33 protein-coding genes (1 of these 33 running past the window's edge) are annotated in these 57671 nt (G+C 40.1%); 30 read left to right on the top strand and 3 right to left on the bottom strand.

Going from position 1 to position 57671, the window contains the following annotated elements; translation table 11 throughout:
• The 13 genes from fabF to DR017_RS03095 form a co-directional block, all read left to right on the top strand.
• A protein-coding gene (gene fabF, locus DR017_RS03155; protein WP_002680603.1) for a beta-ketoacyl-ACP synthase II crosses the window boundary here: on the top strand, nt 1–1183 show its 3' portion. Its footprint begins 65 nt before the window's first position; the window shows 1183 of its 1248 coding nt (coding positions 66–1248); its start codon lies off the left edge, out of view; its stop codon occupies nt 1181–1183.
• Between the two features lie 7 nt (nt 1184–1190).
• Nucleotides 1191–1949 carry a ribonuclease III gene (gene rnc, locus DR017_RS03150; RefSeq protein ID WP_002680618.1) on the top strand — a complete coding sequence of 253 codons (759 nt, stop codon included), beginning with the start codon at nt 1191–1193 and terminating at the stop codon, nt 1947–1949.
• On the top strand, nt 1946–2437 hold the full coding sequence (locus tag DR017_RS03145) for a metallophosphoesterase family protein (protein WP_002680644.1): 492 nt from the start codon (nt 1946–1948) through the stop codon (nt 2435–2437). Before rnc ends, DR017_RS03145 begins: the two co-directional genes overlap by 4 nt.
• Before the next feature lie 104 nt (nt 2438–2541).
• Entirely contained in the window at nt 2542–4995 is a 2454-nt protein-coding gene (locus DR017_RS03140) for a DUF6493 family protein (protein WP_002680606.1), read from the top strand.
• A 44-nt stretch (nt 4996–5039) separates the two neighbouring features.
• On the top strand, nt 5040–6383 hold the full coding sequence (locus DR017_RS03135) for an SWIM zinc finger family protein (protein ID WP_040361509.1): 1344 nt from the start codon (nt 5040–5042) through the stop codon (nt 6381–6383).
• A 159-nt stretch (nt 6384–6542) separates the two neighbouring features.
• Entirely contained in the window at nt 6543–10787 is a 4245-nt protein-coding gene (glgP, locus tag DR017_RS03130; RefSeq protein WP_040361512.1) for an alpha-glucan family phosphorylase, read from the top strand.
• Nucleotides 10788–10990: 203 nt separating this feature from the next.
• Nucleotides 10991–12355 (top strand): OmpA family protein, encoded by a 1365-nt coding sequence (locus DR017_RS03125; RefSeq protein WP_002680557.1) that lies wholly within the window; start codon nt 10991–10993, stop codon nt 12353–12355.
• Between the two features lie 88 nt (nt 12356–12443).
• On the top strand, nt 12444–14225 hold the full coding sequence (gene uvrC / locus DR017_RS03120) for an excinuclease ABC subunit UvrC (RefSeq protein ID WP_002680613.1): 1782 nt from the start codon (nt 12444–12446) through the stop codon (nt 14223–14225).
• A gap of 59 nt (nt 14226–14284) precedes the next feature.
• Nucleotides 14285–16639, top strand: coding sequence for a hypothetical protein (locus tag DR017_RS03115; protein WP_040361515.1), 2355 nt, complete (start codon nt 14285–14287; stop codon nt 16637–16639).
• A gap of 236 nt (nt 16640–16875) precedes the next feature.
• Complete coding sequence (gene rpoC / locus DR017_RS03110) at nt 16876–21162, top strand: DNA-directed RNA polymerase subunit beta' (protein ID WP_002680640.1); 4287 nt, start codon at nt 16876–16878, stop codon at nt 21160–21162.
• A gap of 3 nt (nt 21163–21165) precedes the next feature.
• A complete protein-coding gene (locus DR017_RS03105) occupies nt 21166–21477 on the top strand; it encodes a DUF3467 domain-containing protein (protein ID WP_002680598.1) in 312 nt (103 codons plus the stop codon).
• Between the two features lie 277 nt (nt 21478–21754).
• Entirely contained in the window at nt 21755–22402 is a 648-nt protein-coding gene (locus DR017_RS03100) for a porin family protein (protein WP_002680566.1), read from the top strand.
• 356 nt (nt 22403–22758) lie between these two features.
• Nucleotides 22759–24924, top strand: coding sequence for a TonB-dependent receptor (locus tag DR017_RS03095; protein ID WP_002680582.1), 2166 nt, complete (start codon nt 22759–22761; stop codon nt 24922–24924).
• A 101-nt stretch (nt 24925–25025) separates the two neighbouring features.
• Here DR017_RS03095 and DR017_RS03090 read toward each other — a convergent pair whose 3' ends face one another.
• Complete coding sequence (locus tag DR017_RS03090) at nt 25026–25514, bottom strand: dihydrofolate reductase (protein ID WP_002680649.1); 489 nt, start codon at nt 25512–25514, stop codon at nt 25026–25028.
• A gap of 5 nt (nt 25515–25519) precedes the next feature.
• On the bottom strand, nt 25520–25948 hold the full coding sequence (locus DR017_RS03085) for a 2TM domain-containing protein (protein WP_002680634.1): 429 nt from the start codon (nt 25946–25948) through the stop codon (nt 25520–25522).
• 100 nt (nt 25949–26048) lie between these two features.
• On the opposite strand from DR017_RS03085, the gene DR017_RS03080 reads away from it, so the two are divergent.
• The gene (locus DR017_RS03080; protein WP_002680635.1) at nt 26049–27383 is read left to right on the top strand and encodes a class I SAM-dependent methyltransferase; all 1335 of its coding nucleotides are present in this window, start codon (nt 26049–26051) and stop codon (nt 27381–27383) included.
• Between the two features lie 88 nt (nt 27384–27471).
• Here the strand turns inward: DR017_RS03080 and DR017_RS03075 are convergent, their stop codons facing one another.
• Nucleotides 27472–28860, bottom strand: a complete 1389-nt coding sequence (locus DR017_RS03075) for an ATP-dependent DNA helicase (RefSeq protein WP_002680604.1) — start codon at nt 28858–28860, stop codon at nt 27472–27474.
• Between the two features lie 124 nt (nt 28861–28984).
• Here DR017_RS03075 and DR017_RS03070 point away from each other — a divergent pair, with 124 nt between their 5' ends.
• The 16 genes from DR017_RS03070 (at nt 28985) to DR017_RS02995 (ending at nt 57584) form a co-directional block, all read left to right on the top strand.
• Nucleotides 28985–29647, top strand: a complete 663-nt coding sequence (locus DR017_RS03070; protein ID WP_040361519.1) for a hypothetical protein — start codon at nt 28985–28987, stop codon at nt 29645–29647.
• Entirely contained in the window at nt 29622–30464 is an 843-nt protein-coding gene (locus DR017_RS03065) for a DUF3822 family protein (protein ID WP_040361522.1), read from the top strand. The genes DR017_RS03070 and DR017_RS03065 overlap by 26 nt, the downstream gene beginning before the upstream one ends.
• A gap of 9 nt (nt 30465–30473) precedes the next feature.
• Nucleotides 30474–31181, top strand: a complete 708-nt coding sequence (locus tag DR017_RS03060; RefSeq protein ID WP_002680639.1) for a hypothetical protein — start codon at nt 30474–30476, stop codon at nt 31179–31181.
• Nucleotides 31182–31206: 25 nt separating this feature from the next.
• Nucleotides 31207–31938 (top strand): DUF2189 domain-containing protein, encoded by a 732-nt coding sequence (locus tag DR017_RS03055; RefSeq protein ID WP_002680636.1) that lies wholly within the window; start codon nt 31207–31209, stop codon nt 31936–31938.
• Nucleotides 31935–32645 carry a DUF4197 domain-containing protein gene (locus DR017_RS03050; protein WP_040361525.1) on the top strand — a complete coding sequence of 237 codons (711 nt, stop codon included), beginning with the start codon at nt 31935–31937 and terminating at the stop codon, nt 32643–32645. Before DR017_RS03055 ends, DR017_RS03050 begins: the two co-directional genes overlap by 4 nt.
• A gap of 124 nt (nt 32646–32769) precedes the next feature.
• A complete protein-coding gene (locus DR017_RS03045; protein ID WP_002680641.1) occupies nt 32770–34728 on the top strand; it encodes a M3 family metallopeptidase in 1959 nt (652 codons plus the stop codon).
• Nucleotides 34729–34805: 77 nt separating this feature from the next.
• On the top strand, nt 34806–37565 hold the full coding sequence (locus tag DR017_RS03040) for a DUF6493 family protein (protein ID WP_002680617.1): 2760 nt from the start codon (nt 34806–34808) through the stop codon (nt 37563–37565).
• A 35-nt stretch (nt 37566–37600) separates the two neighbouring features.
• Nucleotides 37601–40180 (top strand): DUF6493 family protein, encoded by a 2580-nt coding sequence (locus DR017_RS03035; RefSeq protein ID WP_002680553.1) that lies wholly within the window; start codon nt 37601–37603, stop codon nt 40178–40180.
• A 13-nt stretch (nt 40181–40193) separates the two neighbouring features.
• Nucleotides 40194–42863 (top strand): DUF6493 family protein, encoded by a 2670-nt coding sequence (locus DR017_RS03030; RefSeq protein WP_002680638.1) that lies wholly within the window; start codon nt 40194–40196, stop codon nt 42861–42863.
• Between the two features lie 25 nt (nt 42864–42888).
• Nucleotides 42889–45528, top strand: a complete 2640-nt coding sequence (locus DR017_RS03025; protein WP_002680592.1) for a DUF6493 family protein — start codon at nt 42889–42891, stop codon at nt 45526–45528.
• 63 nt (nt 45529–45591) lie between these two features.
• On the top strand, nt 45592–48186 hold the full coding sequence (locus tag DR017_RS03020) for a DNA gyrase/topoisomerase IV subunit A (RefSeq protein ID WP_002680593.1): 2595 nt from the start codon (nt 45592–45594) through the stop codon (nt 48184–48186).
• 16 nt (nt 48187–48202) lie between these two features.
• The gene (locus DR017_RS03015) at nt 48203–49126 is read left to right on the top strand and encodes a HamA C-terminal domain-containing protein (RefSeq protein ID WP_040361528.1); all 924 of its coding nucleotides are present in this window, start codon (nt 48203–48205) and stop codon (nt 49124–49126) included.
• Between the two features lies 1 nt (nt 49127).
• The gene (locus DR017_RS03010; RefSeq protein ID WP_040361544.1) at nt 49128–51230 is read left to right on the top strand and encodes a DEAD/DEAH box helicase; all 2103 of its coding nucleotides are present in this window, start codon (nt 49128–49130) and stop codon (nt 51228–51230) included.
• 2 nt (nt 51231–51232) lie between these two features.
• On the top strand, nt 51233–52555 hold the full coding sequence (locus tag DR017_RS03005) for an ATP-binding protein (protein ID WP_002680620.1): 1323 nt from the start codon (nt 51233–51235) through the stop codon (nt 52553–52555).
• Nucleotides 52556–52673: 118 nt separating this feature from the next.
• The gene (gene susR / locus DR017_RS03000) at nt 52674–54305 is read left to right on the top strand and encodes a SusR family glycan utilization regulator (RefSeq protein WP_002680591.1); all 1632 of its coding nucleotides are present in this window, start codon (nt 52674–52676) and stop codon (nt 54303–54305) included.
• 297 nt (nt 54306–54602) lie between these two features.
• A complete protein-coding gene (locus DR017_RS02995) occupies nt 54603–57584 on the top strand; it encodes a SusC/RagA family TonB-linked outer membrane protein (protein ID WP_040361531.1) in 2982 nt (993 codons plus the stop codon).
• Nucleotides 57585–57671: the final 87 nt, after the last annotated feature.

Raw genomic sequence — 57671 nt, 5'->3', positions numbered from 1 at the left:
AGAGTTTTGGGAAGGTCTTGTCGCTGGTAAGAGCGGCGCTGCGCCTATTACCCATTTTGATGCTTCTAAGTTCAAAACTCAGTTTGCTTGTGAAGTCAAAAACTTTAATATCGAGGATTTTATGGACAAAAAAGAAGCCCGTAAACTCGATAAGTTTGCACAATATGCCGCTGTAGCTTCCGATGAAGCTATCAAAGATGCCCACCTTGATATCGAAGCTCTTGATAAAGATCGTGTAGGGGTGATTTGGGGATCTGGCATAGGTGGTTTGGAAACTTTCCAAAATGAGGTAACCAACTTCAATCAAGGCGATGGAACTCCTCGCTTCAACCCTTTCTTTATTCCTAAAATGATAGCCGATATCGCTGCTGGCGTGATTTCTATACGCTACGGCTTTAGAGGTCCTAACTTTACTACTGTATCAGCTTGTGCTTCAGCTGCTAACGCTATGATTGATGCCCTTAACTACATCCGTTTAGGCTATGCCGATATAATGGTGTCAGGTGGTTCAGAAGCAGCGGTAACCATTGCTGGTATTGGTGGTTTCAACGCTTTGCACGCTCTTTCTACTTTCAACGAAAATCCTGCTAAAGCCTCTCGTCCATTCGATGCCAATCGCGATGGTTTTGTATTAGGTGAAGGAGCAGGAGCTGTAGTGCTTGAAGAGTACAACCATGCGGTAGCTCGTGGTGCTACTATCTACTGCGAATTAGCAGGAGGAGGTCTCTCTGCCGATGCCTATCACATGACAGCTCCTCACCCCGAAGGATTAGGTGCTAAAAATGTGATGATCAACTGCTTGAAAGATGCAGGAGTATCAGCAAACGAAGTCGATGCTATCAATATGCATGGTACTTCTACACCGCTGGGTGATGTTGCCGAATCTAAAGCAGTGCTCGAAGTTTTTGGCGAACACGCTTACGATATCAATATCAACTCTACTAAGTCAATGACAGGACACTTGCTCGGTGCTGCGGGGGCAATAGAGGCAGTAGCGTCTATCCTCGCTATCAAATACGGTATTGTACCACCTACCATCAACTTCGAAACCCCCGATGAAAAAATAGATCAACGTTTGAATTTCACCTTCAACAAAGCACAACACCGCGACGTAAAAGTAGCGATGAGCAACACCTTTGGTTTTGGTGGTCACAACGCGTGCTTATTATTCAAAAAGATATAAACTATAAGTGTTCAACTTAAAGAAAATATTAGCTTTTCCCCGTCTTTTTTCCAAAAAGAAAGACGGGATTTTTTATAATAAAATAAAGAATCTATTAGGTTTTGCCCCTAAAAACTTATCCTATTACAGCGAGGCTTTTACGCATCCTTCTTATCAATTCCAAAAGGCGACGCGCAAAAGTTATGAACGATTAGAGTTTTTGGGCGATGCCATACTTGGCGCAGTAATAGCCGATTATATTTTCACCAATGCCCCCGAGCAAGATGAGGGCTACCTCACCAAAATGCGCTCCAAAATTGTAGAACGCCGCAATCTCAACCAGTTAGGTAAAGATATGGGGCTTTTAGATTTTTTGCGTACCAAGCTCACTCCAAGGCAATTGGGTAATAATATTACGGGCAATCTCTTCGAAGCGCTCATAGGGGCTATTTATTTAGATAGAGGTTATAAAGCCTGCTTCCGTTTTATAGAACGCGAACTCATCTTGCCGCATATCAATATCAAAAACTTGGAAGGAAAAGTGATTAGCCACAAAAGTTTATTGATAGAATGGTGTCAAAAACACAAATTGGACTTTGCTTTTGAGGCTGAAGAAGATATGGAAGACCGTTCCGAAACCAAATATTTTGTCGCCAAAGTACACGTACAAGGTTTTTCGGTAACACGTGCCCGTTCTACTTCTAAGAAAAAAGCTGAAGAAATAGCTGCTAAGCGTGCTTGCTACAAAATTCAAGGCAAACAGCACCATAAATTGGACGTACAATGAAAATCCTCCTCCTATCCGATACTCATTCGTACATAGATGACCGCATCCTGCACTATGTCAATGAAGCCGATGAGGTTTGGCATTGTGGTGATTTTGGTAATTTGGCTGTGATTGAAGCCCTTCAAGCTGTCAAGCCTTTGCGAGGGGTCTATGGCAATATCGATGGTACTGATGTGCGTCAGTACTTCCCCAAAGTCAATCGTTTTCAGTGTGAACAAGTAGAAGTATTGATGATACATATAGGCGGTTATCCTAATAAATACACTCCTTTAGCCAAACAAGAAATTTTAGCTCACCCCCCTAAACTCTTCATTTCGGGGCATTCTCATATTCTAAAAGTACAATACGACCCACAATTTCAATTGTTGCATCTCAACCCAGGAGCTGCTGGCATTTATGGTTGGCAAACAGTGCGCACTATGCTTCGTTTTGAAATTGAAGGTAAAGAAATCAAAAACTTAGAAATCATTGAATTAGCTAAGAGATAAGAAGTAAGAACCTCATAGCTGCAAACGCCCTTTTTGTATATCTTCTCATTTTGAAAATAAAATAAAAAATTATATCTTTGTCCCTTAATTGATAAAATCATTTTATGGCAAAGAAAAATACAAAAACCCTTAAATTTGAGGCATTAGACAAAGAACTACAAAACTTATTATACAGCCGCGACAACTCTAATCTGATTTCAGTACTCAAAGAGGAGAAAAATCCACTACACTTAGAACAACTTGCCCAGTTAGATGTGAAGAGTTGTAAAAATTTAGGTTTCCCTGTACTATGGTCGCTATATGAAAATGATTTTATCCCATTTGAGGAGAATTTTTTATTGGAAAAGCTATGTGATGCTTTGTTTCTAATGAGCAAACATAAGGAAATAGAGAGTTTTATACTAAAAAGACCAGTCATTGCAGAAAAACTTTGTACAAAATTACCTTTTTTTCTTACTGATAACTTTTCTACTAACACTTTCCTATACGATAGTTTGCTTATATTAGCAGAAAAAGGATACTTCAAAGATACCCAAGTACTTCCTAACTTCTTAGAGATATTACTCAGTCCACTAAAAACTACTACTGCCAACAGCTACTGTCGCTTTATTGAAGACTTCAACCCTACAACAGAAGAACTCCTCCCTTCTCAACAGACCCTTTTTGCCCTGCTCAGTAGCGATAAGACCTCAGTAATCAACTTTGTGATGAAACTAATCAAGCAAATATCTGATGAAAAGAGCTTTGATTTCCAATCCTTTGCCGATAACTTTGCGCTTTGTTTTGCTACTCCAAAAATAGCTAAATCACAACTTATAGGCTTAAATATTTTAGAAAAACACTACAAACAGCAATCTCCTACCCATCCCGACTACCTCGAGCAATTAGCGGTACTCTTCACCATCCCCGACGTGAAGCTCCAAGAAAAAGTTGCGGCTCTCCTCACCACCTATTTTAACCACGAAGGTCTCCCCGAAGTCATCGCCCCTTACCGCGATTACCTAAAAGGCAAAGCCCAAGACCTCCTTGCAACCCTAAGTCCATCAGAAAATTCAGAAAATTCTGAGAACTCCGAAAACTCCCCAACTGCCCGTGCGGCTCGGACCTCCCAACCCCAAAAAACAGCCCGCACCCTGACACCTGTTTCCTGTCCTCCAACCCCTGAAAAACTCCTCTTCCTCCTCGGCGACTGTCTTCGCGAGCGTACGGCTGCTACTATCGACCTTTTCTTCGAGGGATTAGTACAGCTACAAGACCAATTGCCTGAAAACTTCAAGGAGCAACTCGCCCCTTATATTGCGCAGGTCAATGGGATGTATTACTTTAATGTACAGTTAGCTGCCCTGCAACTGCTCCTCGCGGGATGGATGGAGGACAGACCTTTGGAGTCTCCTGAGGACTGGACGAAAATGAATACCCAAGTAAGACGCCTCAACACCGAAGAAGAAGAACCTTTCAAGCAAGCGTGTGTGCTCCACAACGTTTGGTACCTGCGTGATGAAATTCCTTACCTGCTCTATAAGGTGAGGGCAACCCTTAACAAACTCAAATCGGGTAGCAAACTGCCTTTCCTTTCCACCCCTACGCACGCACCTTTCTATATGGATGCTGAAACCCTTGCCGACCGACTGTTCGCTTACCAAACGGCAGGCAAAGAAGTAGATTTGGACGACTTGGTAGTGTCTTGCAACCGATTGTTATTGAGTACTATTACCCCTGAAGCACAGGAAAAAGTACGCTCATTCTCAGGACAATACGCGCCTGCTTTGGGTTACTTCTTTGGACTTTCCGATGTGGTAACTCCTACAGAGGAGTTCCTACCATTATGGACGCAAATCACTCGCCTAAAACACCCTAACAAAGTATTTACCGAGTTTGAAACCACGGCTGCCAAAGACTATCTTTCGGCTGTAAAACCTTTTTTCCCGTCTTACGAGATAGAGGGAGAGTTCAAACAGTTTTTCTTGGAAAAGGTATATGTAGATGACTATTACAACTATACCTTGGCAAGTCCTTTTGATAGCAGCGTATTTGACCGATTGCCCTACAATTGCTACAATGCAGGGGCATACGATCGCTGGGATACCGATACCCTCCGTTATGTAATTTCCCTAAACCCTCAGTATGTAGATGTACTCTTAGGCAAATACACCCCTCTCTATGTAGGCGATAGTGATGCCGAGACCCAACGTAATCTGCGTGAGCCTTTGCAACTACTCTTGGAATACGACCTGCCCGTACATCACGGTGGGTGGATTTTTGTAGGAATGGCTTTGCTTCACGACAAAAAGGAAACCCGCGACCTCGCGGCAGAGTATATCCTCCGTGCCATTAGCCGTGATGAAGACCTCAGTTATTTGCAACACTTTATAGCCGATATCCTCGCCCAAAAACTCACCCCTATCAATCGCTTTGTGGAGTTTTTGGATATGCCCACCCGCGACCCTAAGATAAAGGCTTTCCAAAAAGCAGTAGTAGAAGCTTATTTGCCTTTGGCTGAAAAGCAAGAAAAGAAACCTATGAATCATAAAAAATTAGCCAATTGGCTAATTTGCTAATCAACAAATTATCCTTATCTTTGCCTAATAAATTGATAAATAAAATGAACGACTTTGAATATGCTTATCCGTTTGCCTCGGTTATTGAGGAGGTAACGGCTCACGAGAAGAATTTTATCTTTTCGCACTGCTCTGAACTTAAAGAAGACAATGCTGTGCCTTGTTTTTTCTGGGGTAATATCACTCAACCTTTTGTAGTAGCTAAGTGTCTCGCTACACTGGCGAAGACTGTAGCCTCTCAGTTTGCTATCGCCCCTGGGGTGCTTGCTAAACTACGTGACCCTATTATTTCGGTAGGGAATGGCGAATTGCTTTTTGAGGGGTTCTCGTCTTGTAATAGCGTCTATGCTCGCGTAGGCTTGCGCAACGATGTGTTGGACGGCGATTTCTTACAGAGCGGTTGTACCAATATCGATTTCAATGATGTAACCGTGCGTGCTTTCAATGCCGTAACAGCTTCGGAGAAAATGGTGCTTAGTGTAGGGCAAAAGCAAACACACTTTATTACTGAAAAACACAAAACCGTAGAGAAGAAAGTAACCCTGCCCAATAGATGGATTAAGGGCTTGGGCAATGTGCAAGTATATCTTTCCGAAATGGATTTAGCGCACCGACTTAATAAAGCCGAAGCCATTCAGCTCTTCCGCTCTTTGCCCAAACAAGCTGTGAAAAACGATTATTACTTGGTAAAGCGGGGTGTAGGTTATACTTTTGCCCCCACAGCAACTGCTGGAGCTATCAAAATAGGAGGAGTACACCATCTCAACCTTTTACAAGGCTTACTCCTGCTTGCCGATAGCCTTTATGTATATCGCAGTAATAGTGAGCAGTCAGTTGCTTTTGTGTTGCATTTCAAAGGAGTAGAAATGCTCTTTTTGTTGTCCGATAATGTGTATAGAGGCTTCTCTGGCGAAGGTAAATATTTAGAAAATATGATTGAAGAAGTGCCTATGGAATGGCTTGTAGGGATTAACAATTTCTTCAAAACTAACGAAGTATTCTCACCTGCAATGGTGGCTATTGAAAACGATGTAAATATGGGAACTATGACCACCCTTCAAGCATCGCTTTCGAGCATAGGGCTATTGGGCTACAACCTCACCGATGGCAATTATTTCTACCGTCGTTTGCCTTTCAAACCCCAGCGTTTGATAAGTCTGAACCCGCGTTTGCAAAATGCCAAAAAACTCACTGAAAATAATGAAGTACAAATCGTAGAACAACGCGGTGATTATGTGAAAGCCAATGTAAAAGGAACAGGGGGAGTGACCCATACCGTTATTCTCGACGGCGAGAAAGCACAATGTACTTGCAATTGGTACACCAATCACCAAACAAACAGAGGGTTGTGCAAACACATTTTAGCTACCAAGATGATAACGAGCTAATTAAGTTAATTTTTATATTAACCCTTATCTCTTATCTAAAAAAATCCCCAAAAGTATTGCAGTCAATAAAAATCTTTGTATCTTTGCAGCATATTTTTTATAAATATAAACATAACATTAGCTGTTACCCCGTTAACTAAAAACTAACCATTAAATATAATGAATATGACAAAGAAATTCAACCCCGACTATGTGTTTGAAACCAGTTGGGAAGTATGTAACAAAGTAGGCGGTATCCACACCGTTATCGCTACTAAAGCCCCTGCTATTGCCAAACAATTCAGAAGTAAATATATTCTGATAGGTCCTGATATCTGGCAACACAATGAAAATAAAGAATTTGTAGAAAACCCAGGACTCTTCAAATCTTGGCGTGCCAAAGCAGCCTCCGAAGGCTTGCGCGTACGTGTTGGTAATTGGAAAATAGAGGGGAATCCTATTGTTATTCTTGTCGATTTTTCTCATTATGTAAGCGCTAAAAATGAAGTTTTACGTTACTATTGGGATAACTATAAACTTGATTCTTTCAATAGCCCTTGGGATTATGTAGAATCTGTTCTCTTTGGCTATGCCGTTGGAAAAGTAATCGAGAGTTTCGTGAAGTTCAACACAGCCTCACGCGAAAATGTAATCTGTCACTTCCACGAGTGGATGACAGGTAGTGCATTACTCTATTTAGAAGGCGAAATGCCTAAAATAGGCTCTGTTTTCACTACTCACGCTACAGTCGTAGGGCGTTCTATAGCAGGCAATGGCTATCCGCTCTACAACGAAATGAAAAACTACAACCCAGAAGAAATGGCTTACCGTTTTGGGGTACAACACAAGCACTTCCTCGAAAAAGAAACTACTAAAGTAGCCGATTGCTTCACTACTGTAAGTGAAATTACAGCCCAAGAAGCTCAGCACTTCCTCAGTAGAAAAACTGACATTATCACCCCTAATGGCTTCAACGATGCTATTGTTCCTGCTGAAAAAGATTTTGATAAGAAACGCAAAGCAGCAAGAGAACGCCTCATCAATGTGGCACAAGCTCTGGTAACGCAACCTATTAATGAGAATACCAAAATCGTTGCTATCAGCGGTCGTTACGAGTTCCGCAACAAAGGAATCGATGCCTTTATCGATGCTTTAGGTGCCCTCAATCGCAATCCTAAAAACAAAAAAGAGTTATTGGCTTATATACTTATCCCTACAGCCTATGACGCTCCTAATCAAGGATTGCTCAACAACCTTCACCACCCCGAAAAAACTACCCCTAACGAACAAAAACACCTCACTCACATCCTCCCCGATGTTTATAATGATGCCATTGTAAAACGCATCAATGAGCAGCAATTGTTCAACCGCAAGGAGGATAAGGTAAAAGTGATTTTCTGCCCAAGTTACCTCAATGGTAATGACGGCGTGTTCAACCTTTCTTACTACGATTTGCTCATCGGTTTAGATGGAACTGCTTTCCCATCTTACTACGAACCTTGGGGCTATACTCCACTGGAAAGTTTAGCTTTCAAAGTGCCTACTATCACCACTAATTTGGCAGGATTTGGCAAATGGGTGAATGACTACTATCCTCAAAAACAAAAAGCTATAGAAGTAGTCAATCGTACTGATAGCAACTATGGTGAAGTAGTAGGAGCTATCGTCAAAAACATACAAAATCTATTAGATAGCAAAGATGACGATTTTCAAGCATTGCGCGAAACAGCCGGTAAAGTTTCCGAAATCGCTCTTTGGAAAAACTTAGTACAGTACTATATCAAATGTTACGAACTCACCCTCGAAAATATAGAGGATAGAGTAGAAAGTCTTCCTCCGGTAGAAACCGATGGTGTAGCCTATTTAGAAAAATCTAAAGTGGTAAACACTCCTAATTGGCGCAGTGTGATTATCCACCGCGCTATCCCTGAAGCCTTGCAACCTCTCGAAGGACTCGCTAAAAACCTATGGTGGTGCTGGAATGATGAGGCTTACGAAGTGTTCAAATACATTGATAAAGCAAAATGGATAGAAGTGCGCAAAAACCCTATTGCCTTGCTTGATAGCATCTCCCTCTCTCGTTATAAAGAGTTGGAAAACGATGCGGTATTTATGCGTAACCTCTCCAAAGTATATGGTGATTTTCAGGAATATATGGCTAAAAAAACCGAAATGGTAAGTCCGTCTATTTCTTATTTTAGTATGGAATACGGCTTGCACTCTTCTTTGAAAATCTATTCAGGAGGTTTAGGTATCTTAGCGGGCGACTATCTAAAAGAAGCTAGTGATAAAGCTACCAAAATCACTGGGGTAGGTTTGTTATACCGCTATGGTTATTTCACCCAAAAACTGTCCTCAGCAGGTAACCAAGAAGCCGACTACGAAGCTCAAGATTTCTCTAAAATACCCGTAACCCCTGTATTCGACCCCGAGACTGGTAAGTGGATAGTAATTTCTATCGAACTACCTGGGCGTACCCTCTATGCTCGTGTATGGCGTGTCGATGTAGGTCGTATAGAACTCTATCTCCTCGATACCGATTTCGAAAACAACCGCGAAGACGACCGTTCTATCACTCACCACTTATACGGTGGTGACTGGGAAAACCGTCTCAAACAAGAAATGTTGTTAGGTTTAGGCGGTATCAAAATGTTGCGTAAATTAGGTATCAATAGTGATATCTACCACTGCAACGAAGGTCACGCTGCCTTTATAGGTTTGGAACGTCTCAGCGAATTTATCGAACACAACAACCTTACTTTCTCCGAAGCAATGGAAGTAGTACGCGCCTCATCTCTCTTCACTACACACACTCCTGTACCTGCAGGTCACGATGCTTTTGAAGAAGGATTATTACGCGCTTATTTAGGAAGTTACACCGATAAATTGCACGTGAATTGGGAACAAATTCTCGCTCTCGGTAAAATTAACCTGAGCAACCCTCACGAGAAATTCTCAATGAGTAACCTCGCTGCCAACCTCTCCCAAGAGGTCAATGGTGTGAGCTGGCTTCACGGTGAGGTGAGCAAAGATATCCTCAAAGACTTGTGGCCTGGCTATATGCCTGAAGAACTACATATCAGCTATGTGACCAATGGGGTACACCAACCTACTTGGACAGCCGGTCTTTGGAAAGAAGTAGAGAATGAAGTCTTTGGTAAAGACTACAAAACGCACCACTACGACCCTAAGAGCTTTGAAGGTATCTATAAAGTATCCGATCAACGTGTATGGGAAATCAAAACTGCGCTCCGTTCTAAACTCTTGCGACGTGTAGAACAAAAATTGCGTTTAGAGAAAAATACACCTTATTTCTCTCCGCGTCAGTTAGTGGAAATCAAAGAGAATTTGCGTGAAGATATCCTTACTATTGGTTTTGCACGCCGCTTCGCAACCTACAAACGCGCACACTTGCTCTTTACCAATATAGAACGATTAGATAGAATTATAAATAATCCTGAACGCCCTGTACAGTTTATATTTGCTGGTAAAGCTCACCCTGCCGATAAAGCGGGTCAGGATTTGATTAAAAATATCGTCGAAATCTCTAAATTGCCGCAGTTCTTAGGTAAAATATTGTTCATACCTAACTACGATATGGAACTCGCACGCCACATGGTACAAGGAGTCGATGTGTGGATGAACACCCCTACACGTCCGCTTGAAGCCTCTGGAACCAGTGGTGAAAAAGCAGCGATGAATGGCACAATGCACTTCAGTGTGCTCGATGGTTGGTGGGTAGAAGGCTACCGCGAAGATGCTGGTTGGGCGCTACCTATGGAACGTTCCTACGAAAACCAACAGTATCAGGACGAAATGGATGCCGAGACGATTTATAACATCATCGAAGACGAAATCGCACCTATATTCTATGATAAGAATAAAGATGGTATTTCATCTCGTTGGTGCGCCCTTATCAAAAACACGATAGCCAAAGTAGCCGTGAATTTCACCACTACTCGTATGCTCACCGATTACGAAAACCAATATTATTACCCGATGACTGAACGCGTTACCAAACTGAAAGACAATAAGTTTGCTACAGCTATTGAGCTCTCTAATTGGAAACGCAAAGTAACTCAAGAATGGGATAATATAAAGGTAGCCGATTTCAAAGTGCCTAATCGCAACGAGCAACTTATTTCTATCGGTAAAACTTACAAAGGTGAAATCACTTTAGAATTAGGTGATTTGCGCCCTGAAGATGTAGGGGTAGAACTTGTAGTCGCTCAACAAAAAGACGATAAATTCAAAGTCCTCTCTACAACTGAGTTCACAGTAGCAGCGCAAGAAGGTAATAAAGCTACTTATCAATTAGAGATTGCTTCCGAATATCCAGGCGCTTTACACTTGGCAATACGAATTTTCCCTAAAAATAATTTATTGCCACACCGTCAAGATTTTGCCTTGGTAAAATGGTTGTAATCTGAATGTAATTAACTTGTAATCAATAAATTAACAACAAATGGAGCAATGTGTAATACTGTTTTAAACACTGTGTTTTCAAGTCTTTTTTTTAGGGTTTATCAATTTTAACAAAAAAAAATGCACTTAAAAATTTATAGATATTAAAATAATACTTATATTTGCCCCCAAATTTAAATAGTAATCAAAATTCATTTTTAAGTATGAAGAAAATCAAATTAACTTTATTTGCTTTGGCTGCTGCTTTTTCAGTAGGAGTTCAAGCGCAAGATGAAAACAGTCCTTGGCAGATAGGATTTGGAGTAAATACAGTCGATATACGTACTCCAGATGCATTTGGGGACTTGATGAAAGACTGGGGTGGACCAAGTGATATCAACATCCTTCCCGCTGTTTCTCGTCTTTCTGTAGGTAGATACATTGGTTCAGGTTTCTCTGCTGAACTATCTGGATCATTAAACAAAATCGAAAAAGGTTTTGGTTATAACAAAGATCTTGATAACAAAGTAGACTTGTCTTTCTGGGCTGCTAATTTAGCTGTGAAATACCACTTGAACTCTCTATGGAAAGCTGCAAGATGGTTCGACCCATTCTTGCAAGTAGGTGGTGGCTATGCTGCTATTGATAACGAAGGTAAATTCCGCGCTTTAGGTGGCGGTGGTGTAAACTTCTGGTTTACTGAAAACATCGGTATCAACTTGCAAACTGCTTACAACCCAACTTTCAAATCTGATTCTCAAGAAGACTACTTCCAACACGCTGCTGGTATTACCATTAAATTCGGTAAAAAAGACCGTGATAAAGATGGCGTAGCCGATAAAGATGACGCTTGTCCAGACGATCCAGGTAAAAAAGAATTGAACGGTTGTCCTGACCGCGATAATGATGGCGTAGCTGATAAAGACGACGCTTGTCCAGACGAAGCTGGTCTTCCTGAATTAAAAGGTTGCCCAGATAGAGATGGTGACGGTATCGCTGATAAAGATGATGCTTGCCCAGACGAAGCTGGTAAACCAGAATTCAACGGTTGCCCTGATACTGATGGTGACGGTGTTGCTGATAACGTAGACCAATGTAAAGATGTTGCTGGTCCTAAAGAAAACAACGGTTGCCCTTGGCCTGATACCGATGGTGACGGTGTACTTGATAAAGATGATGAGTGCCCAGAAGAAGCTGGACCTGCTTCTAACAACGGTTGCCCTGAAGTAACTCAAGAAGTACAAACTCAATTGAATAGCTTTGCTAAAACTATCTTGTTCGATGTGAACAAAGCTACTATCCGTCCTGAATCAGCTACTGTATTGAACAACATCGTTAATGTATTGAACAAATACAAAAACGCTAAATTCTCAATAGAAGGTTATACTGATACCAGTGGTAACAAAGCTAAAAACCAAAAACTTTCTGAAGATAGAGCTTACTCAGTTAAGGCTTACTTAATTGATAAAGGTATTGACCAAGCTCGTCTTACTGCTAAAGGTTTCGGTCCTGAAAAACCTATCGCTTCTAACAAAACTAAGAAAGGTAGAGAACTTAACCGCCGTGTTGAAATCAACTTGGTAAAATAGTTTTAGGAACATTTTTATCTTTATAAAACCAAAAAAAAGAGGCTGCCACTTTCGGTAGCCTCTTTTCTATCTCTAACCCCTAACCCCTATGTCCATAGATATCCAATTGCAAACCTTGCCTAATAACCCTGGCGTCTACCAGTTCTATGACGCCTCCGATACCCTTATCTATGTAGGCAAAGCTGTCAATCTCAAAAAACGCGTCTCCTCTTATTTCCAAAAAGAACACGATAATGCTAAAACACGCATTTTGGTGCGCAAAATCGTACGTATTGAGCATATCGTGGTAGCTACCGAAAGCGATGCTTTACTACTCGAAAACAACCTTATTAAAAAATACCAACCTCGCTACAACATTCTTTTAAAGGACGATAAAAGCTATCCGTGGATATGCGTCAAAAAAGAACGCTTTCCCCGTGTCTTCTCCACACGCCGAGTAGTGAAAGACGGCTCTTTGTATTTCGGTCCCTATACGAGTATGAAAACGGTGCACACACTATTAGATTTGATAAAAGAACTCTTCCCCTTGCGTAATTGCAACTACGATTTGTCGCCCCAAAACGTAGCCAATCACAAGTTTAAAGTGTGTTTGGAATACCATTTAAAAAATTGTAAAGGACCTTGTGAAGGATATCAAAGCGAACAAGATTATAACAATAATATCCAGCAAATAGTCGAAATTCTCAAAGGAAATTTCAAAGAAGCACTCAAGCATTTCAAAGAAGAAATGATGGCATTAGCTGCCGAAATGCGTTTTGAAGAAGCGCATCTCATCAAACAGAAAATACAAAGTTTGGAAAACTACCAAGCTAAATCTACCATTGTGAGTAGTAAAATTACCAATGTCGATGTATTCTCTATCGTTTCAGATGAAGAATATGGGTATGTAAACTTCTTGCAAGTGGCTTATGGAGCGATTGTGCGCGCTCATACTTTGGAGATTAAAAAGAAATTGGACGAGACGGATAGAGAACTTTTAGAATATGCTATTATTGATATTCGCGAACGCTTCTTCTCTGTATCTAAGGAAATTATCGTACCTTTTGATGTAACCCTTTCCGACGGATTGCAAGCTACTATCCCTAAAGCAGGTGAGAAAAAACAACTCTTGGAACTCTCCTTGCGCAATGCCAAACACTTCCGTCAAGATAGGTTCAAACAAGAAAAAATAGTAGACCCTGAACGCCATACCAATCGCATTCTCACCCAGATGCAACGCGATTTGCACCTCTCGGTACCTCCCGTGCATATAGAGTGTTTCGATAACTCTAACATTCAGGGTACGAACCCTGTATCAGCTTGTGTTGTCTTTAAAAATGCCAAACCGAGCAAAAAGGACTATCGCCATTTCAATGTAAAAACTGTCGAAGGTCCTAACGATTTTGCCTCTATGGAAGAAGCGGTATATCGCCGTTACCGCCGTTTGTTAGATGAACAGCAACCGCTGCCTCAACTCATTATCATCGATGGAGGTAAAGGGCAACTCTCATCAGCTCTAAAAGCCTTAGAACAGTTAGAATTGCGCGGTAAGATAGCCATTATAGGTATTGCCAAGCGTTTAGAGGAAATTTATTTTCCCGAAGATAGTGTCCCTTTGTATTTAGATAAGCGTTCCGAAACCCTGCGTGTAATTCAGCAATTGCGTGACGAAGCTCACCGTTTTGGTATTACGTTCCACCGCCAAAAACGCAGCAAATCAGCTATCGTATCCGAACTCGATGGAGTAGGGGGGATAGGCGATAAAACCAAAGAAACACTCCTCCAACACTTCAAATCCGTAAAACGCATCCGTGAGGCTACATTAGAAGAACTCACAAAGGTCGTAGGTTTTAGAGGTAAAAAAGTGTATGAGTATTTTCACCATCCGTAATTTGCTAATTTGTTAATTATTACATATCTTTGCACTTTCATCATCAATATTTTTAAGTAGTGAAGTATTGTTTCTACATAATAACCTTGCTCTTTTTGGTTGCTTGTACTTCTAAAGAAAAAAAAGCAACCATCACTCCTTTTACTTTCCCCGAAAATACTGAGCTCATCTACCATATCAACAACCGCGACAACTTTCTGAGTGCCCTTACGAACAATAGCTTTTGGAAAGCTCATAACCCTCGTATATTGCGTTTGCACGAGGTAAAACTCTTAGGAACTTTACCCATAAATGATGATATATGGGTAGCATTTTCTACTGAAGGCAATTGCTTCTTTATTTGTAAAAAAGAAAATAACGAGAAATCAACTACTTGGAAAAACGCCTCTGCACAAGTGCAAAAACAAGCCTTGTTTGGCAAAGAGTGGTTCTATACAATTTATGGTGATTACTTGCTCATCAGCGATGGCGAAAAACTTTCTGAGTACACTTCTTTAAACAAACAAAACAAGAGCGATGCTCAACAGGATTTAGAAAAACTACAACAAATTAGCGGTACTGAATGTGTAGCAAACCTATTTTTACAAAAAAACGCTGCCAACGATTATTTCGAACCTTTCTTTGGTGAAAAACCACTTGCAAATTGTAAAAACTGGGTAGCTTTTGATCTCTTTTTAGAAGAAAACAATGTGCGTCTCAGTGGGGTAACCACTATTGATAAAGAGGCAAATACCGATGTGATGCTCCACACTGTCCCCTATCAAAACGATGCGTTAAGTCTAATGCCTGCCCGCGTGCTCAGCATCGATGCTTATACTTTTGATGATGCCGAAAAACTAACACAAAACGACAGTATAGCACAGGAAAGTCCCTTTAGAACTTCTATCAATGGGGTTGCTTTTGGGCGCGTAACCGAAGGTCAATTTGCAGTTGTTTCCTCATTTGATGTAGATGAAACCCTCCAACAGCTACCCGTGCTCTCCGAGGATTTCCAGTACAACTTCCCGATGTACGAACTCAACCCCGACCTGCCCGTCGGTTTCTTCACTTCATTTGTAAAAGATTTCATTCCGCGTTATGCAGGCGTATATCAAAAGCAATTGGTACTCACCAAAACCAAAGAACTCCTCATCTCTGTAGTGAATGATATGCAGCGAGGAAATGTGTTATCAGCGAATAAAGCCTTTGGTTTATTAGAGGAAAATAGTGCTTCAAATGTTACTTTCTCCCGCATTGTCAATCTCTACGACAATCCATCTTTTAGCAGTCGTTTTCCTGCAATAGCCGAAAATTATCGTTGGGCTCTCTTCCAGCAAACGCCTCAAAACGACTATTACGTGCTGAATTTTGTAAGTGAAAAACAAACTGAAAGCACCCTTTCTGATGAGATGCGCGAGCGTTTCCGCTTTGCCTTAGACGATGCTATGGCAAGTGAGCCTGTTATTCTCTTAAATCACCGCACCAAACGATTGGAAATTGCTGTGCAAGATGAGAATAACTACCTCTATCTCATAGGTAACAACGGCTCACTATTGTGGAAAAAACGCTTAGATGGAAAAATACAAAGCCCTATCTACCAAGTAGATTTGTTCAAAAATGGCTTCCTACAAATGGCTTTCACTACCGAAAAATCCATTTGGGTTATCGATCGCAATGGCAATAATGTAGCACCTTTCCCTTTGCAATATAAAACTCCCATTACGCCCTTAGAAGTCTTTGATTACGAAAGTAATCGTGAATATCGTTTCCTCTTTGCCGAAGGTAATACTCTTCACCTTTTAGATAAGAAAGGACAAGAAGTGAAAGGTTTTAACCAGAGTGCGAATGGCAAACCTTTGTTTACCCCTAAACACTATCGTTTCAATGGGAAAGACTATCTCATTTACTCATCTAACAATGGCACTTTCAACATCTTGCACCGTAATGGCGAGCCCCGTATTACCGTGAAAGGCGCCTATAGTTTTTCTAACAATCCGCCTTTGGTGTTAGGTAACCTCTTTATGTTCACTAATACTGATGGTACGCTTATCTCTATAGACGAAAAAGGCGGAATGACCCGCAAAAACCTATCACTTACCGAACCTTTTTATTGGGGTGGAAATCGCTATGTACTTACCTCACTTTCAGGGAATATACTCACTATTGGTAATCAGCGTATCGAACTCACTGAAGGAAAATACAGCCGTCCTAAATTGTTTCGCATTCGCGCAATGAACTACGTATCAGTAACCGAACAGAACACTCAAAAAGCCTACCTATACGACGAAAAAGGTAACTTGTTAAAAGATTTTCCCGTAGAGTCTATTTCGCCCATCGCTATAGATGTAGATTACGATAAATCTATCTGGGTAGTCACCGAAAAAAACACTACCGAATTGATATTGTACACAATGAAACAATTTGCTAATGAGTAGATTTACCTTTACTCTGAGAATCCCGAGAACTCCCAGAATTCCTCTTGCCTTACAGTAATTTGCTAATTCCCCTAATTTCCCAACTCTCAACTACTTAAAAACTTTTTCAAAAAATATTCTCAAAAAACTATTGCCATTTCAAAAAATAGTAGTACTTTTGCACGATATTTTGTAAATAGGCTTCGTGGGGACTCCCCAACGAGGTCACATAAACTTATTATATTCACCATAACAATATGGCAAGAGAAAAAACAACAGCTGTTCCTAAATTTGATAAAATTTCGATCGGTTTGGCCTCCCCCGAATCTATCTTAGCCGTTTCACGCGGCGAGGTTACTAAACCCGAAACTATCAACTATCGTACTCACAAACCTGAACGCGACGGGTTGTTCTGTGAGCGTATCTTTGGTCCTGTAAAGGACTATGAATGTGCTTGTGGTAAATACAAACGCATTCGTTATAAAGGCATCGTCTGCGACCGTTGTGGCGTGGAAGTGACCGAGAAAAAAGTACGCCGCGAAAGGGTAGGACATATCAACCTCGTGGTGCCTATCGCTCACATTTGGTATTTCCGCTCTTTGCCTAACAAAATCGGCTATTTGTTAGGTCTTCCTTCCAAAAAGTTGGATATGATTATCTACTACGAACGCTATGTAGTTATCCAACCAGGTATTGCCAAAGGTCCAGAAGGTGAAGATTTACAATATTTAGACTTCCTTTCAGAAGAAGAATACCTCGCTATTACCGAGAGTCTTCCAGCTGATAACCAATACTTAGAAGATACTGATCCCAATAAGTTTATCGCTAAAATGGGTGCCGAGTGTCTCCTAGAACTCCTCGAACGTTTGGATTTAGACGCCCTTTCTTATGACTTGCGCCACAAAGCCAACAACGAAAGTTCTAAACAACGCAAAACCGAAGCGCTTAAACGCTTACAAGTGGTAGAAGCCTTCCGTGAATCTCAAAAGAACCGCGAAAACAAACCTGAATGGATGATAATGAAGGTGATTCCTGTAATCCCGCCCGAATTGCGTCCATTGGTGCCGCTTGATGGAGGACGTTTTGCAACTTCCGACCTCAACGACTTATACCGCCGTGTGATCATCCGCAACAACCGCCTCAAACGCTTGATGGAAATCAAAGCACCTGATGTGATTTTGCGCAACGAAAAACGTATGTTGCAAGAGTCTGTAGATTCACTCTTCGATAACACTCGTAAATCATCAGCGGTAAAAACCGAATCTAACCGTCCGCTTAAATCTCTTTCCGATTCATTGAAAGGTAAACAAGGACGCTTCCGTCAGAACCTCCTCGGTAAACGTGTGGATTACTCTGCTCGTTCCGTTATTGTGGTAGGTCCTGAACTCAAAATGTATGAATGCGGTTTGCCAAAGAATATGGCAGCCGAACTCTATAAACCGTTTGTAATCCGCAAGCTCATTGAGCGCGGTATCGTAAAAACGGTAAAATCAGCTAAGAAAATTATCGACAAAAAAGAACCTGTAGTATGGGACATCTTGGAGAACGTGATCAAAGGTCACCCAGTACTCCTCAACCGTGCCCCTACATTGCACCGCTTGGGTATTCAGGCATTCCAGCCTAAACTCATTGAGGGGAAAGCTATCCAGTTGCACCCATTGGTGTGTACAGCGTTCAATGCCGACTTCGACGGTGACCAGATGGCGGTACACTTGCCTCTCGGTCCTGAGGCTATCCTCGAAGCTCAACTCTTGATGTTGGCTTCTCACAATATCCTCAACCCTGCCAATGGTTCTCCTATCACCGTACCTTCTCAAGATATGGTCTTGGGGCTTTACTACATCACCAAAGGTCGTAAATCTACCCCTGAGTACCCTATCAAAGGTGAAGGTCTCACATTCTATTCTGCTGAAGAGGTAAATATCGCTTACAACGAAGGTAAATTGAGCCTCAACGCTTTCATCAAAGTGAAAGTACGCGACCTCGACGAGAATGGCAATGTGTATTATCCTATAGTAGAAACTACTACGGGGCGTGTGCTCTTCAACGAGTTGGTGCCTTTGGAAGTAGGCTATGTAAACGAAGTACTTACTAAAAAATCTCTCCGCGACATCATCGGTCGTATCCTCAAAGCAACCAGCATTCCTGTAACGGGTGATTTCTTGGATAAAATCAAGAATATGGGTTACCGTTTCGCCTTCAAAGGTGGATTGTCATTCAGCTTAGGAGATATCATCATCCCACAAGAAAAAGCGGATATGATTGCTGAAGCTAATGGTCTCGTTGATGGTATTATGATGAACTATAATATGGGTCTCATCACCAATAACGAGCGTTACAACCAAGTGATTGACGTATGGACATCTACCAATGCTCAACTTACTGAATTGGCGATGAAACGCATCAGTACCGACCAGCAAGGATTCAACTCTGTGTATATGATGCTCGACTCTGGAGCGCGTGGTTCTAAAGAGCAGATTCGTCAGCTTACTGGTATGCGTGGTTTGATGGCTAAACCTAAAAAATCTAGCGTAGGTGGGGGCGAAATTATTGAGAACCCTATCTTGTCGAACTTTAAAGAAGGTTTGTCAATCCTCGAGTACTTCATCTCTACCCACGGGGCTCGTAAAGGTCTTGCCGATACCGCTTTGAAAACTGCCGACGCTGGTTATTTAACTCGTCGTTTGGTCGATGTTTCACAAGACGTAATCATCAACACCGAAGATTGCGGTACCTTGCGCGGGGTAGAAGTACGTGCGCTCAAAAAGAATGAGGAAGTTGTAGAAACCCTTGGCGAACGCATCTTGGGTCGTGTATCACTCCACGATGTATACAATCCTCTTACCGAAGAGCTCCTCGTAGCTGCTGGTGAAGAAATTACTGAAAAAATAGTAGATAAAATAGATGCTGCACCTATCGATATGGTAGAAGTGCGCTCTGCACTTACCTGTGAAGCAAAACACGGTATTTGTGCAAAATGTTACGGTCGCAACCTTTCTACTGGTCGTATGGTTCAGAAAGGGGAAGCTGTAGGTGTAGTTGCTGCCCAATCTATCGGTGAGCCTGGTACTCAGCTTACCTTGCGTACTTTCCACGCGGGTGGGGTTGCTGGTAACGTATCCGAAGAAAATAAAACTGAAGCGCGTTTCGATGGTATCATCGAAGTAGAAGATTTGCGCGTAGTAAGTGGTAAAGACAACGAACAAAACCCTGTAGATGTGGTAGTTCGTTCATCAGAACTCCGCGTTCTCGACCCTACTACTAAAATGGTGCTTCAAACACACGATATCCCTTATGGAGCTCACATCTTTGTAAAAGATAAACAAGAAGTGAAAAAAGGCACTTTGCTTTTCCAATGGGATCCGTACAACGCTGTAATCATCTCTGAATACTCTGGTAAAATCGCTTACGAAGATATCGAACAAGGGGTTACTTACCAAGTAGAAATCGATGAGCAAACTGGTTTCCAAGAAAAAGTGATTGTAGAATCACGTAACAAAAAGTTGATTCCTACCTTGCTTATCGTTGATAAAAATGGTGAAACGCTCCGTTCTTACAACTTGCCTGTAGGTGCCCACATTATGGTGGATAACAACAGCAAGATTGAAGAAGGTAAAGTACTCGTGAAAATACCGCGTAGTTCTGCAAAAGCTGGGGATATCACTGGGGGTCTTCCTCGTGTTACCGAGCTCTTCGAAGCGCGTAACCCATCAAACCCTGCTATCGTATCCGAAATCGACGGGGTGGTATCATTCGGTAAAATCAAACGTGGTAATAAAGAAGTTATCGTTACCTCTCGTTTAGGCGACGAACGCAAGTACTTGGTTAAGCTCTCAAGCCAAATCTTGGTACAAGAAAACGACTTTGTACGTGCAGGTAAACCTCTATCCGATGGCTCTGTAACTCCTGATGATATCTTGCGTATCAAAGGACCTTCAGCTGTACAGCAGTACTTAGTAAACGAAGTACAAGAGGTATACCGCCTCCAAGGGGTGAAAATCAACGACAAACACTTTGAGGTTATCGTTCGCCAAATGATGCGTAAAGTCGAAATTCAAGACCCAGGTGATACCCTCTACCTCGAAGGTCAGTTGGTTCACAAAGACGACTTTATCGAAGAAAACGATCGTCTATTCGGTAAAAAAGTAGTAGAAGATGCAGGTGATTCCGAAAACTTGAAAGCAGGACAAATAGTGAGCCTCCGCGAATTGCGTGATGAAAACTCACTCCTCAAACGTTCTGATAAGAATTTGGTAATTGCTCGTGATATCATTCCTGCTACCGCTATGCCAGTGTTACAAGGTATCACACGTGCTTCATTGCAAACTAAATCGTTCATCTCAGCAGCTTCCTTCCAAGAAACTACTAAAGTGTTGAACGAAGCAGCTGTAAGTGGTAAAATAGATACCCTCGACGGCTTGAAAGAAAACGTAATCGTTGGTCACCGTATCCCTGCAGGTACAGGTCTTAAAGAGTACGAGAAAATCATCGTAGGATCTAAGGCTGATATGGAACCAGTAGTCGAAAAGAAAAAATCGAGATAAACAATGAACGAAGTAGAAGAAAAAGAAGGACAGTTGAGCATTGAGCTCGACGATAAGATTGCTAAAGGAGTGTACTCTAATTTAGCGATTATCAACCACTCATCTACCGAGTTTGTAGTAGATTTCGTGAGTGTAATGCCAGGGATGCCCAAAGGAAAAGTGCGCAGTCGCATTATTCTTACCCCCGAGCACGCCAAACGATTGCTATTTGCTTTAGATGATAATATCCAAAAGTTTGAACAAGCTAATGGAACAATCTCTAATAGCGACGACCGTCACGCCATACCTCTGTTTGGTGTAACCGGACAAGCCTAATCAGCTAATAGTTAACAACTAACAGTTAATAATATTTTGCCAAAGATGTAAACAGCCCGTGTGGCTCACATCTTTGGCAAATTTTTACTTTTATAAATTTATTATTTATCTGATTTTCAAAATATTTACATTTCTACTTTAAAAATAAAAGTTAAAATATTTGCATAGTATCAATATTTATTGTAATTATGCGCTAAAATTAATATTACATTCAGTATACAAATATCAAAAAAATATATAAGGTGTTTTTCTAACTAATTTTAAACCATTATTAAAAATGAGAAGAATTATTACAACTATCGCCGTTGCTATTGCAACGATTTGTACTGCTAATGCTCAAGAAATTAAATTGGGTGCTAGAGCAGGTGTCAATTTTGCTACACTTCCTTCTGATGAAGTAATAACAACAGTTTTGGGTACTACAACTACTGTTAAAACAGAATATGGTTTTAGAACTGGTTTCCACTTTGGAGCTTTTGCTGAATATGGCTTTAATGATAAACTTTTCCTCGAAGCAGGTATTTCCTATTCATCTCAAGGAGCAAAATTAAAATCAATAGAAACTACTACTAAAAGTCCGTTGGGAACTATATCAGGAAAGGTAAATGTTGACGACACTACTACTATTCTTAACCAACTGAACGTACCTATCTGGTTGAAATATGACTTTGCAGGATTTCGCCCAAAAGTAGGTCTTAATTTTGGATATTTAGCTAATATGAAAGCTAAAACAAGCGATAAAACAGAATCTGTTGATCCTGATAAACGATTTGATTTTGGCATAGGAATAGGTGCTGAATACAATTTGGATATGGGCTTGTTCTTCGACGCTAACTTTACCTATGGTTTAACTAACCTGTCTAATAATAATGATTCCCCTTTAAAAAATCGCGTTATCCAAATTGGGGTGGGTTATAAATTCTAATATGAGAAAGCTATTATGTGTTTTTCAAATCAATAATCTTTTGTTGTAACACCTTATATAAACATATAATAGCTTTCTTCTTAAAGATTTTGCCAAGTATTATTAATGCTTGGCAATTTTTTGTCATTTGTATTTTGTATTTCGGAATTATTTTGTACTTTTGCCGCCGTCTCATAAGGGGTGCTGTAATAGGCTGAGATCATACCCATTGAACTTGAACGGATAATCCCGTACAAGGAATGAAACTAAGCGAATGGAGCTTGTTTTTGCTTTTGGGTAGCATAAACAGGCTTTTTTTATTTTATTAACACACCAAATAATCACCTCTTTTATTTGTTAAAAAACCTTATTTTTTAATGAAAAATGTACTTTTGTACGCAGCTATTGCCATCTCTACCTCAGCAATAGCACAACAAGCGGAATCTCCATTAGATTCTGTTATCTCTCCAGCTAAGCCCATTCAGCTTGACGAAGTATTAGTATCGTCGGTGAGGGCTACCAAAAAACTTCCCGTAACCTTTTCTAATCTCTCTAAGGAGGAAATTAAGACCAAAAATTTCGGTCAGCAGTTGCCTTTATTGTTAGGTCAGTTGCCTAATGTGGTGAGCTATTCCGAAGATGGTTCGGGCTTTGGCAGTAGCAATATGTTTGTACGTGGGAGCGACCTGTACCGCACCAATGTAACTATCAACGGCATACCGCTCAACGACTCCGAATCGCAAGGGGTATTTTGGTATAATCTCTCCGATTTTGCTTCTTCTGCCGAAAGCATACAATTGCAACGCGGGGTAGGCACATCTTCTAATGGGGCAGGAGCTTTCGGCGCAAGCCTTAACGTCCTCACCGATGCCGTACAAGAGCACGCATCAGGGGAACTCGCCAACTTCTATGGCAGTTATAATACTCACAAACACAGCCTTAAACTTTCCACTGGAAAACTCAATGACCGTTTTGAGCTTAGCGGACGCTTTTCTGTAATCAAAAGTGATGGGTATCGCGACCGCGCTTCCTCCGATCTTAAATCCTACTTCTTGCAAGGTGCTTATAGTCACGGAGGTACGCTCATCAAAGGATTGGTATTTGGTGGCAAACAAAGTGTATATCTCACTTATTTAGGAGTGGATAAAGAAACTTTGAATAGCAATCGCCGTTACAATCCTGCGGGAGCTTATAAAGATGCCGCTGGTAACAAACGTTTCTACGACAACGAAACTGATAACTATCAGCAAGACCATGCTCAATTGCACTGGACACAACAGTGGAGTACTGCGTGGCATACGCAACTCTCATTTCACTACACCAAAGGTAAAGGATATTGGGAGAACTATGAGAAGAAAAAATATTCTAAGGTAGGCTTGCCTAAAGTACTCGATGGAGCAGGCAAGGAGCAAAAAGCATACATCATTCACCAACAAGGATTGAACAACGATTTCTGGGGTACTACTTTTTCGGCAAACTATCAGAAAGACGGCATGCAACTGCTCTTTGGAGGATTGCTCAATCGTTATGAAGGTGCTCACTACAAAGATTTGCTATGGGCAGAAAAAGCGCCTTTTGTATATGGCAATCGCTATAGTTACGAAGGACTCAACACCAAAGAAGAAGCCGCAGGTTACGGGAAACTTACTTGGCAATTTGCCCCTAAATGGAGCTTATTTGCCGATTTGCAATTCCGTCACGTAGGTTATAAGGCTAATAAATACAAGGTAGATGAAAGTCTTAACAGCTTCAATCCTAAAGCAGGTCTTACCTTCTTTTTGAATGAACACAACGACCTTTATGTTTCTTATGCACGTGCTACTAAAGAGCCTAACCGCTCCGATTACAAAAGTTATTACGAAGCTTTGCAGGACGATCCTAATGCTAAAAAACCTATCGCCGAGAAACTCAACGATATCGAACTCGGTTGGCGACTCACCACCCCCAAAGTGCGTTTGAATCTCAATGGTTATTATATGGCTTATCAAGACCAATTAGTGCTTTCAGGGAAACTCAACAGCACTGGTTATCCTATCCGTGAGAATGTGGGTAAGAGCTATCGTGCAGGAGTTGAAGCCGATGCAATGGTACAACTCTCAGAGCGTTGGTTCTGGTCACCCAATTTAGCTTTTAGTAAAAATCTAAACAAAGATTATAAAAGTCAAGATGCTGATGTAGCCACTCGCACTATTAGTTGGGGCGACACCCGCATTTCCTATTCTCCCGATGTAGTGCTTGGTAATACCATTACTTTTATGCCTATTGATGGTTTTCAGATAGGGCTGATTTCTAAATATGTGGGTGCACAATATGTAGATAACACCGAACGTGATCAAGCAAAACTTGATGCTTATTTTGTGAATAACCTCAGTTTGCAATACGAGTGGAAGCCTAAAAGCACTTTCAAATCAGTGTTGTTTTCGGTAATGGGGAATAACATTTTCAACACCAAATACACTCCTTATGGCGATAATGGCTACGGAATGGTATATATTCCCGCTGCCGAAGCGAATTACTTAGCAGGAGTAACACTCAGTTTTTAGTTACATTGTAGGGGCGTTTTGCAAATGCCCCTACAAAACAAAACCTTTATAATATTAAAAAAGCTGTCTATTTAGACAGCCTTTTTTATTTTTCTTATCTCTTACCTTTTTAAGTATTTCTCAAAAACAAACCTATAAGCATGACGCTCATCTTTTTCAAAAGGTTCAGAGCTTACTAACTCCCATTCTTCAGTGTTAAATTCAGGGAAAAACACATCAGCTTCTGGGAAAGTGTGGTGCACACGTGTGAACTCTATCACATCGGCAAGAGGCAATGCTTGAGCGTAGATTTCACCACCTCCTATCACATAAGGGTTGGGGTCTATGGCAAGTGCTTTTTCAATAGCTTCCTCTAAGGATTTTACTACTATGATGCCTTCTTTTATATAGTCTTTTTGACGTGTAATCACTATATGGGTGCGATTAGGCAAAGGTTTAGGAAAAGTCTCAAACGTCTTCCGCCCCATAATAATACAATGCCCTGTAGTGAGGCGTTTGAAATGTTTGAAATCTTCAGGCAAATGCCAAAGCAAATCGCTTCCTTTACCTAAAGCATTGTGCTCATCGGCGGCAGCTATAAGAGTAATCATAGAATTTACACTGTAGGATTTGTGTTGGAAGTAGAACTTTGTGCAGTTTGTTCAACTGATAATTCGCGTTGTGCTTGTTCTTTTTGTGTGGCGAATTCTTTTTCCACAGCAGCTTCCATTTTAATGAGTTTTTTCTGTTGGGCAGCAATGAGTCGTTCGCGTTGTTTTTCTTGCCATTGTTTACCTAAAAATCGATTGAAAATGAACACGTTCATTGCGTGCCATAGCCAGAAGAAAAGCCAAATAAGGCTTGCCCAAATATACCAGTTATAGTCTACCCCATAACCTAATACTTTATTGGCAACAGCAAAAAATATACAGCCTAAAACCATTACAAAGAAGTGAATGTACAAAAGTCTCTTTTGTTTAAGGCGTTTTTCAGCGTTTTTGAAGAGTTCGTATTGTTCGGGAGTGAGTTGTTGAGTGTCTGCCATTTTATTTATCATTTTAATATTCAGGTGCAAAAGTAAGAATAATTTGTGAATTAGCCAATTTGTTCTTACTTTTGTGCTTTCATTAGTAAATTGGTAGATTATGATTATACAAATACGTTCCAACAATCCTCACTTATTGGATGTTCTCAATAAAAACCCTAACACCGATTTTGGTATCTATGCCAAATCCCTTCGCAATGGGCAACTCATAGGTAATGCGGTAAATGCGCATCAGTACGATGTAGTTTTTCAAGATACTCGTTACAGTTATCTACCTGAAGAGAGCAACCAAATTGATTTCCAAAGCTATTGTTCGCCTTTGGTAATCTTGCATTGTTGCAACGAATTTTTCAAAGACCAATTGCAGGAAAAAGAATCTTATTTCGAGCAGGAAATCAAATGGTTGGGCAAAAAACGCAGTGAGGTGGATAACCAGCCGTGTACTATTGAGGTTAAAAACCTCTATATCAATTCTTCTTGGTACAGTGGCGGACGTTTTTTAATGGAACGTTATTTCAAAAATTGCCAAATCACCCCTCTTATCGGTAATAATGTAGCCCTTAAAATAGAAGGAAAAACCATTTTTGAGGCGCTCAACTTGCTCAGCTTTATAGCTGTGATTACGCATATTACCAATGAATATGGCGAATATACTTATATCGACGACTTTTTCGCCCAAAAATACGCGCGTATCCTCACCAATATAGACGATGTGCCTTATTTTGTGTTCTACCTCTTTATCAAGCGCGCCGTGAAGAGCGAGCGCCAACTCAATGAAATAAAACCTGCTTTCGAGGCGTATTTCAAAGCTAAAGGACTTGATATTGAGTTCCAATTTACTGATACTCACGGCAGTCGTATGGAGTTTGCGGTAAAAGAGTTTGGTTTCGATTTCCCTATTTTGGATATAGGCTGTGGTGAACTGAAATACTACCGCCGTTTTATGCGCAAGAACTACAGTTATAATCACCCTTATTTTGCAACCGATATAGACCCTGCAGTAGCCGATTATGCCAAAAGTCTTTCTTACAAAATGGAGACTGACAACCTTGTGTTCCTGCGTAGTTTAGATGATTTTGCATACCAAAAACCGGTGAATATCCTCCTTACCGAAGTGATTGAACACAACACTCCTGCCGATGCTAAGACTTTGGTAGAAAGATGTTTGCAAATCCCTTTTCACAAAATGATTATCACCACCCCCGATAGCAGATTCAACAAGTATTATTTTGATGACCCTCAGAACGCTATCCGCCACGACGACCACCATTTTGAATGGAATGATGTGGAGTTTCGCACTTTCATCAGTGAGGTACTCGCACCTTATCCTCATTGCGAAGTGCGCTATGTAGGTATAGGTGATAAAATCAACGGTGTATGCCCTACACAAGCCGCTGTTATTCAAGCAACAGGTAAAGCCAGCAAGGGCTCATAGTTAGGTATGTAAGTTTTAGTATTAGAACTATTTTGCCCTCACTTCAGCGAAGTGGGGGCTTTTCTTTATGATGCAAAATTATCAATTGTCAATTAAAGTCTGTATCAGGAAATCCTATCAAATATACTTGTTGTTTGGCGCGGGTAAGAGCAGTATACAGCCAGCGGTAGTAACTTTCGTCAATTACGTAATCTTCAGGTAAGTAGGGCTTTTCAATGAAAATAACATCCCATTGTCCACCTTGACTTTTATGACAGGTAATAGCGTAGGAGAATTTCACTTGTAAAGCATTGAAGTACGGATTTTCTTTCAGTTGTTGGTGTTTTTTGTATGATGAAGGTTCATCGTAATAATCGGCGAGCACTTCTTCGTAGAGTTGTTGGTTTTCAGCAGGCGTAAGGGCAGGCGCTTCGCTGTAGAGGGTGTTGAGGAGAATTACAGTATCAAAAGGCGGTTGGTTAGGGTAATCAATGAGTTGTGCAGAAACTTCAGCAAATCTAAAACCGTATTCTTCGTAAAAACTATAAATATGGAGTACCTCTATGATATCGCCATTGGCAATAAAACTCACTTCGGGGTTGTTTTTGCACCAAAAATAATTGTTTTTCACTACCATTAGCAGGTCGCCTGCCGCTATTTCATCTTCTATATCAAGGATAGTGCGGCGTATATAGGCATTCCACCCTACAGCACGCTTGTTAGAGCGCACAATAATAGCGGTTTCTTCACTTCCGTAAAGTTCATAACTCTCGTTAATAGCATCGGCAATATCCTCGCTACCCGTGAGCCGGATAACATCAGGACTTTTGAGGCTGAACAGAAAATCGGGTGATTTAGCTTGTCCGAAAAGCGTTTTGCGCAGGCGGGTAGCATTGCGCAAAATCCCCGATTTGTTTTTTTGTCGTAGCACCTCAGTGAGGGTAGTAGAGAGAACCTCTTTGTTATATTGATATTCTAAATGACTCACACTCAATGCCGGACTCACCTCAGTACCCACAGGTGGTAGCTGGGCAGTATCGCCTATAAGTAACAACTTGCAATTTTTGCCCGAGTAGACAAAGCGCATCAGGTCGTCTATATCGGCGAGCATCGATGCCTCATCTACTATAAATAAGGTATTGTAGTGTTTATTGGCACGCAGTTTGAAGGATATTTCAGTGCCCATTGTTGTGGTGTAGTAAAGGTACTTATGGATAGTGAACGCCTGTTTTTTAGCGAAATGCGACATCACTTTAGCTGCCCTACCCGTCGGTGCTAAAAGTACCGCTTGGTGGTGAATCAGGGGAAGTGTAGCGATAAGGCAGCGCGTGATAGAGGTCTTTCCCGTACCTGCAAATCCTTTCAACAAGAATATTTTTTGCGAGGCATTAGCATCAAAAAGATAGTTGGTGAGCATTTGCAAAGCAACTTCTTGTGAAGGGGTAGGGGTATGTTTAAACGCCTGAAAGAGAGCGTTGAGAAAGGCTTTTTCATCCATCGTAAAAAGTATTGAGCGCACAAAAATATAAAAAAAAGTTAAAATAATTTTTTAGTTTCAAAAAAAGATTGTAGTTTTGCGCTATGCCAGTCAAAAAAAATTTATTTAATATAATATTAAAACGATGAAAAAAATCTTACAAATTGCATTTTATCTATTAGGATTCGTGTTCTGCTTCCTAATTTACAGATCTATCACAGGTCCTATTGAATTTAACAAAATTAAGGAAAATCGCTACACTGAGGTGATCAAAAAGTTGAAGGACATTCGCAATGTTCAAGATGCTTATTTAAAAATTAATGGTGTTTACGCTAAAAATTTCGACGAACTTACTAAGTTTGTAGAAAATGCACGCTTTACCATCACTTCTCAACGCGATACTAGCTGGGTAGAGTTCGACAAAGGTTTTAACATTGACGTGATGCGTCAAGGAGTGCGTATTGATACCTTAGGATATGTATCAGTAAAAGATTCGTTGTTTAAAAACGATACTCGTTACAAAACTATGGGTGATTTACCTACTTTCAAAGGTGTGAGACCAGGTAAATTTATAATGGAAACAGATGAAATTACCGATAAAAACGGTGTAAAATCATCAGTCTTCCAAGTTTATGTGCCTAAAAAAGATATACTAGAAGGTTTAGATGAAGGCTTAGTAGCTAAAGAAATTCAAAAAACTTCAGTAGAAGATGTAAGAGGTCCTAATATCCAAGTAGGTTCACTAAAAGAAATCACCGTAAATGGTAACTGGCCAACTTCTTATGACGCAAAAATCGCAAAACAATAAACATTTAGAAACGTATTTCAAGGAATTGTCCATTCAAATCAACTTGGATGGACTTTCTTTTTGTGTGTTTAACCCTGTGCTTACCTGCGTGGAATCTATCTACAATTTTCCTGTGAATTTTAGCTATAAAACTCAGGAAGAAATAAATGAACAAGTAGAACGTGTAATCCAAAGTGAAGAAGACCTTCGCCAAGATTTTACCACCATCAGGGTTTTGCACAACACTTCTCTTTTTGCCCTTATCCCACAATCTCTGTACGGCGGTAAGGACGAGATGTTGGACTATCTTAAGTACAGCATCGATATAAACAATGTCGCCCCCGAAACTGTGGAAATCGATAAGATTCTCTCTGTCGAAACAGTAAATGCCTACGTGCCTAACATTCTTGTAAACAATGCTTTGCTCTCTTATTATGGCAGGTTCGACTATCAGCATTTCGCTACCTCACTGCTCAAAATGTTCCTCAAACATTACTCCTCACACGCTTTGGAAGTAATGTATATTTACGCCGAAGTAGGCTCTTTCTACTTTGTAGTCTTCAGAAATAAAAAGCTCTACTATTTCAATCGCTTTAGCTATGAAACTATTGAAGATTTTCTCTACTACATCCTTTTTTCTATTGAACAATTAGATATTGATACCGAGCAAGTGCCTATCTACATCACAGGCGAAGTAGATCCTACAGCTCTGTTTTACAGCAAAGTAAAATACTACGTACGACATATATACCTCATAAAATATCACAAACAAAACTTTGCAGCGGGAATGGATGAACAGCTCATTCGCAGGAATTTCGTGCTGGCACAATCATTTTAACCTAACCCTATGAAATTATCGAACGTATTTATCAATGCATTAAAATTAGTACAAGCTACTTTTGGTATACACCTCTTGGGAGCTCTTCTCCTCTTTGTGGTAGTTTTCACTATATACGCTTTGCTACTCACCACCATTTGGGGAATGCCTATTGAGGGAATCGTAGAACTCAGCAAAAACCCCGAAAGATTGACTGCTTATGTAAATCAACCTCATTTCCTGATAAAATTTTGGTTTTTCTGCTTGCTAATCGATGGAATTATTACCCCTTTCACAGCGGGAGTTTATAAAAATTACGTCGAGGTGATAGCTGGTAGCCGCCCTTCCTTCCGCAACCTTTTTGCTTACTATCACGTGCGTGAAACCAATGATATTTTAGGACATGTGATTTTGCAAATGTGCTTAAAAACCTTAGTTTCAGTAGGTGCTATCGTTATAGGAACAGCTGCTTTAGGCTTAGCGCTTACCACTATCATATCCTTAGTGTTTGTACTCACTGTTCCCATCATTGTATTGGAGGGAAAGTCGCTTTTCAAAGCAATGGGACATAGTTACCAACGGATAATGAGAGCACCTTTTACAGCCCTTATCGTTACCGCCTTTGGAATGGTATGCTTATTGATAGGGCTTTCTGCCTTTGGGATAGGAGTAACAGTTACTTATTCCTATTTGTTAGCAGGTATTTTTAGTATCTATCAAGCGACAAGTAACAAATAAGTAACAAATTAAAATATTTTATATTATGTCAGTATCCAATGTTTTAAGCCGCGCAGGCAATCTCTATAAGAGTAGCCTCGCAACCCTTATCTTGGGAGCTTTACTCCTCGTTGTAATCGTAACTATATTATATGTATTTTTCTTACCTTTGGCTTTAGGAGCAGGAATAGGTGAATTTACTGAGACAATAAGAAATCCTTATGATTATCAATCAGAGACGCAAAGGATTATTGTAAAAGTGAAATTGCATCTATTAGGCATCTTTATCATCTGTGCCATAACACCATTGGTAGCAGGGTTCTATGAGAATTTTAGGAAAGTAGATCAAGGAGAACCTGCCTCACTTGATTATTTCTTTGTACACTATAACTCACCATACACGAGGCGCTTGCTAACCTATGCTGCCTTACTTACAGTGGCTACCTCATTGCTTTCCCTTTTGATGAATTTTTTTGAACTTCCTATATTGAGTACACTTTTCAATATTTTTATTTCTCTTATATTAACCTTTGTAATACCTATAATTATTTTTGAAAATCAGTCATTCGAACAAGCTGTAGGAGATAGTGTTGAGCGTGTAAGGCTCAATTTTGGCACAGTTTTTCTCTCAGGATTAGTGGGAGGGATTATAACTATATTGGGTGCTTTATTTTTTGGCATTGGGCTTATTTTTTCTTTGCCTTTTATGTTTGCTACATTCTATGCACTCTACACTGAAGAAAGAGGAATCACATCAAATAATAATAAGAATCTATGAAAAAACTAATGTTTTTAGGGCTCTTAGCTATGGGCTCTCTATCGTTGAACAGTTGCAACGAATTGCAACAAGTATTGAATAACACTTCACAAGGTGGCAGCGGTTTTAACGTAGCCAGTGGTCTCAAGCAAGCGCTCGAATTGGGCGTGAGCAGTGGGGTAGACCTATTGAGCAAGAACGGTGGTTATTTTAAAGACCAAGCAGTGCGTATCCTTTTGCCCGAAGAACTTCAAAAAGTAGATAAAACCTTGCGTTCTATCGGCTTGGGCTCTTTAGCAGACCAAGGACTTAAAGTGCTGAACGAAGCTGCTGAAAATGCGGTGAGTCAGGCAAAACCTATTTTTCTTTCAGCTATACAAAATATGACCTTTACCGATGCGATGAACATCCTCAAAGGTGATAATACTGCCGCCACTACCTATTTGAAAAATACTACTTACAGCTCATTGGAAAGTGCTTTTGCTCCTAAAATCCAATCGTCGCTTAGCGAAGTAGGTGCTGATAAAGTTTGGGAAAATATCATCAATAAATACAACCAAATTCCATTGGTGAAACCTGTTGAGGCAAATCTCACCAAATACGTTACAGAACAAGCTATCAATGGTTTATTCGTGAAAGTAGGCGACAAAGAAAAGGAAATACGCACTAATATAGCAGCGCGTACTACTCCTTTGTTGAAATCAGTATTTGCGATGCAAGATAAGTAGGTATCAGGCATTAGGTATCAGGTATCAAAAAATAAAAAAAGCTGTTTGAGAAATCAAGCAGCTTTTTTTGTTTTATGTATATAAAAAACTATCTTTGCCCTTTCATTAATTAAAAGATAATTATATGTTTCAAACCCCTTATAACGCGGCGCCCTTTTCGCGCTTTACTCCTACTGACTATCTGCCAGCTATCGAAAAAGCTATCGCCGAAAGCCTTGCCCAAATCAATAGTATTACCCAAAATCCTGAACCCGCTACTTTTAAAAATACAATAGAAGCCTTGGCTTACACAGGCTTAGAACTCGACCGACTTACGGCTATGTTCTTCAACCTCAACAGTGCCGAGACTAACGAAGCTCTGCAAGCCGAAGCCCAACGCATCTCACCCCTGCTTACTGACTACGGCAATGATATCCGCCTGAATGAAGCCCTATTCAAGCGAGTAAAAACAGTGTATGACCAGCGCGAAAACCTATCACTCACTGCAGAACAACAGACACTCCTTGAAAAAACTTACAAAAGTTTTACTCGTAATGGCGCGAATTTGTCACTTGATGACAAAGAGCGTTTGAGAAAAATAGACAAAGAGTTAGCCACACTCAAACTAAAATTCTCTGAGAATGCATTGGCAGAGACCCAACATTACCAATGGGTAATTACCGATAAAAATACCCTCAGTGGGCTACCTGATTTTGTCCTTGAAATGCTCGCGCAAGAAGCTAAAAAACGCAATGTACAAGGCTGGGTCATTACCCTCGATTTACCTGTATATACTGCGGTAATGAAATATGCTGATAACCGCGACTTGCGTCAGAAACTCTTCACCGATTATCACAGTCGTTGTGCGGGAGAGAGTGCCTACAACAACGAAACCAATGTGTTGCGTATCGCCCAATTGCGACAAGCACGCGCCTCTTTGTTAGGCTACCCTAATTATGCTACTTTTGCTTTAGAAGAACGTATGGCGGAAACCCCCGAAAAGGTGATAGCTTTCCTCAACGAACAATTAGAAAAAGATAAACCTCAAGCACTTAAGGAATTAGAAGAGCTCAAAACCTTATCTGGTCTCACCGATTTTCAGCAGTGGGATTTTGCTTATTATGCCGAAAAGCTGAAACAAGAGCGCTACCAAATAGACGATTCGCTCCTCAAACCTTATTTGGCATTAGATAAGGCAGTGGAAGGAATGTTTGCGGTGGCACATAAGCTTTACGGCTTGCACTTCACTCTTACCAATGAGGTAGAAAAATACCACCCCGAAGTCCAAACTTACAAAGTAACCGATGAAAACGGCAATTATCTCGCCCTTTTCTACACCGATTTTTTCCCTCGTGCAGGCAAACGCAATGGGGCGTGGATGACCTCGTACAAGGAGCAGTATAGAGATGAACAGGGGAACGATTCCCGTCCGCACATCTCTATAGTGTGCAACTTCACCCGCCCAACAGATACCGCTCCTTCTTTGCTCACCTTCAGCGAGCTAACGACCCTCTTTCACGAGTTTGGACACGCTCTTCACGGAATACTTTCCAAGGTAACCTATCCTTCGCTCAGTGGTACCAATGTAGCCCGCGACTTTGTAGAACTCCCCAGTCAGCTGATGGAAAATTGGTGTTATGAAGAAGAAACTTTGCGCCTTTTTGCCACTCATTACCAAACGGGGGAACCTCTGCCTATAGAATGGGTGAAGAAAGTAAAAGCTGTTGAAGACTTTATGAAAGGCATTTTGAATGTGCGTCAGTTAAATTTTGGATTTTTAGATATGGAGTGGCATACCTATCCTCATTTGGAACGTCTTGAAAATGTTCGCACTTTTGAACAGACAGTTACCAAAGCAACACAACTCTATCCACCTATAGATGAGATGTGTATTTCTCCTGCTTTCTCACATATTTTCAGTGGAGGTTATGCCGCAGGCTATTACAGCTACAAATGGTCGGAAGCCTTAGAGGAAGGAGCTTTGAAAATATTTAAAGAAGCAGGCTTTTTCAACAAAACAGTAGCTACACGTTTCCGCAAAGAAATCCTCGAGAGAGGTAGTAGCGAAAAGGAAAGTATTCTCTATAAACGTTTTCGAGGATAAGATGCAGTGCCCCTGCTTACTATGTTTGCCATATCAAATAAATAATCAAATTCAATAATAAAAAATCAAAAACAAAAATGAATCAAGCACTCATCACCGCCATTGCTGAAGGCGATTTCTCAGCTATTTTAAATATAACAAGTCAGCTTACCGATAGTGAGCGTTATGAAACTATAGCAGCTATTAGGGTATTAGACCCCTATTCAGAAAAAGATTTTCCACAAAAGAACGTTGATAAAAAGGATACTTATCGCTATAAAGATAAAATTTTTCAAGCGCTTAACTATGCCCTGATCACTATGGTGCGTGAAGAAAACGATATTGCCAAAGCGATGATTGATAAGGAGAATTATTATGGTGAAACTTATCAAGTAACTCCTTATGCTATCTTGGCTTCTTATTATTTTGAACCTGTAATCAACTACTTTACACAATTTCCTCCTGATAAGTATATCAAAAAAATACTCAAAGAACGTTACAACAAAGAAATTAATGGACTTTCTTTTGGATTCCAATGGTATTTCTATAAAAAAGGCTGGATTCCTTTTGATGAGGAACGCTTTGTAAAAAACCTTCTTGAGGTCTCTATGTTCAACCGCTATGTAACCGCTGATGTAAACTTCCTCTTGCAAAATCCCGAAGCCATTGAAAAAGTACTTTTGCAGCTTTATCGTATCGAAGCCAAAGTGCTTGACCTTTCCAAATGGGAAAGCGATGATACCCTGCGCAAGACCAATTATTTGGGTTCGGCTAAGGTAACTACCTATTGGGATGACGTATTTGAATTATTGGTGCATTATGGCTACCAAATCCCTCGTAGCTTTGTAGGGCAGCTTTTAGAATCATTGCTCAACCAATGGAAGAAACCCCACCTCGATTGGCACTGCCGTTTGCTCAAATGGCTTGCCCCTACCCAAGAGGAACTTTTGGCTCATCAACAAACGCTCTTTGCCGTTTTAGGCACTGGAGTAGGCAGTGTGGTAAAGACCGTTATGGAATACATCGTCTCTATTGCCAATGCGCCACAGTTTGATTTTGAGAGATTTATGCAACAATTCCCGCTCGCCTTTACCGTAGAGAAACAACCTAAAGCACTCTTTCAAGGAGTAGAGATTTTGGCTAAAGAGTTCAAAAAACACCCTCCTACCGATGTCAGCTACCGCGAACAATTAGCAGTCCTCTTCACCCAACCCGATGTAAAACTACAAGAAGCTGTAGCTGAACTACTCACCACCTATTTCAACCAAGAAGGTCTCCCCGAAGTCATCGCACCTTACCGCGATTACCTAAAAGGCAAAGCTCAAGACCTCCTTGCAACTCTAAGTCCATCGGAATCATCCGCCCCGTCCGACTTGTCCGACAGGTCAGCCTCGTCCGAGAACTCCAAAACTGCCTGTGCGGCTCGCACCCTAACCCCTATCATCTATCCCCTAACCCCTAATGAAACCCTCTTCCTCATTGGTGATTGTATCCGCGAGAAAACAGCTGCTACTATTGATGTTTTCTTTGATGCTCTCGTGCGTTTGCAAGACCAAATCCCTGCGGATTATGCTGAGCAGGTAAAACCCTACCTCAAGCAGCTTCTCGCCCGTGAGTGGTTTGTGGGAATGATGCCACTATTGTACCACTTTTTAGACTCTTGGAGTAACCAAAGCCCTACCCCCCTTGTATATGATCCCGACAAGGAATGGAAAGAAATTCAAAAACTCTACAAAGAACATAAATATACACAAGCCGATAAACTCGACAAACCAAGAGTGATGCACATAGCTGCTAATCAAGCAAAAGAAACCTTCCCTTATCTCTTTAATAAAATAGCACGTACACTCCAAAAGCTCAAAGAGAAAGACACCTTGCCTTTCCTTTCTACCCCTACGCACGAACCTTTCTATATAGAGGCGGAAGTGTTGGTCGATAAGCTCTTGCAATACGAAGCCCAAGGCAAAGCCCCCGACTTCGATGACCTGATTGTCGCCTGCAACCGCCTGCTCTTTTGGGAGGTTTCGGCAGCAGCCAAAGAAAAAGCCCAACAACTCAAAGGCGACTATGCTCCTGCTATTCAGTATTATTTAGGCATTACCGATAAAATACAATTAAACGAAGCACTTCTACCGCTATGGACACAAATCACTCGCCTAAAACACCCCGATGAGGAGTTCAAAGTATTTGAAAATACTCAGGCAAAGAATATCCTTAGCGTCGTGAAACCTTTCTATATCCGTTATGGTTGGGAGAAAAGAACTTATGCCAATGGTGAAGTAGGCGAAGAGTTCACCTATCACTGCAATCATTATTACAAATATGGCAAAAATAAAAGCCGTCCTACCCTTTACAACTATTACAATGCCAATGAAGGGAAATGCATTTCGGCTCAAGAGGCAGAATATAAACTAAGCCTCAATCCCCACTATCCTGATGCGATATTGTGTGCTTACATAGCGCTCTGGGCAACGATGAATGAGGCTGACCAAGTGCGCGATATGACTTTGCCTTTGGAAGCTGTTTTGCGTTATGACCTGCGTGTACGCCATAGCGGTTGGCTGTATATAGGCGCGTGTTTGCTCTTTGAAAAACGCCCCTCACGTGATTTGGCGTATGAATATATTTGTCAGGCGATTGCTCGTGGTGAAGACTTAACTCACTTGAAAACTTACTTTGCCAATGTACTCGCTTGGGATTACCTGCCCATACCGCGCTTTATAGAATTCCTCGACCGCCCTAATCCACCAGCCGTAAAAGCCTTTGGCAAGGAAGTAGTGGAACTCTATTTAGAAGAAGTGAAGAAGCGGGACAAACTCCCGCGCAATCACAAAAAGTTAGCAGCTTTTAATGATTAGTCACTATTCATTTTTCACTATTAATTTTTTTAGTTATGAAAGAAAACTTACTTTCTGCCATTAAGGCACACGATTTTACCGCTATACGCAATATTTGCTTTGGTCTTTCTGAGGAAGAGCGCAATAGCCTTATACATACCTTGCAAACAGTCCGTTGGGAACAACTATATCACAATACTCAAAATAAAGCTCCTCGCTTGGCTTTAGAAGAAAGAAATTATTTTTCGTATTCACTTTTATGTCTTTGTAGGACAAGTGAAGAATTGAAAGAAATAAAGTTGTCAGGAGAAACATTTTCTTCTAATGATCAGATGATACTCTATATGAGTAGAATTCACTTTTCAGAGATATTGAATTTGATAGTAACCCAAGAAGGAAAATACCTCATTACTTTGTTCAAATCTTTTTCTGAAGAAGATTTGCTAAATGAATTTACTTTTAAGATTCTTTGGACTCTTTATCAAAAAGGTATTATTGCCTATAATGAAAATCTTTTTGTTGAAAAATTCTTCTTTTGGAACAATAAGCATATTACCGATGAACCTTTTGTAAATTTCTTATTAGAAAACAAGGAAATCAGTAAGAAGATTTTTGCCGTAGTCCCCCAACATATCACCCAAGAGGTACCCTATACTTCTGATGCTTGGAAAGAGTTGTACAGTATTTTGCAAGCTAAAGGATATTTCGCAGACCGTAGTATAGTAGGTAGTCATATAGAGGCATTACTAAATCCTTACAAAAAGAATGTGCTTGACTTTTATTGCCGTATTATTGAAACATTTGAGCCTACCCGTCAAGAGCTTTTATCTCATCAAAGCACTTTTTTTGCCCTGCTCAGTAGCGACAAGACATCGATGGTGAACTTTGTGATGAAACTCATCAAAGAGATATCCAGCGAAAAGGGCTTTGACTTTCAATCTTTTGCTGATAACTTTGCCCTATGCTTCACTACCCAAAAGATAGCCAAATCACAACTCATAGGTTTGGATATTTTAGCAAAGCATTACAAACAGCAACCTCCTATAAATATAGAATATCGTGAGCAATTAGCGGTGCTCTTCACTGTCCCAGATGTAAAACTCCAAGAAAAAGTTGCCAACCTCCTCTCCACCTATTTCAACCAAGAAGGTCTCCCAGAGGTTATCGCTCCTTATCAGGATTACCTAAAAGGCAAAGCCCAAGACCTTCTTGCAACTCTAAGTCCATCAGAAAATTCAGAGAACTCCGAAAACTCCGAGAACTCCCAAACTGCCAGTGCGGCTCGCACCCCAAAAATTGCTCCTGCCGCTCGCACTCCTCGCACTTGGGACGATCTGCTCTTCCTTATTGGCGACTGCATTCGTGAGCGTTCGCCTCTTGCTTTAGATCTTTTCTTTGAGGGCTTGAACCAGTTACAAGCGCAAATTCCAGCTGAATTCTCTCAGCAGATAAGTCCATACCAAAAGCAGTTGGGCGACCAGCCTTTTGAGTTCACTACTTACCGAAAATGTATGCGCTGGGTGATCGATGTTTGGGAGGGCAAAGCCTCGCTCTCTGATGATATTTTTGGCAGAAAACTCTATAACCCTGTGCCTTTCCTCCGTGATAAAACTAAGCGACTGCTACTAAAACTCAAGCAAGGCAACTCGCTTCCCTTTGTGAGTACCCCCACCCATAGTCCTTTTTATATAGATGCACAGACATACTTGGAGCGCATTATCCAATATGAAAAAGCTGGAAAAACGCCTATGTTAGAAGATGTTATCGTGGGACTTAACCGCTTGCTGCCTACGGAAGTTACCGAGGAGCAAAAGCAATTAGCTCGTTCTCTTACGGGCGACTATGCCACTGCCTTGCAATATTACTTTGAGGTAAACAAGCAAATAGCTGTAACTGATGCTACGCGAGTACTCTGGGGGCAAGTGTTACGCCTAAAAGACGTTGATGGGGTATTTTCGGAGTTAGAAATCCCACAAAAAACTAACTTACAAGGCTTGGTACGTCCGTTTTATCTGAAATACGAAGTGAAGCCTACCAAAATTAACGGTGTAGAACGGAATAAAATTATTTTGGAGGACAATTGGGATAAAACCTACGCCACTTATGTGTATTACAACGAGTTTGGAGCTAATTATTACAATGTATCGCCGATGAGCAAGGGGAAAGATGAGGATATTGACTATCAACTCAGTGTGAACCCACGCTATATAGATGGTTGGCTGTGCAAATACCTGCTCACTTATGCCCAAGGAGTGGACGGGGAATCCCTCACTGAAGCTACCCGTGTGATGAGTCTGCTTTTGCAACACAACTTGCCTATTTATCACAGCGGTTGGCTAATGGTCGCTACTTGTCTTTTAGCCGAAAGGAAGGATTTGCGTGATTTGGCTACTGAATATATACTTTTAGCCCTCCAAAGAGGGGAAACGCTCACCTATCTTGCTGAAACTATTGCGACGTTCTTAGCCCATAAGTATGCTCCTATCGCTCGCTTTATAGAGTTTTTGGATCTCCCTACCCGTGACCCCAAAGTAAAAGCTTTCCAAAAAAGTGTCGTAGAAGCCTATTTGCCTTTGGCTGAAAAACTAGATAAGAAACCTACAAATCACAAAAAGTTAGTAGCTTTTATTAATTAGTCACTATTCACTTATGAAAGAAAACTTACTTTCCGCCATTAAGGCACACGATTTTACCGCGATACGCAATATTTGCTTTGGTCTTTCTGAGGAAGAAAGACAGGAGCTAAAGAGTTATTTTGCCCGAAAGAATTTTAACTTTATCTTTCGGGAAATCCTCGAAAAAGAAAAAAGATACCATTTCTCTGATAAGGAATTAGCCATTATCTCATACACTATTATGTGTGTGTGCAATACCTTAGAGGAGGTAAGAAAAATAGAACTTTTCCAGAATATAGAACCTTATGTAAAGGGGAATTACTACTATTTTCTATCTTCTTTAGAAGACGAAGTTTTATTAGATTTCGTTCAAACTCCACAAGGGGCTTATATGATAGAAGGTATCCAGCTGATGTATAAAGATAATCCTCTGGAGATGTCTTTTCAAATACTTTGGTCGGTATACAAGGCTGGGTATATTCCTCTTAATGAGGGTGTTTTTATACAAAAAATGTATGACCTCAATTGGTTTAAGGCAGACGAGCATCTTACTAAATACCTGTTGAAACACCCAGAAACAGTTGTTCTTTTCCCTTCTGTACCAGCGTATATCCAAGATACTATATTTAGTACAGAAGAATGGAAAAAAATATATCATACCCTAAACAAAAAAGGATATTTGACTAACAAAAATGCGATTCTCCACTCTTTTATCGAAGCCCTACTGAACCCTTGGAAGAAGACTGTGTTGGATATGTATTGCCGTTGGATAGAAACCTTTGAACCCTCCCACCAAGAGCTTTTATCTAACCAACACACCCTCTTTGCCCTGCTCAGTAGCGACAAGACCTCGGTGGTGAACTTTGTGATGAAACTCATCAAAGAGATTGCTAACGAAAAAGACTTTGACTTCCAAGTCTTTACCGACAACTTTGCCCTGTGTTTTGCTACCCAAAAGATAGTCAAATCACAGCTCATTGGTTTAGGTATTTTGGAAAATATCTACAAAAAGCAAGCCCCTACCAATCCTGACTACCGCGAGCAATTAGCGGTACTCTTCACCGTCCCTGATGCCAAACTTCAAGAAAAAGTTGCCAACCTCCTCACCACCTATTTCAGTGGAGAAGGTCTCCCCGAAGTCATCGCCCCTTACCGCGATTACCTAAAAGGCAAAGCCCAAGACCTCCTTGCAACTCTAAGTCCATCAGAAAATTCAGAAAATTCTGAGAACTCCGAAAACTCTCAAACTGCCTGTGTGGCTCACACCCCCAAGATTGCCTATGCCGCTCGCACTCCTCGCACTTGGGACGATCTGCTCTTCCTCATTGGCGATTGCATTCGTGAGCGCTCTCCCCTTGTCTTAGATCTTTTCTTTGAGGGCTTGAACCAGTTGCAAGCACAAATCCCTGCAGATTACCCAGAGCAGGTAAAACCCTATCTCAAACAGTTACTCTCTAACGAAAGGGCTGTTACATCACTATTCTATCAGTTTTTAGACTCGTGGTGTAGCCAAAGCCCTATCCCTCTTGTTTATAATACCAATAAGGAATGGAATGAATTACAAGAACTCTATAACGAAAAGAAATACTCACAAGCCGAGAAGTTCAACAAACTAAGAGAAATACATGTAAGTGCTAATAAAGCGAAGAAGATCTTCCCTTTTCTCTTCAATAAGATAGCATGTACTCTACGAAAGCTCAAAGAGAAAGAGACGTTGCCATTTATCAGCACCCCCACTCACGCTCCGTTTTATATAGAACCGCTTACCTTTTTAGAACGCATTATTCAATATGAAAAAGCGGGTAAAACCCCTATACAAGAAGATGTCATCATAGGACTTAACCGCTTGCTCCCTAACGAGATTACAGAAGCACAAAAGCAATTAGCTCTTTCCCTTACAGGGGATTATGCTCCTGCCTTACAATATTACTTTGAGGTAAGCAAAACCATCACCATAACCGATGCTACACGAGTACTCTGGGGGCAAGTTTTACGCCTGAAAGATATTGATGGGGTATTCCCTGAATTGGAAATCCCACAGAAACCTAATTTACAGGGCTTGGTACGTCCATTTTATCTGAAATACGAAGTAGAACTTACCAAAATCAACGGTGTAGAACGAAATAAAATCATTTTGGAAGGCAACTGGGATAAAAAACATAGTACCTATTCGTACTATAATGACCTCGGAGCCAACTATTACAATGTATCGCCAATGGGCAAGGTAATAGATGAGGATATTGACTATGAGCTCAGCCTAAACCCTCGCTATATTGATGGCTGGCTGTGCAAATACCTACTCACTTATACCCAAGGTATGGATAGCGAAAGCCTCACTGAAGCCACTCGCGTGATGAGTTTGCTTTTACAATACAACTTGCCTATCTATCACGGCGGTTGGCTAATGGTCGCTACTTGTCTTTTAGCCGAAAGAAAACCTCTGCGCGATTTGGCTACCGAATATATCCTTTTAGTACTCCAAAGAGGAGAAACACTCACCTACCTTACCGAAGCCATCGGGACGCTTTTAGCGCATAAATACGCCCCTATCGCTCGCTTTGTAGAGTTTTTGGATCTCCCTACCCGCGACCCTAAAGTAAAAGGCTTCCAAAAAGCGGTAGTAGAAGCCTATTTACCTTTGGCTGAAAAACAAGAAAAGAAACCGACGAATCACAAGAAGTTGGTTAGTTTTTTGATTAACTAATAATTATAATAGTAAAAAGTACCTTATGAACAAAGAACTTATCTCAGCCCTTAGAACAGAAAACTGGGCAGAAATCCGCCGTATTGCCTTTGCCCTTCCCGAGCAGGAAAAAACACAAATCAAAAAGCAAACCCAACATAAAAATTGGGAAGAACTCTTGGAAAGCAAGCGTCTTAGCTACGAAAATAAGTACCTTATTACCTATCTTATGATGTGTGTATGTAATAATGTAGAAGAATTGCTTAGTATAGAAAAACAGTTGGATTTCACTTCTATAAAGAGTTATCATACACGTATTAAGTATCCTCTTTTCTTTCTAAATTCCCAACACACCCAAGCCCTTATGGATTTTATCCATACCCCCGAAGGGGCGTATATGATAAAGGGTGCTCAACAGGTTTTTGAGCTATCCCCGCGTAGTTTTTCTATCGAAATACTCTTAGCTCTTTACACAGAGGGGATTATCCCTTTTAATGAAGAGATTTTTGTTAAAAACTTATATGATATCGAGTACTATCGTAAGCAAGAAACTGAAGCGGCTGAGGTATTACTTGAGTACCCAGAGTTGGCAACGCGCGTGATTCCTCATACAGCTAAGTATATAGATTATGTTATTAGTAGTGGTTTGGAATGGCAAAAAGTCTTTACCCTGCTTTGTAAGAAAAACTATTTCCCTGATAAGAGCTTCGTAACCAGCTTTATAGAAGTGTTGCTCAACCCTTGGAAAAAGAATGTATTAGATATGTACTGCCGTTGGATTGAGGGATTAGTACCTAACGAAGAGGAGTTGCTCCCAAGCCAACACACGCTCTTTGCCTTGCTAACCTTGGACAAATCATCGCTTATCAACTTTGCGATGAAGTGCATTGCTCAAATAAGCACCCATCCCGATTTTGATTTCCAAGCCTTTGCCGACAATTTTGCATTTTGCTTTACCGTGTCCAAAATCGCTAAATCCCAACTCATAGGGGTAGAAATCTTAGAAAAATACTACCAAAAGCAAGCCCCTACCAATCCCGACTACCGCGAACAATTAGCGGTACTCTTCACTGTCCCCGATACCCAACTCCAAGAGAAAGTCGCTAGCCTCCTCACCACCTACTTTAACCACGAAGGTCTCCCCGAAGTCATTGCTCCTTACCGCGATTACCTAAAAGGCAAAGCCCAAAACCTCCTTGCAACTCTAAGTCCATCAGAAAATTCTGAGAACTCCGAAAACTCCCACACCTCCCACAGTTTCCGCACCCCCAAAACTGCCTGTGCGGCTCGCACCCTGACACCTGAAAATCTCCTCTTTCTCCTCGGCGACTGCCTCCGTGAGCCTGCAGCTCATACAATAGATGTCTTCTTGGAGGGGCTTATCACCTTGCAAGACGACTTCTCTGCCGATTGGGCAAAGTCTCTTTCACCTTATATCAAACAGCTCACCAAGCGAGTAGATAAGGAGGAAATCCCTACCGATGCCATTCTCTTGGGAGTTTTGCGTGCGCTGATAGACAAGCGTCCTTTGGCTCTTGACCCTAAATGTAATTATACGTGGGAAGAACTCTGTAAAAAACGTAAAAAACTCTCCGAAAAAGAGTTTGAAGCCTACACGCAGGATTATTACTTAGGCAATGCTCGCGAAGTACTGCCATTCCTTTTCCGCAAGGGGCAAATGGTCATTGATTCCATTCTCCTGCACTGCCACTTGCCTTTGCTCTCTACCCCCACGCATCTGCCTTTTTATATAGAAGCAGAAGTATTGGTGGATAAGCTTTTGCAATACGAAGTACAAGGCGTACAACCTGATATTGACGATCTCATTGTTGCTTGCAATCGTTTGCTTTTCACAGAAGTTTCGGCAGCAGCCAAAGAAAAAGCGAGACAACTCAAAGGAGATTATGTTAAAGCTATTCAGTATTATTTAGGTCTTACAGATGAAATACAACTAACGGATGAGCTTCTGCCGCTTTGGGCGCAAATCACCCGCTTAAAACACCCTGATAGAGAGTTTCCAGAGTTTGCTGCTACTTCAGCTAAGGATATTCTGGGGGTAGTGAAGCCTTTCCTAATTGACTATGGTTGGAAGGAAAATGACGGCTACAAAGAATTTACTTTTGGATACCACACCGAGTGGGTAGGGGTAAGTTATACAGACCTAAAGAATGCTTTCCCGTATCGCTATTACAATGCCAATGGTGGATGCTCGCCTATCAGTACTATTTTTGAATATAAGCTAAGCCTCAACCCTCACTACCCCGATGCGATGTTGTGTGACTATATCAGCACTTGGGTTACGGGCAACGAAGTGCGCGAAATTCGCAATATGTCAGTGCCTTTGGAAGTGCTTTTGCGCTACGACATTAGGGTACGCCATAGCGGTTGGCTCTATATAGGTACGGCTTTGCTGTTTGAGAAACGCCCTTCGCGAGATTTGGCGTATGAATGTATCTGTCAGGCAATTACTCGCGGGGGAGACCTCACTTACCTCAAAACTTATCTCGCTCAGGCGCTCGCTTGGAACTTTTTGCCTATCACTCGCTTTATAGAGTTTCTCGATCGTCCCAATCCGCCTGCTGTCAAAGATTTTGGTATAGCAGTGGTAAAGCAGTATCTCAGCATAGTAAAAGAAGATGAATTGCCTAAAAACCATAAGAAATTGGCTAATTTTCTAATTAGCTAATATGCCAATTGCCTAATTGACAAATTATTTTTACCTTTGCCCTTTCAAAAAGAATCTGTACCGATGGAAGAAAATACGTCTCAAAACACTGCTTCACAAGGAGATAGCATTATTAAAATCACGGGTATGTACCAAGATTGGTTCTTGGATTACGCTTCGTACGTAATCCTCGAACGCGCTGTGCCGGCAATCGAAGATGGCTTTAAGCCCGTACAACGCCGTATTATGCACTCACTTAAAGAATTAGACGATGGTCGTTACAACAAGGTGGCTAATGTCGTGGGGAATACAATGCAGTATCACCCTCACGGCGATGCGAGTATAGGCGATGCTATTGTGCAAATCGGTCAGAAGGACTTGCTCATTGATACGCAAGGTAACTGGGGGAATATCCTCACTGGCGACGATGCGGCAGCGCCTCGTTATATCGAGGCACGTCTTTCTAAATTTGCCCTTGATGTGGTCTTTAGCCCTAAGGTAACCGAATGGCAATCCAGCTATGACGGTCGTAAGAAAGAGCCTATCAGCTTGCCAGTGAAATTCCCGCTCCTCTTGGCACAAGGCACCGAGGGGATAGCCGTGGGTCTTTCCACTAAAATATTACCTCACAACTTTATTGAACTCATTGAGGCTTCCATTGCTTACCTCAAAGGCAAATCGTTTGAGTTATACCCCGATTTCCCTACGGCGGGTATTATGGACGTAAGTGGCTATAACGATGGCGCAAGAGGCGGACGTGTGCGAGTGCGTGCCAAGATTTCGCAACTCGACAAGAGTACGCTTTGCATCACCGAAATTCCGTTTACTACTACCACTACTTCGCTTATAGATTCTATACTGAAAGCCAACGAAAAAGGCAAGATAAAAATCAAAAAAGTAGATGATAATACAGCTGCTAATGTAGAGATATTGGTGCACTTGCCTAACGGTACATCGCCCGATAAAACTATCGATGCGCTCTATGCCTTCACTGCCTGCGAAACGGCTATTTCGCCCATTACCTGTGTGATTGAGGACAACAAACCGCATTTTCTCACCGTTTCAGAAGTGTTGCGTCGCAGTACCGACCGCACAGTCAATCTACTCAAACAAGAACTCGAAATTGAACTTTCTGAACTCGAAATGCAATGGCACAACGCCTCGCTTGAAAAGATTTTCATCAGAGAAGAGATGTATATCGACTTCAAGAACTACACCGATAGAGAGAGTCTGTACGAGTATCTATACAAGCGTTTCGAACCTTTCAAAAAAGATTTACTCCGTGAGATTACCGATGATGATTTGGCTAAACTCACTCAAATACCAATGATTCGCATCACCCGCTTCGACTCTTATAAGGCTGATGAAAATATCCTCAAGATAGAAGCTGATATCGAGGAAGTGAAAAACCACCTCGCAAACCTTATCGACTATGCGATTGCTCATTTCGAGCGCCTGAAAAAAACATATAGCAAAGGACGTGAACGGAAAACCGAAATTCGAGTGTTCGACACCATTGAGGCAACCAAAGTAGTAGTGCGCAATACCAAACTCTATGTGAACAGAGCTGAAGGCTTTGTGGGTACAGGTTTGCGCAAAGATGAGTATGTAGGCGATTGCAGTGATATTGATGATGTGATTGTATTTACCGAAAGCGGTGCGATGTACGTTACCAAAGTAGCTGATAAACAATATATAGAGAAAAATATCATACACGTAGCGGTCTTTAAGAAAGACGACAAGCGCACCGTCTATAATATGATTTATAAGGACGGACAAACGGGCTTTTCTTATATCAAGCGCTTCAACGTTACGGGTATTACCCGCGATAAGAAGTACGAGCTCATTCCGCAACACAAAGAGTCGCGTGTGCTCTATTTTACCGCCAACCCTAATGGTGAAGCCGAAGTAGTAACCGTGAACTTACGTCAGTTAGGCACTTTGCGCAAACTGCGATGGGATATCGATTTTGCCGATACCCTTATCAAAGGGCGTGGCGTGAAAGGAAACCTCGTGAGCAAATACGCTATCAAGCGCATTGAGCTAAAAGAAAAAGGCGTATCAACCCTCAAACCGCGCAAGATATGGTTTGACGATATCGTAAAACGCCTCAACACCGAAGAGCGCGGCACGTTACTCGGGGCTTTCAAAGGCGATGACCGTATGCTTCTCATCACCAAAGAGGGTGTCGTGAAGACCATTATCCCCGAATTGAGTCTGCATTTCGAGAACAATATTGCCGTAATGGAAAAATGGGTGCCCGAGAAACCTATTTCGGTGATTTACTACGATGGCGAGAAAGAACGCGTGTTTGTAAAACGCTTTGTGGTAGAGAACGAAAACCGCGAAGAGTTAGTAATTACCGAACACCCTAAATCGCAATTACTCTTCGTCTCTGCCGATTGGCGACCTATGGCTGAGGTGGTCTTCACCAAAGAAAAAGGCAAGGAGAAAGAGAACCTTACTGTGAATTTAGAAGAGTTCATCAGTGTAAAAGGCATCAAAGCTTTGGGCAACCAGCTCACTACCGACAAGGTGAAAACTATCAACACTCTTGAGTCTCTCCCCTACGAAGAACCCCAAGAAGAGGAACTTGTAGAAGAAGATTTAGGCGATGAAGAAATTGTCTCTACTCCTGAAAACGATAACAACGGCACCCAAACAGAATTAGAATTTTAATGAGGTAAGTAAAGAGATGGCAAAGATAAATATTTTTAATGTTTTGATAGATGAGAACTTTTCAGTATTTAATACAAATACTACACTTACTCCAACAAACAACAAAAAAATATTAAGTTTAATTAATGATTTTGAAGGTGGTGATTGGCGATATGAAAAGTTTCAAAATTTTATTTGGGATAATATAGTAGAAACAGCTTTGTCTGCAAAGGAAAGAGAGAAATTAATTGAACAGCCTTTCTCTAGTTTAAAAGAAGCTGCAAGGAATCTACGTTTAATTAATCGCCCTGATAAAGGAGAAGGAAGTGAAATTGCGGAAATACTCCTATATGGAATAATGAAACATCATTATGGTGCTTTACCAGTTGTACCTAAAATATTTCACAAGCAAAATCCTAATGATAACGCAAAAGGAGTGGATAGTGTTCATATTGTTATAGAAAATAATGATTTTTCAATTTGGTTTGGAGAGGCCAAATTTTATAGTGATATAAAAGACGCAAGTTTAAATAAAATTATTAAATCTATAGAAAATTCATTAAGAGAAAATAGTTTAAAGAAAGAAAATGCTATCATTACTAATCTTCCTGATATTGATGTTGTTATAGAAGAAGAGGAACTAAGAAAACGTATTAAATCTTTATTAAGTAATGGTACTTCTATAGATAAATTAAAACCTAAGTTACATATTCCAATTCTATTACTCTATGAATGTGCTATAACAAAAAGATACAATGATTTGACGCAAGACTATAAACGAGAAGTTGAAAAATATCATAAAGATAGGGCTCAATCGTATTTTTCTAAACAAATATCTAAAATAGGTAGTATATGGAAATATTCAGAAATTAATTTTCATTTAATTATTTTTCCTGTACCAAATAAGAATAAAATAGTAGATAATTTTAAATCTAATGCTGAACACTATAGAAATCAATAGTATGAATGAATATGTTTTTAAAACTTGTAGTCAAATTAATAATCTTTTGAATGAATCAAGGGAAAAGGAAGCTAGAGAGGAACTGATCAAATTACTGGATTTCCATGAGAGAAAAGGAATGAAATATAATGAGATTGTAAATCATTTGATAAGGGAAGTAGGGCTATATCCATATATTAAAACAGATACAGCTAATTGGGAAGATAGATTTGTTTGTGAAGCATTTAAAGTTGATACAGGAGGAGAGAGCAGAGTATTACATAGGGAACAATCATTCCTTCTTAAAAAATTATTAGAAAATAAAGATATTGCAGTAAGTGCTCCAACAAGTTTTGGGAAAAGTTTTGTGATAGATGCCTTTATTGCGTTGAAAAATCCTAATAATGTTGTAATTATAGTGCCAACAATAGCTTTAACAGATGAAACACGGAGAAGAATTTATAAGAAGTTTGCCGATAAATATAAAATTATTACTACTCCTGAAATAGAATTAGGAGAGAGGAATATTTTTATATTTCCACAAGAAAGAGCCATTAATTATGAAGCAAAAATTAAGAATATAGATATCCTAATTATAGATGAATTCTACAAAGCAGATATTGAATATGATAAAGAGAGAGCTCCTATTTTATTAAAAGCAATTTTAGGTCTTCAAAAGAAAGCAAAGCAAAAATATTTTTTAGCTCCAAATATTTCAGATATAGAAGATAACCCTATTACAAAAGAGATGCTTTTTCTTCCACTTGATTTTTCCACAGTGTATTCTGATATTTATAAATGCTATGATGAAGTTGATAAAATAAATGATAGTTTTAAAACTTCTAAAATATTAGAAATTTTAAAAGAGGAGAAAACAAAAACACTGATATATGCAGGTACTTATAGTAACATCGATTTTATTTCTAATGTTTTAAAAGATAATATTCAAGAAGTACAGAATCTGATTTTATCTCAATTTTCTGAGTGGCTTAAAATTAATTATGCACCTTATTATATATTAGCAGATTTGGTAAAAAAGACAGTAGGAATACATAATGGTAAAATGCATAGGTCATTAAGTCAAATACAAATAAAATTATTTGAGGAACTTGAGGGATTATATAATATTATTTCAACCTCTTCTATAATAGAAGGAGTTAACACCTCTGCAGAGAAAATTATTATTTGGTCTAATAAGAATGGTAGGGTTAAACTCAATAATTTCACATATAAAAACATAATAGGTAGAGGTGGTAGAATGTTTAGACATTTTATAGGAAAAATTTATTTATTAGAAAGTCCTCCACAAAATACTCCTTCTCAATTAAAATTAGAATTTTCAGACGATTTAATAAATTCTTTAGATATTGAGAATTTGAAAGAAAATTTGACGAAGGAGCAAGAAAAAAAAGTAATAGCTTTCAGAAATGAGATGGATGGTATTTTAGGAGAAGGAGCTTATAGTCAAATGGTTAAAAGTAATCAAATACAAAGCTTAGCTCCAAATAGATTAAAAAATATTGCTATTTTGATGAAAGAAAATCCTGACGAATGGAAAGGATTATCATATCTAAATTCTAATAATCCAAATGATTGGGAAAAATCCTTGTATTTAATATTGAAGCAAATAGGGAATATAGGAGCTACTTATAAGGATATGGTTGCTTTTATAAAAGTAATCTCACAAAATTGGACAATGACAATTCCAAGAATGCTTTCTCTCTTACAAGGAAATGGAGTTACAGTAGAAAAATTTTTTGAGATGGAAAGAAATATGGCTTTTAAAATATCATCAGTGTTAAATGATGTGAACTTGTTATATAATCATATTTTTGATGAAAAAATAGATATTAGTTCATTTATAGCAAAAACATCTTATGCTTTTTTACCAAGAATAGTGTATGAATTAGAAGAGTATGGCTTGCCAAGAATGATTAGTAGGAAAATTCAAAATTCAGGTATATTAAACTTGGAAGATATAGAAATACCTATTCATTCTATAATAGCACAATTCAATGAAATAGGATTAGAAAATATTAAATTAAAGATACCAACCTTACATCCTTTTGAATTATATATCTTAGGATATTTTTATGATGGTATTAGAATCAATAACTTAAATTAATAATGTCAGAATCTCATAACATAGAATACAAATCGTCTTGGCGTGATGAATACCTAAAATGGATTTGTGGTTTTGCTAATGCACAAGGAGGAAAACTTTATATAGGTAAAGACGACAAAGGAAAAATAATTGGAGTGTCTGATGCTAAACGCCTAATGGAAGATATTCCTAATAAAATCACCAATGTATTAGGAATAGTAGTAGATGTAAATTTGCTTGAAACTCCCGAAGGCGATTGTATAGAAATTAATGTGAGTCCGCAGTCTAATCCAGTTAATTATAAAGGAGAATACCATTATCGCAGTGGTAGTACTAAACAAGAACTCAAAGGAGTAGCCTTAGATAAATTTTTGTTAGGAAAGCAAGGAAAGCATTGGGATAGTATACTTTATCCTAATGTTTCTGTTACCGAATTAAAATCGGACACCTTTAATTTCTTTCGCAAAAGAGGAATAAAAGCACGTAGGCTAGATGATGATGCACTATCAGATAGTAATGAATTGTTGTTAAACAACTTAAAACTCACAGAAAACGGACAACTAAAACGTGCGGCTCTTCTACTTTTTCACCCTGACCCTGAAAAGTATGTAACCAATGCTTATGTAAAAATAGGATATTTTAGTGATGACGATAGTGATTTGCTATTTCAAGATGAGGTACACGGCAATCTATTTGAGCAAGTAGAAAAGACAATGGACTTGCTTTTTACTAAATATATCAAGGCTATAATTAGCTATGAAGGTATTTACCGTGTTGAGACCTATGAGTATCCACAAGAAGCGGTTCGCGAAGCTATTCACAATGCCATTGCTCATAAAGATTACAGCGGTGCAACCCCAATACAAATCAGTGTCTATAAAAATAAAATAATGATTTGGAACTATGGTCAGTTACCCGAAAATTGGACAATAGATACTTTGCAAGAAAAACATTCATCTGTGCCTTATAATCCAGACATTTCTAATGCGTTCTTCCGTATAGGTTATATAGAAGCGTGGGGACGTGGCATCAGAAAAATGAATGAGCAGTGTGCTAAAGCAGGATTACCTAACCCATTGTATTATTACGCTTCTTCAGGATTTTGGGTAGTATTCCACAAAGATATTTATAATGAAACTGATTTGCGAGAAAAAGGACTTAATGAAAGACAGATAAAAGCAATATTATATCTCAAAGAGAGAGGAAAAATAACAAATAGCGAATACCAAGAACTAAATAATATTTCTAAGAGAACCACGAGTAATGATTTGACTGATTTAGTAGAGAAATATAATTTGCTTAGACAACTTGGAGCAAGTGTAAGCACTTATTATGAACTAAAATAAAAGCGGGCAAAAAGCGGGCAATGCGGGCAAAAAGCGGGCAAAATGTCCGAAATATCCGAATAATGTCCGAAATGTCCGAATAATGTCCGAATAATGTCCAAAGAAAAAAACAAACCTTATGAAAAACTATATCACACTCTTTATCATATTGTTGTTGGGAAGGAATGCAGCGGTGGCACAAGAGAACAAAGAAGCTGTACTCCACCAACTCAATCAAACTATTGAGCAGAGTGCTACTTATATACAAGCCAAAGAACAACGTATCGCTTCTTTGGAAAAGGCTCTTAAAAAAGCCTCTCAACCAGCAGAAAAATACGACTTACACAAACAATTGTATGCCGAATACCGAAAATTTAAGGTAGATTCGGCAGTAGCCTATTTGCTGAAAAACGAACAAATAGCAATTGCTTTAAACGATACTGAAAAACAAGATGAAACACGCATCCTGCTCTCTAAACTCTACTCAGTAAAAGGAATGTATGTAGAGTCGTTACAATTGCTTTCTTCTATTGATAAACAGCGTTTAAATAAGACGTTGTTATGCGATTACTACGAAACATTTCACACCTATTATAGTCATTATGGGCAGAGTACCAACAATCTCCACTATTTTAGAATGTCCGATAACTATCGAGATTCATTGTTGTTGTGTTTAGCTCCTCAATCAACACTCTTTAAACTCAATGATGCTATCAAGCAATTCTATTCTGCTGATAAAAATAACGCAACCCAGCTTTTTCTCAGTTTGCTCTCTCAAACTCCAGCCGATGACCCCCAACGTGCGGTGATAGCTTATTACTTAGGACTTATTTATCAACAACAAGGCAATGACGAACTGCAAGAGTATTATTTTGCCCTCTCAGCCATTGCCGATATCAAAAATACTATCAAAGATAACGCTTCCTTGCAGAGTTTGGCGCTTACTTACTACAAACGCGGAAATATAAGTAAAGCCTATCAGTTTATCAAAATGGCAATAGACGATGCCAGCTTTTGCAATGTGCGACACCGTGCCGAAGAAGGTGCTTCTTTCTATTCTATCATCAATACTGCCTATCAAGAGAAGGAAGCTAAACAAAAGAAAGAATTACAGCTTTATTTAGTGCTCATCAGCGTATTGTCGGTAGCCCTTATTATTGTTTTGGTATATGTGTACAAACAAGTAAAGCGATTGGTAAAAACGCGTAAAGAGCTCTGCCATAGCAATCAGCAACTCGAAAAACTCAATGCTGATTTGCAACAGATGAATCAAAACCTTGAGGAGGCAAATCTCAACCTTGAGGAGGCAAACCTTATCAAAGAAGAGTATATTGCACATTTCTTCAACCTCTGTTCAGCGTATATTGATAAGATTGAAAACTACCGAAAATTGCTCTACAAAAAGGCTTCAAAACATCAGTTTGACGACCTTACCAAGGTGCTAAAATCTACCACTGTGGTAGAACAAGAATTAGAGGAACTTTATAAGAATTTCGATACTATCTTCCTGAATATATACCCACATTTCGTAACTCACTTCAATGCTCTTTTAGAGGAAGGAGAGCAAATCCTACCTAAAAAAGGTGAACTACTCAATACCGAATTGCGTATCTTTGCCCTCATCCGTTTAGGTATTACCGATAGCAATAAGATAGCCGAATTCTTGCGTTATTCTCTTCGTACAGTGTATAACTATCGCACTAAAGTACGGAATAAAGCGAAAGGAGAACGTGATGCTTTTGAGGAAAAAGTTAAACGAATACGCGATTAATCAAAAAAAGTGTAAAAACTGATTTTTCCTATGTAAAATCTTGCTTTTCCAGATGCTTTTCTTTCGCAGGTTCGGGTGCTATTTTGTGATTTACAAGTGAAAATTCAGTACTTTTTTAAGGCTTCTTTAGAATTTAAATTGTTAATATTCAGTTAAATAACTTTTTTAAATAGTACTTTTGTAATACCCGATGACATTTCAATGTTTTTTTGTCATAATTTTGGGGCGTTGGAAATACAAAAATAACTTTCCGAAAAGCAACAAAAAAGAAACTAACAAATGTAACGTTTTTATTTTATGAAAGTACTCAAAGAACATTTAATGCTAATGATAGTACTGTTACTAGGCTTTACTGCTTTTGCTCAAGCGCAAAACATTAGTCAGCTAACAGGTACTGTAACCGATGACAAAGGAATGCCTCTTCCTGGTGTTTCTGTAGTAATAAAAGGTACTACCAAGGGGGTAGCTACCGATTTTGATGGTAACTTTTCGCTTAACAATGTGCCAAAAGGTGCTGTGTTAGAGTTTTCGTCAGTGGGTTATAAAACCCTTGATATAAAAGCGACAGGTGCCTCTCTAAAAGTAAAACTCCCCGAAGCTACTCAAGACCTCGATGAGGTAGTAGTAGTGGGCTATGGCACTCAAAAGAAAGGTGATGTAACCACAGCAATCACTTCAGTAAAAACTAAAGATTTAGACCAACGTCCTGTAACTTCAGCAGCGCAAGCTATTCAAGGGCGTGCTGCAGGTATTCAAGTAGTACAACCCAGTGGTGCTCCAGGCGCAGGCTTAGCAGTACGCATCCGCGGGAATACTTCTATCAGCGCTTCCAATGACCCTCTATATGTGGTTGATGGTATCCCAGTGCAAGATATCAGTGGGATAGCCCCTACCGATATCGAGAATATGCAAGTGCTCAAAGATGCTTCTTCAGCAGCTATCTATGGTTCACGTGCTGCCAATGGGGTAGTACTTATCACTACCAAACAAGGTAAACGCAATGAGCCTAAAGTATCTATCAATACGTATGTAGGTATGTCCGACATCGCCAAGAAAATTCCATCTCTCAACACACAACAATATTATGATTTGATGGCAGATTCTGGCGCAGTAGCTACTTCTTCATTGGCAGGTCTTACCGATAAAACTGATTGGTACAAAGAGGCTTTCCGTACTGGTTTTACCCAAAATACTCAACTCTCTGTATCCAACGCTACCGAAAATACAAAGTATTATGTTTCAGCAGGTCATACTAAAGAAGACGGTATTATCCGTAGCTCTTTCTTCGAGCGTTATAATGTGCGTTTGAACTTAGAGGCTAAAATGCGCAAATGGCTTACTTTTGAAACTAATTTGTCTTATGCCGATTATGAGTCTAATGGCATCATTTCAGGTTTAGGTGCTAACCGTGCTGGGGTAGTACTTTCAGTAATCAATACCCCTCAATACGCTCCTATTTGGAGTACCAAAGCAGGAGAAGAAGGCTGGTATTACTACGATTTTAAAGGGGCTAACCTTTCACACCCTGTAGAGAACATCTCTCGCCGTGCCGATAACCTTCTTAAAAACAACCGCTTTGTGGGAAGTGGCTCGGCTATTGTACAGCTAATGGACGGTTTGCGCTATAAATCTACCTTTGCTATCGACCGCTTGTCAAGCAAAGAAAACCGTTGGACAGACCCTAAACTCACTGCTTACGGACGTAGAAACTATGGTGAAGCTGCCGATATCAGAAAAAACCACACGCTGATGACTTTCGATAATATCCTTACTTTCGACAAGACTTTCAGCAAACACAACCTTTCTTTATTGGCAGGTACTTCTTTCACCAATGCCAAAATGGATGGTAGCGAAATGTATGCAACTCACTTCCTTACTTCGGATATCAAAACCCTCAATGCTGCCAACAAAATAGGACAAGGAAGCATCACCAATGCCGAAGAGTGGAGTATGATGTCATATTTAGGTCGTATTTCTTATAACTACGATAGCAAATACCTTCTTACAGCTAATTTCCGTGCCGATGGTTCATCAAAATTAGCACCTGGCAAACGCTGGGGTTACTTCCCTTCTGTATCTGTAGGATGGAGACTTTCTCAAGAAAACTTCTTGAAGAATGTAGAATGGCTTAGCGAACTCAAATTGCGCGGAGGCTGGGGACAAACAGGTAACCAAGCGGGTATTTCTTCTTACGCCTACTTGCAACGCTATAAAATAGCACGCCAAAACTGGTGGGGCAACGGGGCTAATGCCAATGCGATGATTACCCTTACGCCTAATTCTTTCTCAAACCCTAACCTTACTTGGGAAACCACAACTCAATCTAACATCGGACTTGATATAGCACTCTTCAAAAACCGTTTATCTCTTGCCGTAGATGCGTATCTTAAAAAGACTACCGATTTATTGATGGATGTGCCTCTTCCTGCTACTTCACCAGTGCCTTCTATCTATCGCAATGAGGGTGAAATGACCAATAAAGGGTTGGAATTCTCTGTAGATAGCCGTAACCTTACAGGTAATTTTGAGTGGAATACGAACTTCAATATCTCATTCAACCGCAACGAGCTTACCAAACTCAGCTTGCAAAAAGTGTATTACTACGCTAGCACCTCCGAAGCTACTTCTGAACAAGTAGTGCGTATCACCGAAGGACAACCTTTAGGTAAGTTCTGGGGATTGGTAAGTGATGGTGTAGACCCACAAACAGGTGATATCAAATACAAAGATCTCAATGGCGATGGTAGAATTAGCGTATCCGATAAAACTTATATAGGCGACCCTAACCCCGATTTTACCTTTGGACTTACCAATGACTTCGCTTATAAAAACTTTACTTTGAGTGTCTTCTTCCAAGGTTCTTATGGCAATGATATCTACAACGCTTCTCGTATAGAAACTGAAGGTATGTACGATGGTAAAAACCAATCAACAGCAGTACTCAACCGTTGGAGAAAACCAGGTGATGTTACCGATATCCCTCGTGCGGTAAAAAGTACCGATAACATCAAAGCATCATCTCGTTGGGTGGAAGACGGTTCCTACTTGCGCCTCAAAACGCTTACTTTAGCCTATAATGTACCTGTAGATGCCTTAGAAAAATACGGTATTCGCAAGATACAACCTTACTTCACCGCTCAAAACCTTTGGACACTTACTAACTACAAAGGCTTTGACCCCGAAGTAAACGAAGGACTCTCTGGTCCTACTATGGGTATCGACTGGGGTACCTATCCTCAAACCAAATCTTTTATTTTTGGCTTAAACATTGAGTTTTAAGAAAAAACTTTCATTCATTTATTAATATACTTACCCTAATAGTTCGCCTTTGCGGATTCTCCCCCTTCGGGGGGGCGGGGGCTAATA

Origin of the sequence: Capnocytophaga sputigena, from assembly GCF_900446695.1 — a bacterium.
Taxonomy (GTDB): domain Bacteria; phylum Bacteroidota; class Bacteroidia; order Flavobacteriales; family Flavobacteriaceae; genus Capnocytophaga; species Capnocytophaga sputigena.
The sequence above is the reverse complement of the archived record's forward strand: the minus strand, read 5'-3'. Positions and strand labels throughout refer to the sequence as shown.

Excerpts from the sequence above, each read along its gene's own strand:
- DR017_RS03065 (WP_040361522.1), top strand. The coding sequence starts at position 29,622 with ATGACGCAAAAATCGCAAAACAATAAACATTTAGAAACGTATTTCAAG.
- DR017_RS03010 (WP_040361544.1), top strand. The coding sequence starts at position 49,128 with ATGAATGAATATGTTTTTAAAACTTGTAGTCAAATTAATAATCTTTTG.
- DR017_RS03140 (WP_002680606.1), top strand. The coding sequence starts at position 2,542 with ATGGCAAAGAAAAATACAAAAACCCTTAAATTTGAGGCATTAGACAAA.
- DR017_RS03050 (WP_040361525.1), top strand. The coding sequence starts at position 31,935 with ATGAAAAAACTAATGTTTTTAGGGCTCTTAGCTATGGGCTCTCTATCG.
- DR017_RS03055 (WP_002680636.1), top strand. The coding sequence starts at position 31,207 with ATGTCAGTATCCAATGTTTTAAGCCGCGCAGGCAATCTCTATAAGAGT.
- DR017_RS03060 (WP_002680639.1), top strand. The coding sequence starts at position 30,474 with ATGAAATTATCGAACGTATTTATCAATGCATTAAAATTAGTACAAGCT.
- DR017_RS03095 (WP_002680582.1), top strand. The coding sequence starts at position 22,759 with ATGAAAAATGTACTTTTGTACGCAGCTATTGCCATCTCTACCTCAGCA.
- DR017_RS03040 (WP_002680617.1), top strand. The coding sequence starts at position 34,806 with ATGAATCAAGCACTCATCACCGCCATTGCTGAAGGCGATTTCTCAGCT.
- DR017_RS03125 (WP_002680557.1), top strand. The coding sequence starts at position 10,991 with ATGAAGAAAATCAAATTAACTTTATTTGCTTTGGCTGCTGCTTTTTCA.
- DR017_RS03020 (WP_002680593.1), top strand. The coding sequence starts at position 45,592 with ATGGAAGAAAATACGTCTCAAAACACTGCTTCACAAGGAGATAGCATT.
- DR017_RS03080 (WP_002680635.1), top strand. The coding sequence starts at position 26,049 with ATGATTATACAAATACGTTCCAACAATCCTCACTTATTGGATGTTCTC.
- DR017_RS03105 (WP_002680598.1), top strand. The coding sequence starts at position 21,166 with ATGAACGAAGTAGAAGAAAAAGAAGGACAGTTGAGCATTGAGCTCGAC.
- susR (WP_002680591.1), top strand. The coding sequence starts at position 52,674 with ATGAAAAACTATATCACACTCTTTATCATATTGTTGTTGGGAAGGAAT.
- DR017_RS02995 (WP_040361531.1), top strand. The coding sequence starts at position 54,603 with ATGAAAGTACTCAAAGAACATTTAATGCTAATGATAGTACTGTTACTA.
- DR017_RS03045 (WP_002680641.1), top strand. The coding sequence starts at position 32,770 with ATGTTTCAAACCCCTTATAACGCGGCGCCCTTTTCGCGCTTTACTCCT.
- DR017_RS03025 (WP_002680592.1), top strand. The coding sequence starts at position 42,889 with ATGAACAAAGAACTTATCTCAGCCCTTAGAACAGAAAACTGGGCAGAA.
- DR017_RS03070 (WP_040361519.1), top strand. The coding sequence starts at position 28,985 with ATGAAAAAAATCTTACAAATTGCATTTTATCTATTAGGATTCGTGTTC.
- uvrC (WP_002680613.1), top strand. The coding sequence starts at position 12,444 with ATGTCCATAGATATCCAATTGCAAACCTTGCCTAATAACCCTGGCGTC.
- DR017_RS03015 (WP_040361528.1), top strand. The coding sequence starts at position 48,203 with ATGGCAAAGATAAATATTTTTAATGTTTTGATAGATGAGAACTTTTCA.
- DR017_RS03030 (WP_002680638.1), top strand. The coding sequence starts at position 40,194 with ATGAAAGAAAACTTACTTTCCGCCATTAAGGCACACGATTTTACCGCG.
- DR017_RS03090 (WP_002680649.1), bottom strand. The coding sequence starts at position 25,514 with ATGATTACTCTTATAGCTGCCGCCGATGAGCACAATGCTTTAGGTAAA.
- DR017_RS03145 (WP_002680644.1), top strand. The coding sequence starts at position 1,946 with ATGAAAATCCTCCTCCTATCCGATACTCATTCGTACATAGATGACCGC.
- DR017_RS03085 (WP_002680634.1), bottom strand. The coding sequence starts at position 25,948 with ATGGCAGACACTCAACAACTCACTCCCGAACAATACGAACTCTTCAAA.
- rpoC (WP_002680640.1), top strand. The coding sequence starts at position 16,876 with ATGGCAAGAGAAAAAACAACAGCTGTTCCTAAATTTGATAAAATTTCG.
- DR017_RS03100 (WP_002680566.1), top strand. The coding sequence starts at position 21,755 with ATGAGAAGAATTATTACAACTATCGCCGTTGCTATTGCAACGATTTGT.
- DR017_RS03135 (WP_040361509.1), top strand. The coding sequence starts at position 5,040 with ATGAACGACTTTGAATATGCTTATCCGTTTGCCTCGGTTATTGAGGAG.
- glgP (WP_040361512.1), top strand. The coding sequence starts at position 6,543 with ATGAATATGACAAAGAAATTCAACCCCGACTATGTGTTTGAAACCAGT.
- DR017_RS03005 (WP_002680620.1), top strand. The coding sequence starts at position 51,233 with ATGTCAGAATCTCATAACATAGAATACAAATCGTCTTGGCGTGATGAA.
- DR017_RS03035 (WP_002680553.1), top strand. The coding sequence starts at position 37,601 with ATGAAAGAAAACTTACTTTCTGCCATTAAGGCACACGATTTTACCGCT.
- DR017_RS03075 (WP_002680604.1), bottom strand. The coding sequence starts at position 28,860 with ATGGATGAAAAAGCCTTTCTCAACGCTCTCTTTCAGGCGTTTAAACAT.